The organism is uncultured Leifsonia sp., assembly GCF_945957465.1.
In the GTDB taxonomy this organism is placed as follows: domain Bacteria; phylum Actinomycetota; class Actinomycetes; order Actinomycetales; family Microbacteriaceae; genus Leifsonia.
Map to the genome: position 1 here is coordinate 1 of NZ_CAMFLC010000015.1, position 57406 is coordinate 57406.

49 protein-coding genes (1 of these 49 cut by a window edge) are annotated in these 57406 nt (G+C 71.3%); 33 read left to right on the forward strand and 16 right to left on the reverse strand.

Features of this window, described 5'->3' with window-relative positions; all coding sequences use genetic code 11:
* The first annotated feature begins 502 nt into the window (after positions 1–502).
* From Q0Q23_RS08820 to Q0Q23_RS08830, 3 genes are all read left to right on the forward strand, one after another.
* Positions 503–2365 carry a glycoside hydrolase family 3 protein gene (locus tag Q0Q23_RS08820; RefSeq protein WP_295122143.1) on the forward strand — a complete coding sequence of 621 codons (1863 nt, stop codon included), beginning with the start codon at positions 503–505 and terminating at the stop codon, positions 2363–2365.
* Between the two features lie 139 nt (positions 2366–2504).
* Positions 2505–2957, forward strand: coding sequence for a DapH/DapD/GlmU-related protein (locus Q0Q23_RS08825; RefSeq protein ID WP_295122145.1), 453 nt, complete (start codon positions 2505–2507; stop codon positions 2955–2957).
* Positions 2958–3121: 164 nt separating this feature from the next.
* Positions 3122–5242, forward strand: a complete 2121-nt coding sequence (locus Q0Q23_RS08830; protein ID WP_295122147.1) for an acyl-CoA dehydrogenase — start codon at positions 3122–3124, stop codon at positions 5240–5242.
* Between the two features lie 138 nt (positions 5243–5380).
* Here Q0Q23_RS08830 and Q0Q23_RS08835 read toward each other — a convergent pair whose 3' ends face one another.
* Positions 5381–6361 (reverse strand): malate dehydrogenase, encoded by a 981-nt coding sequence (locus tag Q0Q23_RS08835; RefSeq protein ID WP_295122149.1) that lies wholly within the window; start codon positions 6359–6361, stop codon positions 5381–5383.
* Between the two features lie 298 nt (positions 6362–6659).
* Here Q0Q23_RS08835 and pip point away from each other — a divergent pair, with 298 nt between their 5' ends.
* The 12 genes from pip to Q0Q23_RS08895 all read left to right on the forward strand — a co-directional run bounded on the left by pip (position 6660) and on the right by Q0Q23_RS08895 (position 22812).
* A complete protein-coding gene (pip, locus tag Q0Q23_RS08840) occupies positions 6660–7619 on the forward strand; it encodes a prolyl aminopeptidase (protein ID WP_295122151.1) in 960 nt (319 codons plus the stop codon).
* 129 nt (positions 7620–7748) lie between these two features.
* Positions 7749–12230, forward strand: a complete 4482-nt coding sequence (locus tag Q0Q23_RS08845) for a DUF4082 domain-containing protein (protein ID WP_295122153.1) — start codon at positions 7749–7751, stop codon at positions 12228–12230.
* Positions 12231–12296: 66 nt separating this feature from the next.
* Complete coding sequence (locus tag Q0Q23_RS08850; protein WP_295122156.1) at positions 12297–13367, forward strand: Gfo/Idh/MocA family protein; 1071 nt, start codon at positions 12297–12299, stop codon at positions 13365–13367.
* Positions 13364–14359: an NAD-dependent epimerase/dehydratase family protein gene (locus Q0Q23_RS08855; RefSeq protein WP_295122158.1), complete on the forward strand. Its 996-nt coding sequence runs from the start codon at positions 13364–13366 to the stop codon at positions 14357–14359. Before Q0Q23_RS08850 ends, Q0Q23_RS08855 begins: the two co-directional genes overlap by 4 nt.
* Positions 14360–14373: 14 nt before the next feature.
* Entirely contained in the window at positions 14374–15507 is a 1134-nt protein-coding gene (locus Q0Q23_RS08860) for a DegT/DnrJ/EryC1/StrS aminotransferase family protein (RefSeq protein WP_295122269.1), read from the forward strand.
* The gene (locus Q0Q23_RS08865; protein WP_295122160.1) at positions 15504–16133 is read left to right on the forward strand and encodes a NeuD/PglB/VioB family sugar acetyltransferase; all 630 of its coding nucleotides are present in this window, start codon (positions 15504–15506) and stop codon (positions 16131–16133) included. The genes Q0Q23_RS08860 and Q0Q23_RS08865 overlap by 4 nt, the downstream gene beginning before the upstream one ends.
* Complete coding sequence (locus tag Q0Q23_RS08870; RefSeq protein ID WP_295122162.1) at positions 16130–17233, forward strand: DegT/DnrJ/EryC1/StrS aminotransferase family protein; 1104 nt, start codon at positions 16130–16132, stop codon at positions 17231–17233. The genes Q0Q23_RS08865 and Q0Q23_RS08870 overlap by 4 nt, the downstream gene beginning before the upstream one ends.
* 132 nt (positions 17234–17365) lie before the next feature.
* Positions 17366–18553 (forward strand): L-2-hydroxyglutarate oxidase, encoded by a 1188-nt coding sequence (gene lhgO / locus Q0Q23_RS08875; RefSeq protein WP_295122165.1) that lies wholly within the window; start codon positions 17366–17368, stop codon positions 18551–18553.
* A 341-nt stretch (positions 18554–18894) separates the two neighbouring features.
* On the forward strand, positions 18895–20418 hold the full coding sequence (locus tag Q0Q23_RS08880) for a sugar transferase (RefSeq protein ID WP_295122167.1): 1524 nt from the start codon (positions 18895–18897) through the stop codon (positions 20416–20418).
* A gap of 49 nt (positions 20419–20467) precedes the next feature.
* Positions 20468–21118: an acyltransferase gene (locus tag Q0Q23_RS08885; protein ID WP_295122169.1), complete on the forward strand. Its 651-nt coding sequence runs from the start codon at positions 20468–20470 to the stop codon at positions 21116–21118.
* On the forward strand, positions 21115–21777 hold the full coding sequence (locus Q0Q23_RS08890; protein ID WP_295122171.1) for a hypothetical protein: 663 nt from the start codon (positions 21115–21117) through the stop codon (positions 21775–21777). Before Q0Q23_RS08885 ends, Q0Q23_RS08890 begins: the two co-directional genes overlap by 4 nt.
* 24 nt (positions 21778–21801) lie before the next feature.
* The gene (locus Q0Q23_RS08895) at positions 21802–22812 is read left to right on the forward strand and encodes a hypothetical protein (protein ID WP_295122173.1); all 1011 of its coding nucleotides are present in this window, start codon (positions 21802–21804) and stop codon (positions 22810–22812) included.
* Between the two features lie 6 nt (positions 22813–22818).
* On the opposite strand, the gene Q0Q23_RS08900 is transcribed toward Q0Q23_RS08895, so the two are convergent.
* A complete protein-coding gene (locus Q0Q23_RS08900; RefSeq protein WP_295122175.1) occupies positions 22819–23532 on the reverse strand; it encodes an SOS response-associated peptidase in 714 nt (237 codons plus the stop codon).
* Positions 23533–23686: 154 nt separating this feature from the next.
* Between Q0Q23_RS08900 and Q0Q23_RS08905 the strand changes: the two genes are divergently transcribed.
* Genes Q0Q23_RS08905 through Q0Q23_RS08945 form a run of 9 tightly spaced genes read left to right on the forward strand, consistent with a single transcriptional unit; the run spans position 23687 to position 35391 of the window.
* Positions 23687–24979 (forward strand): glycosyltransferase, encoded by a 1293-nt coding sequence (locus Q0Q23_RS08905; RefSeq protein ID WP_295122177.1) that lies wholly within the window; start codon positions 23687–23689, stop codon positions 24977–24979.
* Positions 24976–26478 (forward strand): oligosaccharide flippase family protein, encoded by a 1503-nt coding sequence (locus Q0Q23_RS08910; RefSeq protein ID WP_295122179.1) that lies wholly within the window; start codon positions 24976–24978, stop codon positions 26476–26478. The genes Q0Q23_RS08905 and Q0Q23_RS08910 overlap by 4 nt, the downstream gene beginning before the upstream one ends.
* Before the next feature lie 2 nt (positions 26479–26480).
* Positions 26481–27968 carry a glycosyltransferase gene (locus Q0Q23_RS08915; protein ID WP_295122181.1) on the forward strand — a complete coding sequence of 496 codons (1488 nt, stop codon included), beginning with the start codon at positions 26481–26483 and terminating at the stop codon, positions 27966–27968.
* Complete coding sequence (locus tag Q0Q23_RS08920; RefSeq protein ID WP_295122183.1) at positions 27965–29227, forward strand: glycosyltransferase family 1 protein; 1263 nt, start codon at positions 27965–27967, stop codon at positions 29225–29227. The genes Q0Q23_RS08915 and Q0Q23_RS08920 overlap by 4 nt, the downstream gene beginning before the upstream one ends.
* On the forward strand, positions 29224–30567 hold the full coding sequence (locus Q0Q23_RS08925) for a glycosyltransferase family 4 protein (RefSeq protein ID WP_295122185.1): 1344 nt from the start codon (positions 29224–29226) through the stop codon (positions 30565–30567). Before Q0Q23_RS08920 ends, Q0Q23_RS08925 begins: the two co-directional genes overlap by 4 nt.
* The gene (locus Q0Q23_RS08930; protein ID WP_295122271.1) at positions 30567–32123 is read left to right on the forward strand and encodes an acyl-CoA ligase (AMP-forming), exosortase A system-associated; all 1557 of its coding nucleotides are present in this window, start codon (positions 30567–30569) and stop codon (positions 32121–32123) included. Before Q0Q23_RS08925 ends, Q0Q23_RS08930 begins: the two co-directional genes overlap by 1 nt.
* Complete coding sequence (locus Q0Q23_RS08935) at positions 32120–33346, forward strand: pyridoxal-dependent decarboxylase, exosortase A system-associated (protein WP_295122187.1); 1227 nt, start codon at positions 32120–32122, stop codon at positions 33344–33346. The genes Q0Q23_RS08930 and Q0Q23_RS08935 overlap by 4 nt, the downstream gene beginning before the upstream one ends.
* 28 nt (positions 33347–33374) lie before the next feature.
* A complete protein-coding gene (locus Q0Q23_RS08940; RefSeq protein ID WP_295122189.1) occupies positions 33375–33629 on the forward strand; it encodes an acyl carrier protein in 255 nt (84 codons plus the stop codon).
* A gap of 4 nt (positions 33630–33633) precedes the next feature.
* Positions 33634–35391: a hypothetical protein gene (locus Q0Q23_RS08945; protein ID WP_295122191.1), complete on the forward strand. Its 1758-nt coding sequence runs from the start codon at positions 33634–33636 to the stop codon at positions 35389–35391.
* On the opposite strand, the gene Q0Q23_RS08950 is transcribed toward Q0Q23_RS08945, so the two are convergent.
* From Q0Q23_RS08950 to Q0Q23_RS08965, 4 genes are read right to left on the reverse strand one after another with little or no spacing between them, the layout of a single operon-like run.
* Entirely contained in the window at positions 35379–36596 is a 1218-nt protein-coding gene (locus Q0Q23_RS08950) for a glycosyltransferase family 4 protein (protein ID WP_295122193.1), read from the reverse strand. The two genes, Q0Q23_RS08945 and Q0Q23_RS08950, sit on opposite strands and share 13 nt — an antisense overlap.
* A gap of 3 nt (positions 36597–36599) precedes the next feature.
* On the reverse strand, positions 36600–37499 hold the full coding sequence (locus tag Q0Q23_RS08955; RefSeq protein WP_295122195.1) for a glycosyltransferase family 2 protein: 900 nt from the start codon (positions 37497–37499) through the stop codon (positions 36600–36602).
* 5 nt (positions 37500–37504) lie between these two features.
* Positions 37505–38827, reverse strand: coding sequence for an O-antigen ligase (locus Q0Q23_RS08960; protein ID WP_295122197.1), 1323 nt, complete (start codon positions 38825–38827; stop codon positions 37505–37507).
* Positions 38824–39657 carry a hypothetical protein gene (locus tag Q0Q23_RS08965; protein WP_295122199.1) on the reverse strand — a complete coding sequence of 278 codons (834 nt, stop codon included), beginning with the start codon at positions 39655–39657 and terminating at the stop codon, positions 38824–38826. Before Q0Q23_RS08965 ends, Q0Q23_RS08960 begins: the two co-directional genes overlap by 4 nt.
* A 126-nt stretch (positions 39658–39783) precedes the next feature.
* Between Q0Q23_RS08965 and Q0Q23_RS08970 the strand changes: the two genes are divergently transcribed.
* Positions 39784–40392 (forward strand): hypothetical protein, encoded by a 609-nt coding sequence (locus Q0Q23_RS08970; protein ID WP_295122201.1) that lies wholly within the window; start codon positions 39784–39786, stop codon positions 40390–40392.
* Positions 40393–40400: 8 nt separating this feature from the next.
* On the opposite strand, the gene Q0Q23_RS08975 is transcribed toward Q0Q23_RS08970, so the two are convergent.
* Together Q0Q23_RS08975 and Q0Q23_RS08980 are read right to left on the reverse strand one after the other, a co-directional pair.
* Positions 40401–41051: a polysaccharide deacetylase family protein gene (locus tag Q0Q23_RS08975; RefSeq protein ID WP_295122203.1), complete on the reverse strand. Its 651-nt coding sequence runs from the start codon at positions 41049–41051 to the stop codon at positions 40401–40403.
* Positions 41048–41917: a glycosyltransferase family 2 protein gene (locus Q0Q23_RS08980; RefSeq protein ID WP_295122206.1), complete on the reverse strand. Its 870-nt coding sequence runs from the start codon at positions 41915–41917 to the stop codon at positions 41048–41050. The genes Q0Q23_RS08975 and Q0Q23_RS08980 overlap by 4 nt, the downstream gene beginning before the upstream one ends.
* Before the next feature lie 122 nt (positions 41918–42039).
* On the opposite strand from Q0Q23_RS08980, the gene Q0Q23_RS08985 reads away from it, so the two are divergent.
* Entirely contained in the window at positions 42040–42912 is an 873-nt protein-coding gene (locus tag Q0Q23_RS08985; RefSeq protein WP_295122208.1) for a hypothetical protein, read from the forward strand.
* Between the two features lie 57 nt (positions 42913–42969).
* On the opposite strand, the gene Q0Q23_RS08990 is transcribed toward Q0Q23_RS08985, so the two are convergent.
* The 6 genes from Q0Q23_RS08990 to Q0Q23_RS09015 all read right to left on the reverse strand — a co-directional run bounded on the left by Q0Q23_RS08990 (position 42970) and on the right by Q0Q23_RS09015 (position 50216).
* Positions 42970–44481 (reverse strand): DUF4082 domain-containing protein, encoded by a 1512-nt coding sequence (locus tag Q0Q23_RS08990; RefSeq protein ID WP_295122210.1) that lies wholly within the window; start codon positions 44479–44481, stop codon positions 42970–42972.
* A 486-nt stretch (positions 44482–44967) separates the two neighbouring features.
* Positions 44968–46128: a hypothetical protein gene (locus Q0Q23_RS08995; RefSeq protein WP_295122212.1), complete on the reverse strand. Its 1161-nt coding sequence runs from the start codon at positions 46126–46128 to the stop codon at positions 44968–44970.
* Positions 46129–46172: 44 nt separating this feature from the next.
* Positions 46173–47768 (reverse strand): hypothetical protein, encoded by a 1596-nt coding sequence (locus Q0Q23_RS09000; protein WP_295122214.1) that lies wholly within the window; start codon positions 47766–47768, stop codon positions 46173–46175.
* Positions 47769–48124: 356 nt separating this feature from the next.
* Positions 48125–49162: an L-glyceraldehyde 3-phosphate reductase gene (gene mgrA, locus Q0Q23_RS09005; protein ID WP_295122216.1), complete on the reverse strand. Its 1038-nt coding sequence runs from the start codon at positions 49160–49162 to the stop codon at positions 48125–48127.
* Between the two features lie 118 nt (positions 49163–49280).
* Positions 49281–49439 carry a hypothetical protein gene (locus tag Q0Q23_RS09010; protein ID WP_295122218.1) on the reverse strand — a complete coding sequence of 53 codons (159 nt, stop codon included), beginning with the start codon at positions 49437–49439 and terminating at the stop codon, positions 49281–49283.
* A gap of 87 nt (positions 49440–49526) precedes the next feature.
* On the reverse strand, positions 49527–50216 hold the full coding sequence (locus tag Q0Q23_RS09015) for a hypothetical protein (protein WP_295122220.1): 690 nt from the start codon (positions 50214–50216) through the stop codon (positions 49527–49529).
* Between the two features lie 31 nt (positions 50217–50247).
* Here Q0Q23_RS09015 and Q0Q23_RS09020 point away from each other — a divergent pair, with 31 nt between their 5' ends.
* Both Q0Q23_RS09020 and Q0Q23_RS09025 read left to right on the forward strand, forming a co-directional pair.
* The gene (locus tag Q0Q23_RS09020; protein WP_295122222.1) at positions 50248–50628 is read left to right on the forward strand and encodes a hypothetical protein; all 381 of its coding nucleotides are present in this window, start codon (positions 50248–50250) and stop codon (positions 50626–50628) included.
* A gap of 169 nt (positions 50629–50797) precedes the next feature.
* On the forward strand, positions 50798–51745 hold the full coding sequence (locus tag Q0Q23_RS09025) for an AraC family transcriptional regulator (protein WP_295122224.1): 948 nt from the start codon (positions 50798–50800) through the stop codon (positions 51743–51745).
* A 27-nt stretch (positions 51746–51772) separates the two neighbouring features.
* Here the strand turns inward: Q0Q23_RS09025 and Q0Q23_RS09030 are convergent, their stop codons facing one another.
* Positions 51773–51970 carry a hypothetical protein gene (locus Q0Q23_RS09030; RefSeq protein ID WP_295122226.1) on the reverse strand — a complete coding sequence of 66 codons (198 nt, stop codon included), beginning with the start codon at positions 51968–51970 and terminating at the stop codon, positions 51773–51775.
* A 266-nt stretch (positions 51971–52236) separates the two neighbouring features.
* Here Q0Q23_RS09030 and Q0Q23_RS09035 point away from each other — a divergent pair, with 266 nt between their 5' ends.
* The 5 genes from Q0Q23_RS09035 to Q0Q23_RS09055 all read left to right on the forward strand — a co-directional run bounded on the left by Q0Q23_RS09035 (position 52237) and on the right by Q0Q23_RS09055 (position 56997).
* A complete protein-coding gene (locus Q0Q23_RS09035) occupies positions 52237–52914 on the forward strand; it encodes a GntR family transcriptional regulator (protein WP_295122228.1) in 678 nt (225 codons plus the stop codon).
* Positions 52911–53573, forward strand: coding sequence for a GntR family transcriptional regulator (locus Q0Q23_RS09040; protein WP_295122230.1), 663 nt, complete (start codon positions 52911–52913; stop codon positions 53571–53573). The genes Q0Q23_RS09035 and Q0Q23_RS09040 overlap by 4 nt, the downstream gene beginning before the upstream one ends.
* Before the next feature lie 344 nt (positions 53574–53917).
* Positions 53918–55222, forward strand: a complete 1305-nt coding sequence (locus tag Q0Q23_RS09045) for a sodium:proton exchanger (protein ID WP_295122232.1) — start codon at positions 53918–53920, stop codon at positions 55220–55222.
* A 102-nt stretch (positions 55223–55324) separates the two neighbouring features.
* Positions 55325–55774, forward strand: a complete 450-nt coding sequence (locus Q0Q23_RS09050) for a hypothetical protein (RefSeq protein WP_295122234.1) — start codon at positions 55325–55327, stop codon at positions 55772–55774.
* Positions 55771–56997 (forward strand): serine/threonine-protein kinase, encoded by a 1227-nt coding sequence (locus tag Q0Q23_RS09055; RefSeq protein ID WP_295122236.1) that lies wholly within the window; start codon positions 55771–55773, stop codon positions 56995–56997. The genes Q0Q23_RS09050 and Q0Q23_RS09055 overlap by 4 nt, the downstream gene beginning before the upstream one ends.
* A 43-nt stretch (positions 56998–57040) precedes the next feature.
* Here Q0Q23_RS09055 and Q0Q23_RS09060 read toward each other — a convergent pair whose 3' ends face one another.
* Positions 57041–57406, reverse strand: partial view of a DUF2127 domain-containing protein gene (locus Q0Q23_RS09060; protein ID WP_295122239.1) — the 3' portion only. The gene runs 150 nt beyond the window's last position; the window shows 366 of its 516 coding nt (coding positions 151–516); its start codon lies beyond the right edge, outside the window; it ends in the stop codon at positions 57041–57043.

A 57406-nucleotide genomic window follows, 5' to 3' on the forward strand; every position in this document is an offset into this window, starting at 1 on the left:
CGGCCGCTGAGGGGCGAGTAAGCGCCCTTATCCGGCCCGTTTGGGGGCACTTGCGCGCCCTTCGGGCGCCCCTCGGGCGCCTCTCGCGCGCCCCTCACGTTCTTGCTCGGTGTCCGCAGCTGCGGCGGCCGCTGAGGGGCGAGTAAGCGCCCTTATCCGGCCCGTTTGGGGGCACTTGCGTGCCCTTCGGGCGCCCCTCGCGTTCTCGTGCGGTATCCGCGCTCGGCTAAGGGCGCGCAAGCGCCCTTATCCGGCCCGCTTGGGGGCGCCTGCGCGCCCTTCGGGCGCCCCTCGCTCGTCCCTCGCTCGCCCCTCGCGTTCTTGCGCGGTGTCCGCAGTGGGCCGCGGCCGCTGAGGGGCGAGTAAGCGCCCTTATCCGGCCCGTTTGAGGGCGCCTGCGCGCCCTTCGGGCGCCCCTCGAGGCTCGAGGGAGATTCGCGGCAAAACCAAGTAGTGGTCGGTTTATGATGGAGCACTACCCGTGACGCCCATTGGAGTGCGAATGACCGACACCGACCAGACCGCCAGCCCGGCCCAGACCCCCACCCCGGCCCAGACCCCCACCCCCGCCCCGACCCCCGAGGTCGACCTCCGCTACCGCGACCCCTCGCTCCCCATCGCGGAGCGCGTCGAGAACCTGCTCGCGCAGATGACGCTCGAAGAGAAGGCCGGGCTGTTCTTCCAGACGATGATGACCATCGGCGAGGGCGGCACGGTTGCCGGTCCCGTCCCGGCGTTCGGGATCGCGGACAGCACCGAGATGATCCGCGACCGCCACATGACGCACTTCAACGTGTTCGGCGCCGCGAGCACCGCCGCCGAGATGGCGGAGTGGCACAACCGGGTGCAGGAGGTCGCGGCGAGCACGCGGCTCGGCATCCCGGTCACCTTCTCCACCGACCCGCGGCACTCGTTCAGCGACAACCCGCTCGCCGCGATGATGGCCGGCCCGTTCTCGCAGTGGCCCGAGACCATGGGCCTCGCCGCGATCGGCGACGAGGAGCTCGTCGAGCGCTTCGCCGACATCGCGCGGCAGGAGTACACCGCCGTCGGCATCCGCGTGGCCCTGCACCCGCAGATCGACCTCGCGACTGAGCCGCGCTGGGCGCGCCAGGCCGCCACCTTCGGCGAGGACCCGGAGCTGACCTCCCGGCTCGGCGCCGCGTACATCCGCGGCTTCCAGGGCCCCGAGCTCGGCCCCGACTCCGTCGCCACGATGACCAAGCACTTCCCGGGCGGCGGTCCGCAGAAGGACGGTGAAGACCCGCACTTCCCGTACGGCCGTGAGCAGGTCTACCCGGGCGGACGGTTCGAGACGCACCTCAAGCCGTTCGAGGCCGCTTTCGGGGCGGGCACCAGCCAGATCATGCCGTACTACGGCATGCCGGTCGGCACCGAGTACGAGGAGGTCGGCTTCGGCTTCAACAAGTCGGTCATCACCGGCCTGCTGCGTGAGCGGTACGGCTTCGACGGCATCGTCTGCACCGACTGGGGGCTGATCAGCGACGGCGAGATCGGCGGCGAGCCGTTCCCGGCGCGCGCGTGGGGCGTGGAGCACCTGTCGGCGCGCGAGCGGATGCTGAAGGTGCTCGAGGCGGGTGCCGACCAGTTCGGCGGCGAAGCCGTCCCCGACCTGCTCGTCGACCTCGTGCGCAGCGGCGAGCTGGCGGAGGAGCGGCTCGATGTCTCGGCGCGGCGGCTGCTGCGCGAGAAGTTCCGCCTCGGCCTGTTCGACGCGCCGACGGTCGACCCGGCGCGCGCCGCCGCGGTCGTCGGCAACGCCGAGTTCGTGGCGGCCGGCGAGGCCGCGCAGCGCGCCTCCGTGACGCTGCTGAAGAACGACGACGTGCTGCCGCTCGCCCGCGGTGCGAAGGTTTTCGTGCGCGGCTTCGAACCGGAGGCCGTCGCCGGCTATGCGACGGTCGTCGACCGCGTCGAGGACGCCGATGTCGCTCTCGTACGACTCCACGCGCCCTACGAGCAGCGCACGACGATGTTCGAGAACTTCTTCCACGCGGGCTCGCTCGACTTCGGCCAGGAGACGGTGGACGAGGTGCTCGCGATCGCCCGCGCCGTTCCGACCGTCGTGCAGGTGTTCCTCGACCGGCCGGCCATCCTCACGCCCCTCGCGGGGGAGGTCGCTGCGATCGCGGCGGACTACGGTGCGAGCGCCTCGGCCCTGCTCGACGTGCTGTTCGGGGAGGCCGCGCCGAAGGGTCGGCTGCCGTTCGACCTCCCGTCGTCGATGGAGGCCGTGGTCGCCGGCCGCCCGGACGTCCCGTTCGACACCGCAGACCCCCTGTTCCGGTTCGGCCACGGGCTGGGCTACGGGCCGGCCCGATCGGCCGACGTCGGCATTCAGTAGGTTCCGAGCGTTCCCCCTGGTCGCCCCGCGGTAGCGGGCGTACAGTGCCCGTTCCGTGGGGCGATCAGGGAATCTTTCCCCCGCGTTCACGGTTATGTCAGATGGCATAATCCCGCGACGATCTCGAAGGAGGGATGACATGGCACGGAGGATCGAAGAGCTCGAGGACGAGACCGGCGCAATCATCAAGTACAGAAGGCACGCGAACGGCAGAGGACTCGTCTCGCCGGCGGCCCGCGTCGCCGAGTCGGCACACATCGAGCCGAGCGCCTATGTGGAGGCGGACGCCCGCATCGGGCTCGACGCCTACATCGGTGCGGGCAGCTGGATCGACAGCGGGGCGACGATCGGCGACCGCACGTTCGTGGGCGCCAACGTCCACGTCGGCAAGGGGTGCGTGGTCGGCAGCGGCGTGCGCATCGGCAGCAACGTGAAGATCGGCGAGAACGCGATGATCGGCAACGGGGCGCGCGTCGAGCGCGACGAGCAGGTGCCCGCGGGCGCTGTGATCGAGCTGCGGGGAGTTACGGCGGCCCGGGCGTCGCTCGCAGCCCCGCCGCGTGGAGCCCGAATCACACGCCGAGCAGCCTGATCGTTGTCGACATCCGCTGACCAGGCGGATGCCGATTTGGAGCTTCCCACAAACGGCCCGCGGACCCCGCGGGCCGTTTTTGTAGCCGCGGCACCGACGGTTTCCGCGCGCGAGCCGGCCGTCGTAGCGTGGCGAGCACCGTAGAGAGATCGAAGAGGAAACTCATGGTTGACACTGCCGAGCGCACCACCCCGAAGACCCCCGACTCGTCCGTCCAGGACTCCGCCGCCTCCGCTGCGGAAGCGGCCGCAGCCGCCACCGCACCCGGCGGCGCCGCACCGCGCGTCGACGTCGAGGCGCTGGGCCGCCAGCTGCTGGGCCGGTGGGCGGACGTGCGGCTGGCCTCCCGAGAGCTCTCCGCACGTCCCGAGCTGCAGAAGGTGGAGGGCCTCTCCGTCGCCGACCACCGCTCGCGCGTGTTCGAGCAGCTCAAGCTGCTGGTCGAGAACGGGCAGGTGCATCGCGCGTTCCCCAAGTCGGTCGGTGGCGGCGAGGACCACGGCGGCAACATCGCGGCGTTCGAGGAGCTCGTGGCGGCCGACCCGTCGCTGCAGATCAAGTCGGGCGTGCAGTGGGGCCTCTTCGGTGCCGCCGTCCTCCACCTCGGCACCGAGCACCACCACCAGACCTACCTGCCGGCGATCATGTCGCTGGAGGTGCCCGGCGCGTTCGCCATGACCGAGACCGGGCACGGCTCCGACGTCGCCGCGATCGCCACCACGGCCACATACGACCCCGAGACCCAGGAGTTCGTCATCGACACCCCGTTCCGGGGAGCGTGGAAGGACTATCTCGGCAACGCGGCGGTCGACGCCACCGCGGCGGTCGTGTTCGCCCAGCTGGTCACGCAGGGCGTCAACCACGGCGTGCACGCGTTCTACGTGCCGATCCGCGACGCGAACGGCGACTTCCTCCCGGGCATCGGCGGCGAGGACGACGGCCAGAAGGGCGGCCTCAACGGCATCGACAACGGGAGGCTGCACTTCACCGGCGTGCGGATCCCGCGCACCGACCTCCTCAACCGCTACGGCGATGTCGCGGAGGACGGCACCTACACCTCGCCCATCGCGAGCCCGGGCCGTCGCTTCTTCACCATGCTCGGCACGCTCGTGCAGGGCCGCGTCTCGCTCGACGGGTCCGCGACCATCGCGGCCAAGATCGCTCTGAAGATCGCGATCACCTACGCCGACCAGCGCCGCCAGTTCACCGCGGGCAGCGACACCGACGAGGAGGTCATCCTCGACTACCAGCGTCACCAGCGCCGCCTCCTCCCGCTGCTGGCCACGACGTACGCGGCAGGGTTCGCGCACGAGGTCTTCCTGGGCAAGTTCGACGACGTGTTCAGCGGGACCGCAGACACCGACGCCGACCGGCAGGACCTCGAGACGATCGCGGCGGCGCTCAAGCCGCTCAGCACCTGGCACGCGCTCGAGACGCTGCAGGAGGCGCGCGAGGCCTGCGGCGGCGCCGGCTTCCTCACCGAGAACCGTCTCACCTCCCTGCGTCAGGACCTCGACATCTGGGTCACCTTCGAGGGCGACAACAACGTCCTCCTCCAGCTGGTCGCCAAGCGCCTGCTGACCGACTTCAGCCGCAAGTTCGCCAAGGCGGACGCGGGTGCGCTCGCCCGCTATGTCGTGGTGCAGGCGGCCGGCAAGGCGTACCACGGAACCGGCCTGCGCAGCGTCGGCCAGACGGTGCGCGACTTCGGTTCGACGGCCCGTTCGGTCAACTGGCTGCAGGAGTCGGCGACGCAGCGCGAGCTGCTGACCGACCGGGTGGAGACCATGATCTCGGAGATCGGAGGGCGCCTCCGCCCGGCCTCCAAGCTCGGCAAGAAGGCCGCCGCCGACCTGTTCAACTCGCAGCAGAACGAGCTGATCGAGGCGGCGCGCGCACACGGCGAGCTGCTGCAGTGGGAGGCGTTCACCGAGGCGCTGGAGCAGGCTCCGGACGCGGGGACCCGGCAGGTGCTCACCTGGCTCCGCGACCTGTTCGGATTCGGGCTGATCGAGAAGCACCTGGCCTGGTACCTCATCCACGGCCGCCTGTCGCCGCAGCGCGCCCAGGCCGTCTCGGCGTACATCGACCGGCTGCTGACGCGTCTGCGCCCGCACGCCGTCGACCTCGTCGACGCCTTCGGCTACGGCCCCGAGCTCGTGCGCGCGAAGATCGCGAGCGGCGCGGAGGCCGAGCGCCAGGCCGAGGCGCGCGCCTACTACGCCGAGCATCGCGCCGCCGGCACCCTCCCGACCCCCGAAAAGTCCCCGAGCAAGCACCGCTGACCCCGGGTCTCGACATTCGTGACGAATGTCGGCATTCGTGGCACGAATGTCGCGATTCGTGACGAATCCGCATGCGGCGCGGGGTGCGCGACTCGTGACGAATGTCGGCGAGGCGCGCCGGGCGCGCCGCAGCGGGGGCTACAGGAGGCCGAGGGCGCGGACGGCGTCGCGCTCGGCGACGAGCTCGGCGACCGACGCGTCGATGCGTTCGCGCGAGAACGCGTCGATGTCGAGGCCCTGGACGATCTCCCACCGGCCGTCGACGCCGCGCACCGGGAACGACGAGATGAGCCCCTCCGGGACGCCGTAGGACCCGTCGGAGACCACGGCGGCCGAGGTCCAGTGCGCGCCGGTGCCGTGCACCCAGTCGTGGATGTGGTCGACGGCGGCGCTCGCCGCCGACGCCGCGGACGAAGAGCCGCGCACGGCGATGATCTCGGCGCCGCGGTTGGCCACGCGCGGGATGTATTCGTCGGCCAGCCAGGCCTCCTCGACGAGCTCGGTGGCCGGGCGGCCGTAGACCGTGGCGTGGCTGAGGTCGGGATACTGGCTCGCGGAGTGGTTGCCCCAGACGATCACGCCATCGATCGCCGAGACCGGAACGCCGAGCTTGGCAGCGAGTTGAGCGACCGCGCGGTTGTGGTCGAGCCGGGTCATCGCGGTGAACCGCTCGGCGGGGATGTCGGGGGCGTGGGCGCTCGCGATGAGGGCGTTCGTGTTGGCGGGGTTGCCGACGACCAGGACGCGGACGTCGTCCGCCGCTCCCGCGTTGAGCGCGGCGCCCTGCGGCCCGAAGATGCCGCCGTTCGCCTCCAGCAGGTCGGCGCGCTCCATCCCGGCGGTGCGGGGCCGCGCGCCCACGAGCAAGGCGACGCTCACGCCGTCGAAGGCGGCGCCGGCGTCCTCGGTGACGTCGACCGAGTGCACCAGCGGGAAGGCGCCGTCCTGCAGTTCGAGCGCAGTGCCGTCGGCGGCGGCGCGGCCGGCCGGGATCTCCAGGAGCCGCAGCCGCACCGGAACGTCCGGCCCGAGCAGCTGGCCGGAGGCGATGCGGAAGAGGAGGGCGTAGCCGATCTGTCCACCGGCGCCGGTGACGGCGACGGTCACGGGGGTGGTCATGCTGCGAGCCTAGCGCCGGTGTCGGTTGCGGAGGAGTTTCGGAGGCGGAGCCCGCCGATCCGCAGTCAACGGAGGAGTTGCGGCGGTTGGAGGGCTGGATGTCCTCCGCTGCCGACTGCTGGCCGGCCGCACGGCGGTGTCGGTAGCGGAGGAGGTGGGGCTCTGCCGGGGTCGCAACTCCTCCGTTGGCTGCGGATCGCCGGAGCCGGGGCCGGATTTCCTCCGTTGGCTGCGGGTGTGCCGGCGCCGGGCGCGCGCCGCGGCGGTGCGGGCACGCCCGCACCGCTACAGTCTCACCATGCGCAGCCTCTACCCCGAGATCGAGCCGTACGAGAGCGGGATGCTCGACGTCGGCGACGGACAGCAGGTGTACTGGGAGACCAGCGGGAACCCCGAAGGCAAGCCGGTGGTGTTCCTGCACGGCGGCCCGGGCGGGGGCACGACGCCCTCGCATCGCCGGCTGTTCGACCCCGAGCGGTACCGGATCGTCCTGTTCGATCAGCGCAACTGCGGCCGGAGCCTCCCGCACGCGAGCGACCCCGACGCCGACCTCTCGGCGAACACCACGTGGAACCTGGTGGCCGACATGGAGAACCTGCGCGAGCATCTCGACATCGACCGCTGGCAGGTGTTCGGCGGCTCGTGGGGGAGTGCTCTTGCGCTCGCGTACGCCGAGACGCACGCCGAGCGGGTCTCCGAGCTGATCGTGCGCGGCATCTTCACGCTGCGGCCGGCCGAGCTCGACTGGTTCTACGAGGGCGGAGCCGCCGCCCTGTTCCCCGACCTCTGGGAGGGCTTCCTCGAGCCCGTCCCCGAGGAGGATCGCGGCCACCTCATGCGCGCGTACGGCCGGCTCCTCGCCGACGAGGACCCGGCGGTGCACGGCCCGGCCGCCGTCGCCTGGTCGCGCTGGGAGTCCTCCACGATCACCCTGCTGCCCCGGCCGGAGGTCGTCGAGAGTTTCACGGAGGAGAAGTACGCGGTCGCCTTCGCACGCATCGAGAACCACTACTTCATGAACGGGGGATGGTTCGAGCCGGATCAGCTGATCCGCGACGCCCACCGGCTGGCGGACATCCCCGGGGTGATCGTGCAGGGCCGCTACGACGTCTGCACGCCGGCGATGACCGCGTGGGACCTGCACCAGGCGTGGCCGCAGGCCGACCTGCGGATCATCCCCGACGCCGGGCACGCCTACGACGAGCCCGGCATCCTGGATGCTCTGATCGAGGCGACCGACCGCTTCGCCGATCGCTGAGGCTCGCGGCCGTCGGGCCGCACCCGAACGTCGCCGTGGAGGGGTAACCCGCCCGGACGCCCCCTGTTGGGGGGTGAGCGACGATCGGGATTTTGTGACAATCTCTCAGATATGAGCAAAGCTCAATCTGTGGGAATCAGCGCCGGCCGCCGGCGCACGGTGCTGACCGCGACCGCCGTCGCCCTCGTGGTCCTGCTGTTCGCCTGGGTCTCGTTCGTCGTGAGCCAGCCCGCTCGCGCCGACCAGGGGTGCAACGCCGCGCCGAACCCGATCGTCTGCGAGAACGCGCTCGCCGGAACCGATCCGTCCGTGTGGGATGTGAGCGGCGCCGGCGATTCCGACATCCAGGGCTTCTCGACCGACATCAGTGTCAACATCGGCGGCACGATCGGCTTCAAGATCAACACCAGCGCCCGGTCCTACACCATCCAGATCTTCCGCACCGGCTACTACCAGGGCCTCGGCGCGCGCAAGATCGCAGACGTCACCCCGTCCGCCACGCTGCCGCAGACGCAGCCGGCGTGCTACTGGGACCCGACGGTGGAGCTCACCGACTGCGGCAACTGGGCGCAGTCGGCGTCGTGGACGGTCCCGCCGTCGGCGGTGTCCGGTGTCTACATCGCCCTCCTGCACCGCAACGACAACGGTGACGAGAGCCAGATCACGTTCGTCGTGCGCAACGACTCGAGCCACTCGGATGTCCTGTACCAGACCTCCGACCCGACCTGGCAGGCCTACAACACCTACGGCGGCTCGGACTTCTACCAGGGCGCGGCGAACGGCCGTGCCTACAAGCTCAGCTACAACCGCCCGATCACCACCCGCGGCGACAACTCGGGCCGCGACTTCTACTTCAGCGCCGAATACCCGGAGGTCCGCTTCCTGGAGAAGAACGGCTACAACATGTCGTACTTCAGCGGCGTCGACACCGATCGGTACGGATCGGAGCTGCTCAACCACAAGGTCTTCCTCTCGGTCGGACACGACGAGTACTGGTCGGCGAAGCAGCGCGCCAACGTCCAGGCCGCCATCGACGCGGGCGTGAACGCGCAGTTCCTCTCCGGCAACGAGATGTACTGGCACACCCGCTACGAGTCGTCGGTGGCCGGCACGGCCACGACCTACCGGACGCTGGTGACCTACAAGGAGACCTGGGCGAACGCCAAGATCGACCCGACGCCGGAGTGGACGGGGACCTGGCGCGACCCGCGCTTCGCCTCCCAGGCCAACGGGGCGGGCATGCCGGAGAACGGCATCACCGGCACGATGTACATGTCCAACTTCTCCGACCTGCCGATCACCGTCACCGCCGCGCAGGGCAAGACGAGACTCTGGCGCAACACCTCCCTCACGTCGATGAGCGCAGGCACCACGACGGCGCTGGCCGCGCACACCGTCGGCTACGAGTCCGACGAAGACGTCGACAACGGGTTCCGGCCCGCCGGACTGGTGGACCTGTCCACGACGACCGGTGCGGTGCCGCAGTATCTGCAGGACTTCGGGAACACCGTCGTCCCCGGAACGACCACCCACCACGTGACGCTCTACCGCGCGCCGAGCGGAGCACTGGTCTTCTCGGCCGGCACCGTGCAGTGGTCGTGGGGTCTCGACGCCACACACGACGGAGCGGGCGCCGCGGCCGACCCGCGGATGCAGCAGGCCCAGGTGAACCTGCTGGCCGACATGGGTGCGCAACCGGGCACCCTCCAGTCGGGCCTGGTCGCCGCGACCGCGAGCAGCGACCACACCGCGCCGACCGTCGCCTTCACGGCGCCGGCATCGGGCGCGTCCATCGCCAACGGAGCCTCGGTCACCGTGACCGGCACCGCTGCGGACGTCGGCGGCGTCGTCGCCGGCGTCGAAGTGTCGACCGACGGCGGTACGAGCTGGCATCCCGCGACCGGGACGACCTCCTGGTCGTACACCTACGTGCAGAACGGGCTCGGATCCCGATCCATCATGGTGAGGGCGACCGACGACAGCGCCAACACGTCGTCGGCGAGCTCTCGCGCCATCACGGTCACCGGTCCCGCGACGATCTTCGGGCCGTCCGCACCGGCGGTCGCCGACGCGGGCGATGCGTCCGCGGTCGAACTCGGCCTGCGGTTCACCGCCAAGCAGAACGGCTTCATCACCGGCGTCCGCTTCTACAAGAGCGCGGCGAACACCGGCACCCACACCGGCTCGCTGTGGGACGCCTCCGGCAACCGGCTCGCGAGCGTGACCTTCACGAACGAGTCGGCCTCCGGCTGGCAGTCGGCCAACTTCGTCTCCCCCGTCTCCGTCACAGCCGGGACCACCTACGTCGTCTCGTATTCGGACCCGGCCGGTCACTACACGTCGATCCCGAACGCGTTCTCGTACCGCGGCCCCACGGACAACGTCTTCGCGGTCGCGGGAGGCTTCGGCTCGCCGAGTCCCGGTGTCTACAGCACGAGCGTCGGAACGTTCCCGCAGGCCAGTTACCAGAGCTCGAACTACTACGTGGACGCCACCTTCTCGACGGTCGACAACTCCCCGCTGGTCGCGACAGCGCAGTGGCCGCTGCCCGGCTCGTCCAGCGTGTCGCTCTCGACCACGATCGGCACGGTGATGTCGAAGGCGGTCGATCCCGCGAGCATCGCCTTCACGGTGAAGGACTCGCTCGGGAACACCGTGGCCGGCAGCGTCGGCTACGCGGCCTCGACCAGGACGGCCACCTTCACCCCGTCGGCGGCGCTGAACGGGTTCGTGACCTACAGCGTCTCGGTCACGGCCAAGGACACCTACGGCACGGCGCTCTCCGGCGGCGGCTCGTGGAGCTTCCTCACCGCCAAGCCCGATCCGGTTCCCGGAGTCTGCCCCTGCAGTCTGTACTCGGACTCGGCCGTCCCCTCGGTCCTCCAGGTCAGCGACTCGCCCGTCACGCTCGGCGTGAAGTTCGCCAGCTCGGCCGCCGGCGCGGTCACCGGCATCCGGTTCTACAAGAGCTCGGGCAACACCGGCACCCACGTCGGCACGCTGTGGAGCGCGTCCGGACAGCAGCTCGCGACCGGTACCTTCACGAACGAGTCCACTGCGGGCTGGCAGACGCTGACGTTCTCCTCGCCCGTGAACATCTCGGCGAACACGGACTATGTCGTGTCGTACAAGACGCCGACCGGGTACTACTCGGTGACGCCGGGCGCCTTCTCGGGCTCCGGGATCAGCAACCCGCCGCTGACGGCGGGGACGTCGACCGGCATGTACACCTACGGCAGCGGGTTCCCGTCGAACACCTCCACCACCAGCTACATGGTCGACGTCGTCTTCACCAAAGCTCCGTCGCCGCTCGCCGTGGTGTCCGAGTCGCCCGCGAGCGGCGCCGTCGAAGTCGATCCGTCGAGCACGATCTCCGCACAGCTGTCGTCCCCGCTGGCGAGCGGGTACTCGCTGACGGCGGCCGTCGGCAGCACGGCGATCTCGGGCACGACCTCGCTCTCGAGCGACGGGACGACCGTCACCTTCACCCCGGCGGCCGCACTGCCGGCCGGCGCGGTGGTGACCGTGACGCTCTCCGGACTGAAATCCACTCAGGGCTCGACACTGGGCACGCAATCCTGGTCGTTCACGGTCAAAGCCGCGACGGTGGTGAACTACACGCTGCTGGGAAGCGCGACACCGACCGTGTCCGACGCGACGGACGACTCGTCGGCCGTCGAGCTCGGGATGAAGTTCGTCCCATCGCAGGACGGCACCGTGTCCGCCATCCGCTTCTTCAAGGGCAGCGGCAACGTCGGTACCCACGTCGGCTCGATCTGGTCGTCGACCGGGACCAAGCTGGCCTCGGTGACCTTCACCGGCGAGACCTCGGTGGGCTGGCAGACGGCGCAACTGGCGACCCCGCTCGCGGTCACCGCCGGCACGACGTACGTCGTGTCCTACCTCGCTCCGCAGGGCAACTACGCGTACACGCCGGGCGACTTCGCCCAAGCGAAGGCGAGCGGCCCGCTGACCGCTCCCGCCGGGGCCAACGGCGTCTACCTCTACGGTGCGTCCGGCGGCTTCCCGACGTACTCGTACGGGTCGACGAACTACTTCGTCGACATCGTCTTCGCACCGTCCGCGGGCAGCGGGTCCGGCGGCACCACGACGACGGGCGGGACCGGAGGGACGAACCCGGCGGCGGGCGTGTCGATCTTCCCGAGCACTGCGGTGCCGGCGAACACGGCCTGGCAGGACACCGCGCCGGTCCAGCTCGGTGTGCGGTTCACCTCCACCGCCGCGGGCACCATCACGGGCATCCGCTTCTACAAGGGAGCGGGGGACACCGGAACGCACACCGTCTACCTCTGGTCGGCAGCCGGAGTGCAGCTCGCCACCGCGGTTTCGAGCGGTGAGACCGCCAGCGGCTGGCAGGACGTCTACTTCACGTCGCCGGTGGCCATCACGGCCAACACCGAGTACCGGGCGTCGTACTACACGACCAACCTCGCCTACGCCGTCGACCCCGGTGGACTGACCGACCCGGTGGTGAACGGCGTGCTCTCCACGATCGCGACGGGAGGCGCCTACGTCTACGGCACGGGCTTCCCGAGCAACACGGCGACGGGCAACTACTGGGTGGACGTGCACTTCGTGGCGTCTCAGTAGAGCTTCACAATCCACGGGACCCGACCCGAACGGGTCCCGCTGACAAGAAAGGTGCTGGGGGCACTCATGGAAAGACAACTGCGAATCGCGGTGATCGGCGCCGGCTACTGGGGTCCGAACCTGGCCAGGAACTTCTCGGCCGGGCCGGACTGGCAGCTCGTGGCCATCTGCGACCTGGACCGCGAACGGGCGGAGGCTCTCGCCGCCCGCGTCGGCGGAGTCGACGTCGTCACGGATGTGGACGAACTGCTGGCGAGGGACGACATCGACGCCGTCGCGATCGCGACTCCCGCCCGGACCCATCATGGGCTCGCGATCAAGGCGCTCGCCGCGGGCAAGCACGTCATGGTCGAGAAGCCGCTCGCCGACGCAGGCGAACGAGGCCGTGCGATGGTCGACGCGGCGGCGGAGAACGGTCTGGTGCTGATGGCCGACCACACCTACTGCTACACGCCGGCGGTGCTGAAGATCCGCGAGCTGATCGAGGAGGGGGCGCTCGGCGACATCCTGTTCATCGACTCCACCCGGATCAACCTCGGTCTCATCCAGCCCGATGTCGACGTGTTCTGGGATCTCGCCCCGCACGACCTGTCGATCATCGACTTCATCCTTCCCGGCGGTCTCCGCCCGCGCACGCTCGCCGCGCACGGCGCCGACCCGCTGGGAGCCGGCAAGTCGTGTGTCGGCTACCTGGTGCTGCCGTTGCAGGACGGCGCCATGGCGCACGTGCACGTCAACTGGCTGAGCCCCACCAAGATCCGGCAGATGGTCATCGGGGGGACGAAGCGCACACTCGTCTGGGACGATCTGAACCCGCAGCAGCGCATCAGCGTCTACGACCGAGGGGTCGACTTGAGCCTCCAGGCCGTCGACGGGGTCGAACGCACCGCTGCCACCGTCTCCTACCGACTGGGCGACACCTGGTCGCCCGCGCTGCCGGAGCGCGAGGCCCTGGGCCAGATGGCGGCCGAGTTCGCCGACAGCATCCGTTCGAAGCGAGCTCCACGCACCGACGGCTCGGCGGGGCTGCGGGTGCTGTCCGTCCTCGAGGCGGCGAGCCGGAGCGTGGCCTCCGACGGCGCCGTCGTCGACGTCGAAGAGGTCGCAGACCTCGAGCGCCTGGCGAGTGCACGGTGACCGCGCTGGCGGGAGCCGACGTCCTCGTCACGGGAGGCGCCGGCACCATCGGCTCGCAGATCGTCGACCAGCTCCTCGACGCGGGAGTCGCCCACGTCGACGTGCTCGACAACCTGGTCCGCGGGCGGCTGGCCAACCTGGACGACGCGCTGGCCTCCGGGCGGGTGACGCTGGTGGAGGGCGATCTGCGCGACCGTGACCTCGTGCACGACGTCACCCGCGGCAAGGACCTCGTCTATCACGAGGCGGCCATCCGCATCACGCAGTGCGCGGAGGAGCCGCGGCTGGCACTGGAGGTGCTGGTCGACGGCACCTTCAACGTCTACGAGGCGGCGGTGGAGCACGGCGTCGACAAGCTGATCACCGCGTCGTCCGCCTCCGTCTACGGCCTCGCGGAGGAGTTCCCGACCTCCGAGCGCCACCACCACCACAACAACGACACGTTCTACGGCGCGGCCAAGTCGTTCAACGAGGGGATGCTGCGCAGCTTCCGAGCGATGAACGGCCTGGACTACGTGATCCTCCGCTACTTCAACGTCTACGGACCGCGGATGGACGTGCACGGGCTCTACACCGAGGTGCTGGTGCGCTGGATGGAGCGGATCGCCGACGGGAAGCCGCCGCTGATCTTCGGCGACGGCCTCCAGACGATGGACTTCGTCTTCACGCGCGACATCGCCAGGGCCAACCTGCTCGCCGCGACCGCCGACGTGCAGGAAGGCTTCTACAACATCGCGAGCGGGACCGAGACGAGCCTGCTCGGGCTGGCCGAAGCGCTGCTGGAGGCGATGGGCTCCGACCTCGAGGTCGAGCACGGGCCGGAGCGCGCGGTCAACGGCGTCACGCGCCGGCTCGCCGACACGTCGGCGGCGCAGCGCGACCTCGGCTTCACGGCGGAGGTGCCCCTCGCCGAGGGCCTGCGCGAACTGGTGGACTGGTGGCGGCCGCTGCGCGAGGAGATCGCGGCCGGACGGGCGATGGTGGCGTCGTGAACCGCATCAACGTCATGAAGCCCTGGCTCGGCGAGGAGGAGATCGCCGCCGTCGCGGAGGTGATCGCGTCGGGGTGGGTCGCTCAGGGCCCCCGTGTCGCGCGCTTCGAGGAGGCGTTCGCCCAAGCGATGGGCGCCGAGCACGCCGTCGCGACATCGAACTGCACGACCGCCCTGCACCTCGCACTGGTCGTGGCCGGGGTCGGACGGGGCGACGACGTGGTCGTCCCGTCCTTCTCCTTCATCGCGACCGCCAACGCGCCGACGTACGTCAGCGCCCGCCCCGTCTTCGCCGACGTCTCGGCGCGTACCGGAGATCTGACCGCCCAGACCGTGCTCGAGGCGCTGACACCGCGCACGCGTGCGGTGATCGCGGTCGACCAGGGCGGCGTTCCCGTCGATCTGGATGCCATCCGCTCCGTGTGCGACCCCCGCGGCATCGTCGTGATCGAGGACGCGGCCTGCGGCGCGGGCTCGACCTATCGAGGCCGTCCCGTCGGCGTCGGCGCGGACGTGACCGCCTGGTCCTTCCATCCGCGCAAGCTGCTCACGACGGGTGAGGGAGGCATGCTCACCACCTCGAACGCCGACTGGGCCGAACGCGCCCGCCGGCTGCGCGAGCACTCGATGAGCGTGTCGGCCTCCGATCGTCAGGCCAGCATTCTCGCCCCTAAAGAGGAGTACACCGAGATCGGCTTCAACTACCGGATGACCGACCTGCAGGCGGCGGTGGGGCTGGTGCAGCTCGGACGCCTCCCGCAGATCGTCCAGCGGCGCAGAGAGCTCGCGGCCAGGTACGCCGAGCTCCTCGCCGACATCCCCGGTCTGCGTGCGGTGGCCGACCCGCCGTGGGGGACGGGGAACTTCCAGTCCTACTGGGTCGAGGTCGAGCCGTCGTTCGGCGCGTCCCGGGAGGACACGATGGAGGTCCTCGCGCGCGCGGACATCTCGGCTCGCCGCGGCATCATGGCCGCGCACCGGCAGCCGGCGTACCGCGACGTGGACACCGGATCGGTTCCGCTGCCGGTCACCGAACGACTGACCGATCGGACCCTGATCCTGCCGCTGTTCCACGAGCTGACGGACGCGGAGCAGCTGCGCGTCGTGGATGCGCTCCGCGACGCGGCCGAGCTCCGGGGTGCGGCATGAGGGATCTCGTCCTGATCGGCGCGAGCGGCCTTGCGCGCGAGGTGATGGCGATGCGACGGGTGGGGACTCGGGTCATCGGCGTCCTCGACGACGACACCGCCCTGCACGGGCACACCATCGGCGGCGTCGAGGTCTTCGGCGGCCTCGAACTGGCGGCCGGGCTGCCGGGCGAGTTCGCCGTCTGCGTCGGCGCGGGCGCGGGGCGTCGGCGCATCGTGCAGCGCCTGGCCTCGATGGGCATCGGCCCCGAGCGCTTCCCCACCCTCGTCGACGAGGCGGCCCACCTGTCGGACAACTCGCTGGTGGGTGTGGGGAGCATCATCCTGGCCGGCTGCGTGCTGACGGCGGACGTGGTCGTCGGCCGTCACGTGGTGCTGATGCCGAACTGCACGCTCACGCACGACGACATCGTCGACGACTACGCCACCTTCGCAGCGGGCGTCGCCGTCGGCGGGGTGGCCCGCATCGGCGAGGCCGCCTACCTGGGCATGAATGCATCCGTCCGCCAGCACGTCTCGATCGGGGCGGGCGCCACCATCGGGATGGGCGCCGTCGTGCTGAGCGACGTCCCGGGCGGACAGACCTGGGCGGGGGTTCCCGCACGAGAACTGGGGGTACGGCTATGAGAGTTCCGCTCGTCGATCTGATCGCGCAGAACACGGAGACCGGCGCGGACATCCGCGCCGCGGTCGACGGCGTCTTCGAGACGGCGTCGTACATCGGCGGCGGAGACGTGGCCGCGTTCGAGCGGGAGTACGCGGAAGCGACCGGTGCCGGATACTGCGTCGGCGTCGGCAACGGCACCGATGCGCTCGAACTCGCGTTGCGCGCCGCCGGGGTGACCGCGGGCGGCGAGGTCGTCCTCCCGGTCAACACGTTCATCGCCACGGCCGAGGCCGTCTCGCGCATCGGCGCGGTTCCGGTCTTCGCCGACGTCGACGACGAGCACCTGCTGCTCGATCCCGCGGCCGCTGCCGCGGCGGTCACGTCCCGGACCCAGGCCGTCGTCCCCGTGCACCTCTTCGGACAGGTCGCGCCCGTCGGCGCGATCCGCGACGCGCTCGGGGCCACCGGCATCCCGATCGTCGAGGACGGTGCGCAATCGCAGGGTGCCGAGAGCGCGGACGGCCGGGCCGGAAGCCTCGGGCTCGTGGCCTCCACCTCGTTCTATCCCGGCAAGAACCTCGGCGCCGCCGGGGACGCCGGGGCGGTCACCACCGCGGACCCCGAGATCGCCCGCACCGTGCGGCTGATCGGCTCGCACGGAAGCGAGCACAAGTACGTGCACGAGGTGGTGGGGTTCAATTCCCGGATGGATTCGCTCCAGGCCGCCGTGCTGCGGGTCAAGCTCCGCCATCTCGCGGACTGGAACCGCCGCAGGCGCGTCGCCGCCGCCCGCTACGACGCGCTTCTCGGCGGTCTGGAGGGCGTGCGGCTGCCGCGGAGCGCGCCGGGCAACCTGGACGTCTGGCACCTCTACGTCGTCCGGGTCGACGATCGCGACCGGGTGCTCTCCCGGCTCAACGACGCCGGCATCGGCGCGGCCATCCACTATCCGACCCCGCTGCACCTGACGGCGGCGTATCGGGGGCACGGGCCGGGGGTCGGCGCGTTCCCGGTCGCGGAGGCCGCCGCCGGGCGCATCCTCTCGCTTCCGCTCTATCCGCACATCACGGCGGACCAGCAGCAGTTCGTGGCCGAGGAGCTCGCGGCAGCGCTGCGCTGATACCCCAAAGCGGGGGTGATTATTGCTCATTTTCTGCCACGGGCCTCGCGGGCTGCACGATAATGAGGACTATTCAGTTTGACGGATCGCGAGCCGTGCCGGCGTCGCGCCGTCCGGCCGGCAGGAGAGCGGATGGGCCCCAGCATCGTGGTCGTGGGCGGAGGCATTCTCGGCCTGGCGGTCGCAGCGCACGCGGCACGGCGCGGAATCCGCGTCACCCTCCTTGAGAAGGAGGACGGCTGGGCCGCGCACCAGACGGGCCACAACAGCGGGGTCGTCCACGCCGGCCCGTACTATCGGCCCGGCTCCCTCAAGGCGCGCATGTGCGCGGCGGGCAACGCGTCGATGCTCGCGTTCGCCCGTGATCACGGGATCCCGCACGCCGTGCCGGGCAAGCTCATCGTCGCGACCGACGACGGCGAGCTCGACGGACTGCACGAGCTGCACCGGCGCGCGGTCGCCAATGGTGTTCCGAGCCGCCTGATCGGCGCGGACGAGGCCTCGGAGTACGAACCGGAGGTCTACGCGGTCGAGGCGCTGAGGGTCGAGACGACCGGCATCATCGACTATCCGGCGGTCTGCCGGGCCTTGGCCGACATCGCCCGAGAGCACGACGCGGACCTGCGCACGGGCGCGAAGGTCACCGCGATCCACGAGACGGCCGAAGGGATCGTCGTCGAGCACGCGGCCGGCGAGGTGCACGCCTCGCTCCTCGTGAACTGCGCGGGACTGCACGCCGACCGCATCGCGCAGCTCGCCGGGATCGAACCGGACGTGCGCATCGTGCCGTTCCGCGGCGAGTACTACGAGCTCATCCCGGAGCGACGCGCGCTGGTGCGCGGCCTCATCTACCCCGTCCCGGATCCGTCGCTCCCCTTTCTCGGCGTCCACCTGACCCGCATGATCGACGGCTCGGTTCATGCCGGGCCGAACGCCGTGCTCGCCCTCAAGCGCGAAGGGTACCGGTGGCGCGACGTGGATCTGCGCGATGCCGTGGACGCACTCGGGTATCCCGGCTTCCTGAGGATGGCGTCCCGCAACCTCGAGACCGGAGTGCGCGAGGTGGCGAGATCGGTGAGCCGATCGGCGTTCGCCGCCAGCCTGGCGCGACTGGTCCCGCGGATCGAGGCGGCGGACATCGTCCGGGCCGGCTCCGGCGTGCGGGCGCAGGCGGTGCGCCGCGACGGCTCCCTCGCCGACGATTTCGTGATCCAGCGCGCCGGCCACCAGCTCCATGTCCTCAATGCGCCTTCCCCGGCCGCCACGAGTGCGCTGGAGATCGCCGCGCATCTCGTCGCGGAGACCGGGGTCATGGCCTGAGATCCGCCCCCGTCGCCCCCCGGACGGGGGATGGGGGCCGCTCCAAAAGCCGATGTATTCTCACTTTTGTAGAGGTGAGAAAGAATCAGTTTCTTGATCGGATCAACGCTCTGCAACCCGAAGAAACCTGTGAAACCCGATGAGCAGGGACGAGTCGTAATGCACCAGAAGAGTTCCCAACACAGCGCCCCGCCAACCCCCGTGGCGCCGCGCGTTACGGCCGTCCCCCCCAGCGGAGCCGGCGGCGGCAAAGCCGTTCGAGACCACGGCTTTCCCCCAGCCGCCGCCGGTTCTGTCCACCTCCGCGACGAGTTCGTCGCCCCGACGCGCCGGGGCCGGCCATGACTGTCATCCGTCCGCGCACCGTCGCGCGCCCGGTCGGTGGCCGGCGCATCCGGGGCCGGACCGCCGCGCACGAACTCGACGCGCGGCAGCTGACCCCGGCGCGCCCCTGGGCGCACTCGTACCTGATGCGGTTGCGGATCACGGACACCGCGATCATCCTCGCCGCCATCAGCGCGGCGTTCATCCTCCGCTTCGGACCCCATGACGTCGCCGCGAGCGTGTCCGGCTTCCCCGTGCCCTACGTCCTGATCTCGCTGCTGATCGCCATCAGCTGGTCCGTCGCCCTCTCCGCGGGGCACACCAGAGACGCTCGCGTGTGCGGCACCGGGCTCATCGAGTACCGGCGCGTCGCTTCGGCCAGCGCCCTGACCTTCGGCCTGCTGGCGATCGTGTTCCTGGTCGGCGACATGCAGGTCGCACGCGGCTATTTCATCCTCGCGCTGCCCGCCGGCGCGCTCGCACTCCTGGGCAGCCGCTGGATGTGGCGGCGGTGGCTCATCGCCCAGCGCCGCTACGACCACTATCTGTCGCGGGCGCTCGTCGTCGGCGAGCGCGACGACGTGGGCTACGTCGCCGCGCAGATCCGGGCGAAGTCAGGAGCGGCATACCACATCGTCGGCGTGGCGACCGAAGACGGGGAACGCGACCTGATCGACGTGGGCGCCGAGAGCATCCCGATCGTGGGCGGCCTGACCGACGTCACCGACGCCGCGCGCCGACTCGGCGTGGACACGGTGATCGTCGCCGGCCAGCCGCGCGGGGGCAGCCGGTACATCCGCGACCTGGGCTGGGCGCTGGAGGGCACCGCGACGGACCTCGTGCTCGCATCCCGCCTCACTGATGTCGCGGGGCCGCGCATCCACTTCCGCCCGGTCGAGGGGCTGCCGCTCATCCACGTCGAGATCCCGCAGTTCGAAGGCGGCAAGCACGTCCTCAAGCGCATGCTCGACATCGTGCTGTCGGCAGCCGCCCTGATCGTGCTGGCCCTGCCCATGCTCATCGTCGGCCTGCTGGTGCGCCTCGACAGCCCAGGTCCCGCGCTCTTCCGTCAGGACCGCGTCGGTCGCAACGGCACGACCTTCAAGATGCTGAAATTCCGCTCCATGGTCGTCGACGCCGAAGCGCGGCTGGCCGCGCTCAACGACAAGAACGAGGGCAACGGCCTGCTGTTCAAGATGAAGGACGACCCGCGCGTCACCCGGATCGGCCACATCATCCGCAAGTTCTCGATCGACGAGTTCCCGCAGCTGTGGAACGTGCTCGTCGGCGACATGAGCCTCGTCGGGCCGCGACCCCCGCTTCAGCGCGAAGTCGAAGGCTACGAGAGCCACGTCCACCGCCGCTTGTACATCAAGCCGGGTCTCACGGGGATGTGGCAGGTCAACGGGCGCTCCGACCTCTCCTGGGAGGAGAGCGTGCGGCTCGACCTCTATTACGTGGAGAACTGGTCGCTCACCGGCGACCTGGTGATCCTCTGGCGCACGGCTCGCGTGCTGCTGCATCCCACGGGCGCCTACTGAGGGCGCCGACCACCCGACCGACACGAGCGACGACCTGGGGGCGACGCCGATGACCACCATCGCAACGACAAGAACGCCGAGACCGGATCCGGCCGCGGCGCCACCGACCATCGCGCCGACGGCGGACGTCGACGCACGAGCGGCGATCGGGAACGGCACGCAGATCTGGCACCTGGCCCAGGTCCGCGAAGACGCCCTGGTCGGCTCCGGCTGCGTCCTGGGCCGCGGAGCGTACGTCGGACCGGGCGTGCGCATCGGGAACAACTGCAAGCTGCAGAACTACGCGCTGGTCTACGAGCCGGCGGTGCTCGGCGACGGGGTCTTCGTCGGTCCGGCGGTCGTGTTCACCAACGACGTGTTCCCCCGGGCGGTGAACCCGGACGGCACGCGCAAATCGGCGGACGACTGGGATGCGGTGGGGGTGACCGTGCTCGAGGGCGCGTCGATCGGCGCACGCGCCGTCTGCATCGCACCCGTGCGGATCGGGCGCTGGGCATTGGTGGCGGCCGGTTCGGTCGTGCGATCCGACGTCCCGGACTTCGCCCTGGTCGCCGGAGTCCCTGCCCGCCGGATCGGCTGGGTGGGAGAGGCCGGTCTCCCGCTCGTGGACGAGGGCGGCGGCCGCTGGCGCTGCCCGCGCACGCACGCGCGATATCGCGAGAACGACGGCATCCTGATCCGGGAGGCCGAGCTCGCATGAGAACGCCATCGCACCGCACCTGGATCATCCTGGGGCTGTCCGCGGCCGCGGTCATCGCCGGCGGAGCCTTCGTGCTCTCGCAGACTCCGGCTCCGGCACCGGTTCCCGCCGCCGCGACCGCTCCCGCCGCGACGTCGTCGCCCGGCCAAGCAGCGAAGCAATCGGGCTCCGCCGGTGCGACGACGGGACCCGCCGCGCCTACCACCCCGCCCGCCGCCAGCAAGCGGTTCACCACCGAGGTGCTGCCCGCCTCGCCGGCGACGAAGCCCGCGCTCCCGCCCACCACCGCGCTCCCGTACCCGGTGAAGGCGCCGCTGCCGGCGTCGGCGTCCGCGGTCGGCAAGCTGGCCGCCGGCTACCCGGCGTCCGTGCTCCCGCAGGCGCCGGGGTCGACCATCTCGACCAGCTCGGTGGCCGTGCAGAGCGGTCACCTGCAGGTGACGCTGACGGCGGGATCGACCCAGCAGGTCACGGACATCGTCGCGTTCTATCGCGCCGCGCTGGCGAAGTACGGCATGTACGACAGTGCTGCGCCCGCGTTGTCCGGCGGCACGTCGACGCGTTTCGTGCGCGACGGCAACTCGGTGACCCTCACCGTGACGCCCGCCAAGGGCGGCACCACCTATGTTCTCTACGGTGCGTTCACGGCTGCGGACTGACCGAGCATCGTGCAAGATGAACGCATGAAGCCGGGACGACTCCGATGGCTGCTCGCGGCGCTCACGGTCGTGCTCCTGGCCGGTGCAGTCGTCTACGCCGGAATCGCCATCGCGGGGTACCAATCGCGCGCGACCGCGACCGGCGAGTCCACTCCGAGGCCCACGCTTCCGGCCGGGCAGCTGCTGGTCTTCCGCGACACATCGCCCGGAGCCCACTACGGCGAGGTGGCGTCCGTGCCGCTGGCCGACCCGTCGGCGAAGCGGACCGACACCGGGCTGCTCTGCGACCGCGTGTACGCGACACACGAGAACCTGATGTGCCTGCACACGGACACGGGGACGCACACGAGCTTCCAAGCGACGCTCTACGACGCCGGAGGAGACCGGCTCCGGAGCTGGCCGCTACCCGGCTTCCCCAGCCGCACGCGCATCTCGTCCGACTCGTCGCTCGTGGCCCAGACGTCCTTCGTCACCGGGTCGTCGTACGGCACGGCGGGTTTCTCGACACAGACGACGATCTCGGCCGTGAACGGGATCGACTACGGGAACCTGGAGGCTTTCCAGCTGCTGGTGGACGGGCGGAAGATCACCGGCGACCGCGAGATCTGGGGGGTGACGTTCGCCTCCGACGACAACACGTTCTTCGCGACGGCGATGTCGGGCGGCCGGATCTGGCTCGTGCGGGGCAACCTGCGCGCGCGTGCCCTGGTGGCCGTCAAGGACGGCGCCGAGTGCCCGTCGCTGTCGCCCGACGGCACCCGGGTCGCGTACAAGAAGAACATCTCCACCACCGCCGTCAAGCACTGGACGCTCGCCGTCCTGGACTTCGCCACCGGGGTCGAGAAGGAGCTGCCCATCCCGTCGTCGGTCAGCGTCGACGATCAGGCGGAGTGGCTCGACGACGGGACGCTGCTGTACGGCCTGGCCGACCCGAAGGCCCCGGGCAACAGCACCGTCTACGCGGTCAAAGCCGACGGCTCGGCGCCACCCAGGGTGTTCCTGGAGCATGCCTGGTCACCGTCGGTCGTGCGCTGAGCCGGCTCAGGCGGCGTCGAGGGGCTGGACGAGCGTCGGGTCGGAGGGGTCGACCGTGCGGGAGTTGTTCACCCGTCGATCGACCTCGTAGGCGGCGATGGTCGACGCGACCCGTTCGGACTCCGTGTTCAAGAGGTCGATCATGCGGTGCTTGCCGGCCTCGTCGAGCTTGGCGGGGTCGAGGTAGTCGTCCCAGGCGGAGGGTTCGAGGAAGACCGGCATCCGGTCGTGGATCTCACCCGACGCATCGCGCGCGGGCCGGGTGATGATCGCGACGGAGACCTGCCAGTCGTCGCCGATCTTGCGGGCCGTGTACAGGCCGGCGGCGGCGAGCAGGCCGCCGTCGGCCGCGTGCAGGAAGTGCGCATCCTTCTTGCCGGCCTCGCCCGTCCACTCGTAGTAGCCCCGCATGGGCACCAGTGCGCGCGTCGCGGCGAAGGCGCCCTTCCAGAGGCCGTTGCTCGCGACCGTCTCGAGGCGGGCGTTGAAGTTCGGCCGCTTGGACTCGCGGATGAAGGCCGGGTGGAAGTCCCAGACGGCTGCGTCGACCGTCCGCTCGAGCTCGCCCGTCGCGCTCCGCACCCGCTCGCGCACGATCGGGATCGGATCGGTGGGAGCCAGGGAGTAGCTTGGCCGCCAGTCGCGGAAGTCGCCGCCCGAGGCGACGAACTCCTGGATCAGCTCGTCGGTCTCGGAATCGAGGGCGAAGCGTCCGCACATGCTGGCAGCGTACCCGCTGCCTCCGACGTCGGTCTCACCTTCGACTTCACCCCTCCAATGAGGGGCTTACGAACGGCACGGGCCTATGGCACTGTTCAAAGGTGAGAATGACTCAGTCGAAGGTTGGGGCCTTCCGGCGGTCCACGGACAGTCCGTGGCCTCCCGGGTCTGCCCCGAGGACGCGATCCTCGCGGGGAAGCGCGCAGCCGCGATGAGTCGACGTGCAACAGACGACATCGAGCGCGTTCTCGTCCATCTGAACAGCCTCGAACTCGGGGGTACCCAGATCAACGCGCTCGACCTGGCGGTCGAGGTCCGCCGGCACGGCATCGAATCGATCCTCGTCGGCGCCAGGGAGACGCTTCCCGCCGGCCCGTCGCTGCTCGACATCGCCGCCCGGCGCGGCATCACCGTCGAGGTCTACGACCCGGAGGCGTCGATCCTCGCCCGCGGCCGGCAGCTCACGACGCTCGCCGAACAGCACGGCGCCGAGCTCCTGCACGTGTACGGCTCCTGGGGCGGCGGCGCGCGCCCGACCTACTGGGGCTTCGCGCGCTTCGGTCGCCGGCCCTGGATCCAGACCGTCTACGAGATGGAGGTCTCGCCCAAGATCAAGCGCCACATGCCGCTGATCGTGGGCACCGGCTACCTGGTCGACGAGCTGGAGCGCCGGCCGGGCCGCACGATCCTGATCAGCCCGCCGGTGGACACCGACGCCGACCGGCCCGACCCCGCGGCGGGCGCCGCCTTCCGGGCCGCGCACGGCCTCCACGGCGACCTCCTGATGATCGTCAGCCGACTGGACGCCGACATGAAGTCTCTCCCCATCGGTCTCGCGATCGAAGCGATGGGGACGCTGACGGCCGACGCGACCCTCGCGATCGTGGGCACGGGCGACGATGCCGCGCGGCTGAAGGACGCCGCGGCGCTCGTCAACGCGCGGCTCGGCCGCGAAGCCGTCCGGTTCCTCGGCCCGCTGGCCGATCCCCGTCCCGCCTACGCGGCCGCCGACATCGTGCTCGGCATGGGCAGCTCCGCCGCACGCGGACTCGCGTTCGGCAAGCCGCTGGTGGTGCAGGGTCAAGCGGGCTGGTCCGCGCTCTTCGACGAGGACAGCGCGGCTGAACTCGCGCGCTCCAGCTACTGGAGCCCGCTGTCGGTGGCGAACCCGGTCGAGCGGCTCCGCGCCATCATCGACCCGGTGCTGGCCGACACGGAGGGGCGCGCCAGGCTCGGCGCGTTCGGGCGCGGATTCGCCCTCGAACGCTTCGGTCTGACCCTGATGGCGGCGAAGCTGGCCGGCTTCTACCGGGAGGTCGCTGGAACGTACGGTCTGCGGCAGTGGGCTGCGGATCTCCCGCCGGAGCTCGCGATCCTGGCCCGCAAGGGCGTGAACAGCATCCCGCGGCACTCGCGCTCGCACTCGCGGAGCGGGGTGACCGCGTGAGCGACGAGCGCGGGGGGCGCGACACGGCGCTGTCGGGACCGGGCGCCGCGGCTGCGGACGGCATCGGCGGACGCTCCCTCGTCGGGCGGGCCGCCCGCGGAGCGGCCTGGAGCGGTGTCAGCACGATCGTCCTGCGGCTCGGCGGGCTCGTGGTCGGGATCGTGCTCGCCCGTCTGCTCGCACCCGAGCAGTTCGGCGTCTACGCTGTCGCGCTGACCGTCCAGGGCATCCTGATCACGGTGGCCGACCTGGGGCTGTCCGCCGACCTCATCCGGTCGGACGAGCCGGAGCGGATCGCGCCCACCGTCGCGACGCTCGGCCTCACCGCCGGAACCCTGACAGCCGCGGCGACCGCGGCGTCCAGCATGGGACTCGCGTCGTTGCTCGACAGCCCGCAGGCGGGTCCCGCGATCGCCGTCCTCTCCCTCACGCTGCTGCTCGCCGGAGGGACGGTGGTGCCGTTCGCGATGCTCCAGCGCCGGTTCCAGCAGCGCGAGCTGTTCTTCGTCGGTGTGGCCGACTTCGTCGTCTCCACCACCGTCACCCTGCTGCTCGTGGCGCTCGGGTTCGGCGTGATGGGCTTGGCCATCGGGCGGGTCGCCGCGCAGGTCGTGTCCTCGGCGCTGCAGTTCCTCCTCGCACGCGTGGTGCCCCGGTTCTCGATCGACCGGACCGTCGTCAAGGGAGTGCTCGCCTTCGGGCTCCCGATCGCGGCGGCCAACCTGCTGTCGTGGGCGCTGCTCAACGTCGACAACATCGTGCTCGCGCGTGTCGCCGGCGCGACCGCGCTCGGCTACTACGTGCTCGCCTTCAACATCTCGAGCTGGCCGATGAGCGCGCTGTCGCAGGTCGTGCGCTCGATCGCCCTCCCGTTCTTCTCGCGCTCGCAGGGCGGCACGCACGCTTTCGCAGTCGTCGCCGCCGTCGCCTGGGCGGGCGCCCTCCCGGCCGGTACCGTCCTCGCCGCGCTGAGCTTCCCGCTGATCGACGTGCTCTACGGCGAACGGTGGCTCCCGGGCGCGCCCGTGCTCGCCGCCCTCGGCCTGTACGGGAGTCTTCGCGTGGCGTTCGACATCTCCGCCGGCTACCTGTATTCGCAGGGGCGATCACGCCCGGTCCTCTGGATCCAGATCGTCTGGCTGGTCGCCCTGGTCGCCGCGATGGTGGCGGCGACCCAGGCCTACGGCATCCAGGGAGCCGGCTGGGCGCACGTGGTCGTCGCGGTCGTGGTGATCCTGCCCGCGTATCTGATCGCGTTGAAGCTCACCGGGGTGAAGCTCGGCGACCTGGCCAGGATGGCGTGGCTGCCGACAGCAGCGACGATTCCGGCCGTGGCGGCCGCTGTCGTGGCCACCCTGTTCATCAGCGCTCCCGTCGGTGCGCTCCTGGTCGGAGGCTCGGCGGCCCTCGTTGTCTACGCGGCGCTCATCTGGCCGTGGCTCCGCAAGCAGCTCCGGCTGCTCCGGTCCGGCGGAGCCCGGGAACGGGCGGAGGTGTGAGCATGGCGCAGTCGTCACCGTCGGCGCGGGGCACCGCCCGCCGCGACCCGTCCGCCCGCCGCGAGGCGTGGTTCTTCGGGGCGGTGGTCACGGCGACGGATCTGCTGCCGCCGCGCATCCGCTACGGCTATGTGCACGCGCTCACGCGGCGACTCTTCCGGAGGCCCCTGGCGTCCGTCGAACCGCTGGGGCTTCCGGGCCCGACCGCGACCCCTGCACCGCATGCGACCCCTGCACCGCATGCGACCCCTGCACCGCATGCGACCCCTGCACCGCACGCGACGACCGCCCTGCCCGCGACGCTGACTGTCGCCCTGGTCGGCGGTTCCATGGACGTAGGTGGGATCGGGGCCGTCGTCGAAGTCCTGGCGGCCGCACTTCCATCCGCCGGTGTCCGCCCGGTCGTGGTCTGCGGGCACGACGGCGTCCGGGCCGCGCGACTCCGGGCCCGGGGGACGCCGGTCGTCGTCGCCGAGGACGAGGCACAGGCCGAGGGCGCTCTGCGCGCGCTCGCCCCCGACGTCATCGAGCTGCACGGGGCTCCGGTGCATCTGGAGGACGCCGCGCTCGCGACCGGGATCCCGTGCGTCCCCGTGCTCCACAACACAGAGATCCACTACACGCGTGCGCGCTGGCACCGCTTCGCGCAGGTGCTGGAGTCGTCGCCGGCCGCCATCGCCGTGAGCGAGACGGTCCGCGAGTTCCACGCGAGGCGGGTTGCGGCCGAATCCGCGAGACGGATCCACGTCGTCTCCAACGCCTCCCCGTCGGCCGGTGCGCCGAGCGGCGAGGAGCGGCGCGCCGCGCGTGCCGCTGTCGGACGCGCGATCGGGGTGCTCGGCGACGACGATGTCCTCATCGTCAGCCTCGCCCGCTACGACTCGCAGAAGAACGTGGCAGGACTCGTCGCGTCCTTCCTCGACACGGTGACGGACGAGGGCGTCCGCCTGGTGATCGCGGGAGAGCCGTCGGACTGGGCGGAACTGCGCAGGGCCGACGCCCTCCGGCGTCGCTCCGACCGCGCGCACCGCGTCGCCCTGCTGGCCTCCTCGGACGCCCGGGTGCTGCTCGCGGCGGCGGACGGCTTCCTGCTCGACTCGTTCTTCGAGGGCTGGCCGGTGGCCGCGACCGAAGCCCAGTCAGCGGGCCTTGCTCTCGTGCTGGCCGACTTCGGCGGAGCGCGCGAACTCGTCGGGAGGGACCCCGAGGCGTCCGTCGTGATCCCGAACGCCTCCGGCCCGGCCGGGAGCGTGTCCGACGCCGCCGTGGCCCGGGCGCGAAGGGAATGCGGGCACCAGCGGAACGCGGCCGCCCTGGGCGCGGCGGTCGACGCGCTCGCCGCCCGGGTGCGCGCGGGATCGCGCCCGCGGCCCGCGCCGTCGGAGCCTCTGCTCAGCGCGATGGCCGAAGGACACGCCGCCGTGCTGCGATCCGCAGCGCGCCGGACGGCCGCCGTGAGTGCCGGGCACGTCGAAGGAGGCAGCCGATGACCAGCTGGGACGGCATTCGTTCCACCGTCCGCCGCGCCCGCACCGTCGGCGCCCACGGGATCGCCCAGCGGCTCGCCCAGCGGGCCTACCTGCGCACCGGCGCGGCGGAGCTTTCGTTCAACCTCGCCTTCGACGACATCCTCACCGACATCCCGCGCGAGCTGCCCGTGCCGGAGGTCCGTCCGGCCCACGGCACGCCGATCACCGTCGGCTGGGTCTCGACGCCGCCGGCACCGGGTTCCGGAGGGCACACCACGCTGTTCCGCATGGTGGAGGCCCTCGAAGAGCGCGGGCACCGCTGCGTGCTGTACCTCTATGACAAGAACGGGGTGGACGTCGCGGCGGCCACCGCCGTTATCCGGGAGCACTGGCCGCGGATGCGGGCGACGGTGGCGGATGCCGCCGCGGGCATCGGCGCCATCGACGCCGTCGTGGCGTCGGGCTGGGAGTCCGCGCACGTGATCGTGCGGTACGGCCGCGCTCCGATGCGCCGGCTCTACTTCATCCAGGACTACGAGCCGTATTTCTACGGTCACGGTTCGCAGTACGAGCTGGCGGCGATGACGTACCGGCTGCCGTTCCGCCGCATCGCCCTCGGGGAGATGCTGGACGCGATGATCACGCGGGCGACCGGACTCGCGAACGACGTCGTGCCCTTCGGCTGCGACTCGCGGGTGTACCGGCTTCCCGAGGGCTCCCGGCCGCGGAGCGGGATCGTCTTCTACTGCCGGCCGGACTTCCCGCGCCGCGGGTACGAACTGGCGTGCGTGGCGCTGACGCTGTTCCATCGGATGCATCCGGAGCAGGAGATCCACGTCTACGGAGCACGGCCGCGCGGACTCGGCATCCCGGTCACCTTCCACGGCCGGCTCACGACCGCCGAGCTCAACGACCTCTACGGTCGCACGATCGCGGGCCTCGCGATGTCGTTCACGAACATCACGCTCGTCGCCGAGGAGATGCTCGCCGCCGGGAACATCCCGGTCGTGAACGACCTGGAACTCGCGCACCTGGTGCTGCCGAACGAGCACGTGCGGTGGGCGCCGCCCACGGCGGCCGCGCTGGCCGGCGCGCTCGGCGCGGCCGTCAGCGCTCCGGATGTCGCTCAGCGGGCGGAGGCCGCTGCCGCGTCGGTCGTCGGCCGGTCGTGGGAGCCCACCTACCGCGCGGTGGCCGCGATCGTCGAGGACGAGGTCTACGGCGACCAGGCGTCGTCGGCCGCCGGCGCCCGACTCACCGACCAGGGGGAGACAGCATGAGGGAATCGAAGGCCGCGCGCGCACCGCACGTGCTCATCATCGTGGAGAACCTGCCCGTGCCGCTCGATCGCCGCGTCTGGCTGGAGTGCCAGGCGCTGGTCGCGCGCGGCTACCGGGTGAGCGTGATCTGCCCGAAGGGTCCGGGCGACCCGGCCCACCAGCACCTCGACGGCGTCGACATCCACAAATACGCTCCGCCGCGCGAGGCCGTCGGGCTCTTCGGGTTCGCGTGGGAGTTCCTCTACTGCTGGGTGCACACGGCGCGCCTGTCGCTGAAGGTCTGGCGACGGCGGCGCTTCGACATCATCCAGGCGTGCAACCCGCCGGACACGTACTGGCTGCTCGCCCTGCTCTGGCGGGTGCGGGGCGTCCACTTCGTGTTCGACCACCACGACCTCAACCCCGAGCTCTTCGTCTCCCGCTTCGGGAGGCCGCGGAGCCTCCCCCAGAAGCTGGAGTTCCGCGGCCTGCTCTGGCTGGAGCGCAAGACGTTCCACACCGCAGAGCGCGTGATCTCGACCAACGAGTCGTACAAGGCCATCGCCGTCCGCCGCGGCGGCCGCCGCCCCGGCCATGTCACGGTGGTGCGCAGCGGGCCGGACACGCGCCGGATGCGGCCGATCTACCCGCAGAGTCCGCGTCCTGCGGACGGGATCGTGCTTGCGTACCTGGGCATCATGGGGCCGCAGGACGGCGTCGACCAAGTGCTCCTCGTCATGGAGGAGCTGGTGCACAAGCGCGGCCGGTCGACCGTGACCGCGACGCTCCTGGGCTTCGGCGACTGCCTCGAGGAGCTGAAGGCGCAGTCGACGCGGCTCGGGCTCGACGAGCACGTGACGTTCACGGGCCGGGTCGACCGGGTGGCGATGGCCGAGTACCTGAGCCGCGCCGACATCGGGGTGTGTCCCGACCTGAAGACGCCGCTCAACGACCTCTCCACGATGAACAAGACGATGGAGTACATGGCGTACGCGCTGCCGTCCGTCTCGTTCGATCTGGCGGAGACCCGCGTCTCCGGCGGCGAGAGCCTGCTCTATGTGCCGTCCGGCGACATCGCGGCGTTCGCCGACGCGGTGGAGCGACTCATCGACGACCCGGCACTGCGCGTCGAACTGGGCCGGGCGGGCCGGGCGCGCGTCGCCTCCGAGCTCGACTGGCGGCCGCAGGCCGAGGCGTACGTGTCGGTCTTCGACGAGGTGTCCGGCTTCTCGCAGCCGGGACCGGCGGTGCCCGACGACGGCAGCGGTGTCGCGACCGCCGACCCGCAGGGACGGCGCTATGTTGATCTCGACGACAGCGCCGAGTTCGACCGCTATCTCCTGGAACGGAGGGCTCCGTGATGAGGACGCGCGTCCACGACCTCCTCGCCCAGGCCGCCGCGACGGCCGCGGAGCGTCCCGCCCTGACGTACAAGACGTCGACGGTCGGCTACGGCGAGCTCTGGGGCCGCACGCTGAGCGTGGGCGCGCAGCTCGCGGAGCTGGGCGTCGAGCCGGGGGACCGGGTGGCGATCTACCTCGAGAAGCGCATCGAGACGGTGATCGCGCTGTTCGCCGCATCCGTCGCGGGCGGCGTCTTCGTGCCGGTCAACCACGTGCTCAAGCCCGCACAGGTCGGGCACATCCTGCGCGACAGCGGTGCGCGCATCCTGATCACCTCCGCGGACCGGCTGGGCCAGCTCACGGGCGAGCTCGCCGGCACCGCTGTCGCCGGGGTGATCCTGGTCGGCGAGCCGGCGGACGTCTCGCTCGGCGGCCCGGCGGTGCACCGGTGGTCCGGCGATCAGCCGTCGACGGAGGTCCCACCGGTCCGCGCGATCGACGTGGACCCCGCCGCCATCCTCTACACCTCCGGGAGCAGCGGCAAGCCGAAGGGGGTGGTGCTGAGCCACCGGAACCTCATCGTGGGAGCCGAGAGCGTCAGCAGCTACCTGAAGAACACCGCCGACGATGTCATCCTGAGCGTCCTCCCGCTGAGCTTCGACGCGGGCCTCAGCCAGGTGACCACGGCGTTCTCGGTCGGCGCCCACTGCGTGCTGATGAACTACCTGCTGCCGCGCGACGTCCCCCGGCTCTGCGAGCAGCACGGTGTCACCGGGATCACCGGCGTGCCGCCGCTCTGGCTCCAGCTCGCCGAGGTGCCCTGGCCGGAGGAGACGGCCGGGCGCATCCGCTACTGGGCGAACACCGGAGGCCGGATGCCGCGCACCGTCCTCGACCGGTTGCGTTCGATCTTCACCTCGGCCGACCCCTACCTCATGTACGGGCTCACCGAGGCGTTCCGCTCCACCTACCTCGACCCGGCCGAGGTGGACCGGCGCCCCGACTCCATCGGCAAGGCCATCCCGAACGCGGAAGTGCTCGTGCTGCGGCCGGACGGCACCCGCTGCGCGCCGGGGGAGGAGGGCGAACTCGTCCATCGGGGCGCCCTCGTCGCCCTCGGGTACTGGAACGACCCCGAGCGGACGCGCGAGCGCTACCGTCCGGTGCCGCACCCCGGCCAGGAGTGGCGGGCGCCGGAGCTCGCGGTCTGGTCCGGCGACACCGTGGTCGCCGACGAGGAGGGCTTCCTCTACTTCGTCGGACGCACCGACGAGATGATCAAGACCTCCGGCTACCGGGTGAGTCCGTCGGAGATCGAGGAGGCGGCGTACGGCACCGGCCTGGTGCGCGACGCGGTCGCGCTCGGCGTCGAAGAGCCCGGGCTGGGGCATCGCGTCGTCCTCGTGGCCACGGCGGCAGGCGACGGGCTGGAGTCGACCGTTCTGCTGGGCGCCCTGCGTCAGGTGCTCCCGCTGTACATGGTCCCCTCGACCATCGAGCTGCGCGGCGAGCTGCCGCGCTCGCCCAACGGCAAGTTCGATCGCGTTCTCCTGAAAGCGCAGGTGTCGGCATGAAACCGCAGGAGCATGTCGCCGCCTTCGGCACGATCGGCGGCGAGCTGCGCGTCGGAGGCATGCCGCTCTCGCGGCTGGCCGCGCGCGTCGGCTCCACCCCGTTCTTCGCCTACGACCGCGGCCTGCTCGACCGGAGGGTCGCGGAGTTGCGCGCCCTCCTGCCCGACCGCGTCGAGCTGAGCTACGCCATGAAGGCGAATCCGATGCCGGCCGTCGTGCACCACCTCTCGTCGCGGGTCGACCGGATCGACGTGGCGTCCGGGCTCGAGCTGCGCACGGCCTTGGACACGGGGATCCGCCCCGAGGCCGTCAGCTTCGCCGGGCCCGGCAAGTCCCCCGCCGAACTGCGTCAGGCGGTCGCCGCGGGGATCGTCGTCGAGATCGAGTCGCGCACCGAGATCGAGCGCGTGATCGCCGCCGGCGACGAGCTGGGCGTGACGCCGGTCGTCGCGATCCGGGTCAACCCCGACTTCGCGGTCAAGGGCTCGGGGATGCGGATGGGCGGCGGCCCGCAGCAGTTCGGCGTCGACGCCGAGCTCGTCCCCGAGCTGCTGCGGGAGTTCGGCGCCGCCGGGCTCGACATCCGCGGGTTCCACGTGTTCGCCGGCTCGCAGAACCTCGTCGCCTCGATCATCGCCGAAGCGCAACGGCGCACCGTCGACCTGGTGAGCGGGCTGGCCGAGCACCTCCCCTCGCCGGTCCGCTACCTCAACCTCGGCGGCGGCTTCGGCATCCCGTACACCGAGCGCGATCGCCCGCTCGAACTGGAGGCCGTGAGCTCGGCGCTCCACGAGCTGGTCGACGGTGCGCTGTCCGAACGGCTCCCGGAGGCCGTTCCCGTGATCGAGCTCGGCCGTTACCTCGTCGGTGAGTGCGGGGTCTACGTCACCCGTGTCCTCGACCGGAAGGTGTCGCGCGGCAAGACCTATCTGGTGGTCGACGGCGGCATGCACCACCAGCTCGCGGCCTCCGGAAACTTCGGGCAGGCGATCCGCCGCAACTACCCGCTGGTGGTCGGCAACCGCGTCGACGCGGCCGAGGACGACGGCGTGACGGTCGTGGGCTGCCTGTGCACGCCGCTCGACCTCCTGGGCGACGACGTCGTCCTCCCGGACGCCGGCATCGACGACCTGATCGTCATCTTCCAGCAGGGCGCGTACGGCCTGACCGCGAGCCCGACCGCCTTCCTCGGCCACCCCGCACCGGCCGAGGTCCTCGTCTGAGCACCACCCGACACAAGGAGAACCGCGAATGACCGACACCGTCGATGCCGTGAAAGACGTCCTGATCGAGACTCTCGAACTCCGTCAGACACCCGCAGAGCTCACGCGCGACACGCCCCTGTTCGGGGCGCTGCCCGAGCTCGACTCCTTCGGCGTCGTGCAGCTCGTCGTCGCGCTGGAGGGGCGCTTCGACATCGTCATCGACGATGAGGAGTTCGGCGCCGACCTCTTCGAGACGGTCGGTTCGCTGACCGACTTCGTCGACGCCAAGCTCGCCGCCTGACGCCATGTCGAGCGCAGGCGTGCTCCCCGGAGTGCTCGCGACCCAGGGCGAGGCGCCCGCCGGCGTCCTCGGCCGGGTCGGGGACGCCGTCGAGGTGACCGAGCTCGGCGCGGGCGCGGTCCGGCTGGCCCACTGGGGCCTCGGGCCGCTCGAAGCCGGCTCCACGCTGCTGCTCTCGCGGGTGGTGCGCCGGTCTGACGGCGCCGTCGGTCCGGCCGAGGTCGCGGAGCTGATGGCGCGCGATCCCGCCGCACTGACCCGGCTGCTGCCGCCGTTCGCCGCGGCGGGGGCACGTCGGGACGGGGTGACCCTCGTCGCGGACTCGATGGGCTTCCGCCAGCTCTTCCACAGCGAACCGGGCGCGCAGGGGCCCGGGGTGCTGTCCACCTCGGCCCTGCTCGCCGGGTGGACCAGGGGAGCGGCGCTGGACCGCGTCGCCGTCGCTGTGCAGTCCCTGCTCGGCTGGCAGCTCGGCCAGCGCACCCTGCACGAGGGCGTCACCAAGCTCGAACCGGCGGCGAGCGTGCACCTGGGTGCCGGAGGGGTGAGCGTCGTGGCGGGTGAACCGGACGCCGGGCCTCCGCTCCCGCTCGAGGACGCGGTCGTGCAGGCGGCGGCCCTGCTCCGGGAGTCGCTCGCGGCTCTGCTCGACGACGAGCCGGACGCCGTGCTCCAGCTCACGGGCGGCCTCGACTCCCGGTTGCTGCTGAGCGCGATCCCCGCCGCGCGCCGCCACGGCCTGCGCGCGATGACCCTGAGCGTGCCCGGGAGCGGTGACGTCGCGATCGCCCGCGAGATCACCGCGGCGAACGGGATGGCGCATGAAGTGCACGGGCTGGCCGACCTCGGCGGCATCGAGCCGGCCGAAGCCTGGAGGCTGTGCACGGACGCGGCGCTCCGGCTCGACGGGATGTCCGATCCCGTCGCCCTCGCCGCGCTCGGGGTGGCCGAGCGCGGCTTCTCGCAGGGCGTGCGCATCTCAGGTCTCGGCGGGGAGGTCGCGCGCGGTTTCTACTATGTGGGCCGCGTGCGCGACCGCCCCTACACGCGGGCGGATGCGGAGCAGCTCGCCGCGTGGCGCATGTTCGTCAACGAGGCGGTCGAGCCGGGCGTCCTCGCCGCCGAGTTCGCCACGTGGGCTCGGGAGGCGGCGAACGGCGAAGTCTATGCCGCGCTGCGTCGCGGGGGCGACGAGTGGTACCGCGCCACAGACACGCTCTATCTGCGCGATCGCATGCAGCGCTGGGCGGGCGCGACCGACACGGCCGTCGGCTACCAGCGGGTCGTGGTCAACCCCATGCTCGACCACGGCTTCCTCGACATCTGCTCGCGGCTGACCCCGCAGGACAAGGCGCACTCCCGGTTCCTCGCCGCGCTGCAGATGGAGCTCGACCCGGAGCTCGGGCGGCGCCCGCTCGAGGGCAGGCCGAGCCCCGCCGCCTACGCCCGCCCGTCCCTGCTGCACCCGGTCGCGCAGACCGTGCGGACCGGCACGAGGCTCGCCCGCAAGGCGGCCCAGCGCGTGCGCCGGGGCAATCGGCCGCCCGCCGGTGGAGAGATCCTCGCCGGCCTGGTCGTGCAGCACTGGCGTCAGGACGACCGGGTCCGTTCCGCGCTGGGCGCCACCGGGCTGGTCGACGAGCGCTGGCTCGACGTGATGATGGCAGGCGAGCTGGAACCGCGTCCGAGCACCGTCGGGTTCCTGACGAACCTGATCGTGGCGTCCGGTGGTCTCCCGTCGAGCGCACCTCAGGCCGGCTGAGGAACGAGCTCCTCGTAGAGCGCGGAGAGCTGCTCGACGCGTGCGCTCCACAGGTGCGTGCGCTCGGCGTGCTCGCGTGCTGCGGCGCCCATCCGGCGCCGCAGAGCGGGATCCTCGACCAGCTTCCGGATCGCGGCCGCGCAGTCGCTCGCCAGCTGAGCGGGTGACTCGGCGTCCAGCCGGAACGCGCACGAGTCGTCCACATTGGCCCCGGGGCCGCCGCGGCGGCAGACGACGAGCGGAAGGCCGTACGCCATGGCCTCCAGGCTCACGTTGCCGCCGGGCTCGCGATAGCTGGGGAAGACGAACACGTCCGCGCGCTCGTAGAAGCCGTCGACCTCGGCGCGGGGACGCGCGCCGTGGAAGGTCACCCGGTCCCGCAGGCCGAGCTCCGCCGTGAGCGCCTCGCACGCCGCGCGGTCGTTGCCGTCGCCCACCACATCGAGGACCACGTCGAGGTCGCATATCAGGCCCATCGCGCGGATGACGTCGCGCAGGCCTTTCGTCCTGATCGTCCGCCCGACGTGCAGCAGCCGCACGGGACCGGTGCGACCGGAACGATCGATGGGCGGCTGGACGGCGTGGATCGCGGTCTCGCTCATCACCTCGAACCGCTTCACCGAGAGGCCGGCCAGGAGCTCGCGCGCATAGGGGGCGACGCCGATCACGCAGTCCGCGGCCTCGTACGTGCGGCGGAGCAGCGGGTCGTGGCGCATCCGCCAGCCGTCGAGCGCGCGCAGCCGCTGGTACCAGGGCGTCGCGCCCTCCTCCGCGGCGAACGCGGGCGGGGAGGTCAGGCTGCCTCCGACCGGACCGATGACGAACGGGAGGCCCAGCCCGGCCGCCGGCGAGGGGTAGCGCATGGCGACGGGAACCACCTGGTGGGCGATGTCGAAGCCGTCGCCCGCGGCGAGCCTCCGCTTCAGCCAGCGGCGCGCCCGCACCTGGAACGGGAGGTAGCCGGGCTGCATCAGACTGTTGAGCCGTTCGAGGCGGCCGACGCCCGGGGGCTCCTGCCACTCGACCACCTCGACATCGGGCAGCTGCTCGGACGGAGGCCGGTGCCCGCGCTTGTAGGTCGTCAGGAGCGTCAGGTCGAAACGTTCCGCGAGGAGCGACGCCCACTGGAAGGCCACCCAGGACTCGCCCACGTCGTCACCGTCGCACGCCGGTGCGACCAGCAGGACCTTCTTCGGCTCGCCCATGGGTCAGCGGGGGATCAGGGTGCGGTTCGCGCCGAGCGCTGGCGGCCGTCGGGACGGCTGCAGCAGGGCCCGCGCGGTCGGCCACGACTTGTCGTGGCCGAGCAGCGCCCGGCGCAGCTCGACCAGCACCGTCAGTGCGAAGTACACGCTCGCGAGCGCTGTGCCGCGGCGACGGCGATAGAGCCGCACCCGGTTGAGGATCTTCATGGTGTGCGTCGTCGAGCTCTCGCCTGAGCCGCCTCCGATGTGCATCGCGCCGGCGTCGGGGGTGTAGACGGTCGCCCAGCCCGCGTCCTTGGCGCGCAGGCTGAAGTCCGTCTCCTCCGAGTAGAGGAAGTACGTCTCGTCCAGGCCGTTCATCTCGCGGAAGCACTCGGCCCTCACCAGGAGGATCGCGCCGACCGCCCACTCCACCTCGTGCTCGGTCTCGTACTCCTTCGGGTCCTCGATGCGCTCGGTGAACACCGGGAGGCCGGTGAAGCTCAGGCCGCCGACGCGCGCCATCGTGGGGCCGCGCCGCAGGGTGGGCGAGAGGCTGCCGTCGGCCTCGCGCACGCGCGGTGCGACGATCCCGATCCCCGGCTTGCGAACCACCGCGAGCATGCGCGGGACGCACTCCGGATCGAGGGTCGCGTCGGGGTTCAGGATCAGGATCGTCTCCGCGTCCGGCGAGGCCTCCACCGCGGTGTTCATGCCCGCCGCGTAGCCGCGGTTGGTGGAGTGGACCACCGTGCAGTCGGTGCGGCGCGCCAGCAGCTCCAGCGTTCCGTCGGTGGAGCCGTTGTCGACGACGACGACGGAGTACGACACGTCGCCGGCCGCGGCGGGGATGCTGTCGAGCAGCGCGTCGATGTGGTCTTCACTGTTGTAGGTCACGACCACGGCAGCGACGTCCACGTGCATGGCGGTCATCCTACTAGCGGGACGAACGGCATGGCCGAGCCGCGTTCGATGCGCCGCAGCGCACCCGCCAGGCCGAGGATGAGGAAGAGCGTCCCCATCGTCATGGGGAACGCGAAGGCGTCGAACGTGAACAGGCAGACGAATCCGGTCGCGATCGACGCGGCCAGCGCGATCGCCAGGTCTCTGGTCGCTTCGTCGCGCTGCCGGATGCGCAGCCGCAGCGACGTCACCAGTGCGGTGGTGCCGAGCGCGATGAAGGCGGCCGTGCCGACGATACCCACGGTGACCAGGAGCAGAAGGTACTGGTTGTCGAAGATGCGGTAGATCGGCAGGAACGTTCCGAGGCCGCGTCCGAACACGGGTCTTCGGAGCAGGAACTCCTCCGCGAGCGAATAGCTGTCGGTGCGCGAGGCGATGCTCGGGTCGTTGGCGGCTCCGGCGAAGAGCCCGATGATCGACGTGAACAGGTTGGGTGTGACGACGCTCATGGCTGCGACACCGACGGCGACCACGCCGAGCATGCGCAGCCGTCGCGTCCTCCGCCAGCCGATCAGGCACACCAGGAAGCCGACCGCCGCGCCCAGGTAGGCGGATCGCGACGACGTGAGCGGAACGACGGCCGCCACGGCCACGGCCGGCAGCCAGCGGACGAGGAGGGGGCGGTGCTTCTGGTTGAACCCGACGTAGAGGGCGAGCGGGAGGATCATCGTGATCAGCGTCCCGTACTCGATCGGATGGGTCGCCGTGCCCGCCGGCCGGGGGAAGCCGCCGCGCGCGTTCAGGGAGTAGCCGGCCGAACCGGTGAGTCCGGGGATGGAGAGCTTGTCGACCCAGATCTGCCGCGTGAGCACCTGGAAGATCCCGAGCAGCGCGATGATGGCGCCGCACACGCAGAGCCGCCAGATCAGCGTCTCGAGCCGCGAGCGATCCGGCACGTTGTCGTGGGTCAGCAGCAGCGTTCCGCTCCACGACGCCAACGCCAGCAGGGCCACGTCTCCCGGGCTGATCTCGGCGGGGGCCATCGGCCCCGACATGGCGAGGACATAGCTGATCCCCACGCAGACCAGGAAGATCCCCAGGGCGATCCGGATGGGCTGGGGCGTGGTCATCCCGCCCCTCCCGGACCCCAGGCGGAAGAACACCCACAGCACCAGGCTGCCCAGCCCGAACAGCATGGACGGTGCGCCGGCGCTGCCCAGGGGGCCGAAGACGAGCCGGGTGGGGACGAAGAGGAGCAGGGCGACGTAGATCGTCAGCCAGCCGACGGCGTCGACCACGGGGCTCGGTATCGCCAGCCGGGTCTCCGGCGGGGCGAGCCGTGTCGTCAAGGCTCCCGCCCGGACTCGGCGGGGGCGCGTCCGGAGAGCTGGGAGACCATCTCGTTCGCCAGGTGGGCGTTCTCGTCCGCCGGGTGGGCGTCGGCGGGCCCATCGGTCGCCACCGGGGTGGGCGGCGCCGGCTCCCGCGCGCCGCGCCGGGGTCGCTTCGGGTGCGCGGTCTCCGTGGCCGCGGCCGGTGCGGCGACCTCGGTGTCATCGTGTTCCCGGCGCGCCTGCCTGCGCGCCTTCCTGCTGGCCAGGAGTCCGTCGAGCGCGAAGGCGACGATCCCGGTCAGCAGCAGCCCGATGACGACCGCGGCGATGACGATCCGGATCGTGCCCGAATAGTCGGCCTTCGCTTTGCTGTCGATGGTCAGCGGCATCGACGTGATGATGGCGTCGGCCGGCGCCGACACCTGCGTCTGCAGCCTGTCCAGCACCACGGGGACCTGCTCGGTCACATAGTCGAGCGCCTTGAGCGCTCCCGCCGACGACTTGTCGGTGACATCGACCTCGATGATCGGGCCGCGGGCCGAGGTGTTGATCAAGACCTGGTACCGAGCGGTCGGCGCCTCCGCCTTGACATGGGCCTGCGCCGACGAGCCCGAGAAGTAGGCCACGAGGATCCCCGCCGGCTGGTCCAGGTCGGAGAGCGCCAGGAACGGGTTGCCGCCCGGGCCGATGGCGGTCTTGGAGGGGAGCAGGAGGATCAGGCCGCTGGCGGTGTAGTTCGGCGGCGTGATGCGATACGCGCCGACCGCCAAGCCGGCCGTGATGAGGAGCCCGGCGACCAGGACGTACCATCGTCGGCCGAGAGCGCGGAGGACGTCTCGTGTCACTGTGTTCCCCCCTCAGAGCGGAGCCGCCACGACTGGCTGGCGTAGCGAGTCACGAGTTAGTCTAAACGAGGGACACTCATGACTCTCTGGGATTTTTTCGCCGCTTGTCTCCGACGATGGCCGATCGTGCTCGTGGGAGTCGTTTGCACTGGGCTGGCGGCGTTCGCGCTGCTGAGCGACAAGGGCGTCTATTACACGCGCACGCAGATCGTCTTCCTGGCGCCGAGCAGCTCGTACTACCCCAACACCCTCGCGACGCAGTCCGAGGACATCATCGACACGGCCGGGGTCGTGGCCAAACGCATCACGGGTCCAGGGCCGGTGACCAAGTTCGCCTCCCCGGATGTGACGCTCATCGGCCGGGGCATCCGGGACGGGTGGTCGCTGACGCTGCCCGACACCGGCGGCCAGTGGGGCACCAACTTCCAGAGCCAGATCCTCTACCTCGAGATCGTGGCGCCCGACCGGGCGACCGTCCTCGAACGGCAGACGACGCTCCTCAAGCGGGTGCAGGACGAGCTGGACGCGCTGCAGCGCGAGCGGGGCGTCGAGCCGATCAACGACATCACCGTCCAGGCCGCGCCCCGGTCCACGGTGATCTACCACGTCGGTGGCAGCAAGCCCCGCGCCCTCGGGATGACGGCGGCGCTCGGGGTGGGCATCACCGCGGCCGCCGTCGTGCTGGCGGAACGGCTCGGGCGTCGGCGCCCGCGCCCGCTGCGGCTGTTCCGCTGACGGCGCGGTCAGCGGCGGCGCTTGTACGAGCTCGAAGCGAACGCGCGCAGATCGGCCGGCCCGGGGCGATGGTCGACCATGTGACGCACGGAGGCGACCGTGTCGCGCGCGGTGACGCTGTACCGCGGCTGGAGCCACGTCGTCGCGCGGGTGGGGTAGCGATCGCTGGTGAAGACCGTCCGGTATCCGTGCTCCCGCAGCCGGGCGAGCGATGCCCGGTCGTAGCGGCCGAGCGGGAGCGCCGCCTCCTCGATCGGGCCTCCGCTCGCCTCCGCGAGGATTTCCCTCGCCTCCACGAACTCGCGGTGCTGCTCGGCGGGCGACAGGTTGCGCCAGGGCACGTGCGCCCAGCCGTGTGTTCCGACGCCCATCCCGGCGGAGCGCAATGACCGCAGGTCGTCGGGACCCAGGCTCGCGGCCTCCTCGAGTCGGCCGGCGAGCGGGAAGAAGGTCGCCTGCATGCCCCGTTCGAGGAGCGCGGGGAGGCCGACGTCGATGTCCGAGGAGTTCCCGTCGTCGAAGCTGATCCGCACATCGGGGCGGCCGCGGAGCTCGTCCAGGACGGCGAGGAACAGCTCGCGACTGATCCAGTAGTTCGCCCCGCCGGGTTCTCGTTCCTCCCCCGCGCCGATCCCGTGGAAGCAGATGTTGATCCTCATGCGGCTCCTCGTCGGTCGCCGGTCGCGGTGCCGTTCCGGGTGCTGTCGTCGCGCCCCCAGCCGCCGCCGCTGGAGGCGGCGCGGCGGGCACGCAGAGCGGCGACCACGGTGATCGCGACGTAGGGCACCGCCGCGAAGGCGAGCCGAGGGTGCGGGACGACCACGTCGGTGAACCACGCCCAGCGCCTCGCCGGCCGGACCGGCGCGCCGGTCGCGGCGCCGTCGGCACGCAGCTGGGCGTTGCCGCGCCGCACGCGCTCGAGGCGCGCGAGCAGTGCGCGCGTGGTGCGCGGCGCTTCGACCACGACCTCGACCTCCGGAACCACGACGCGTTCGGCCTCCGAGTAGAGGGAGTCCACGAACAGGTCGTCGGCGATCCGGTCGGGCAACGCGGTGAACCGCGCGCGGCCCTCTTCGGACAGCGTGATCACACCGCGACCGAACAGCCCGGAGCGGAATGCCGGCAGCCGCTCGTTGATGGAGAAGTAGGCGCGCACCGGCCAGGGGCGCCCTGCGGTGTCGAGTCGCCGCCGCGGGACGGCCGCGAGCCGGCCCGGAGCATCGGACAGCCGCGCGACGAGTGCTCCGACCGCGTGCGGGGGGAGCACGATGTCCGCGTCCAGGTAGATGCGCGGGAACGAGGTGGCGACGGCGTCGCCCGCGTTGAGCGCTGCCGCCTTGCCCGGCTCGGGGCGGTCGACGACGACGGCTCCGCCTCGGCGGGCGATGTCGGCCGTCCGGTCCGTGCAGCCGTTGGCGCTCACCACGATCTCCAGCGTTCCGCCGATGTCCTGAGCGGCCAGCGCGTCGAGGCACGCGCCGATCACCTGCTCCTCGTTGTGAGCGGCGATCACGACGCTCGGCATCGGCAACCCCCTCACGTTGTCCTGCGACGTCGATGCTGATGGCTCGGCTCAGCGTAGCGGCAAATGCACGCATTCTGCTCGGGTGAGCCGTCGCGACCGCGACCGGCGCTAAGGTGTTCGTCGTGGAGGCAGGCGGAGCACCCCAGGTTCGGCCGATCTCTGCCGACGACGCGCTCCCGGTCGCCCGCTTCCTCCACAGCAACCTGAACGCGCGGGTGTCCGTCGACGGCTGGGCGCGGCTGCTCCTCCCGCCCTGGGACGACGGCGCCGTGCCGAACCGGGGCTTCCAGCTCGTTCACGACGAGACGATCGTGGGCGCCTACGTCGCCGTCTACTCGCGGCGCGAGTTCGGGGGCGAGCCCCGGGACGTGTGCAATCTCGCGGCCTTCTGCGTCCTGGAGGAGCACCGCGCACACAGCGTCCGGCTCATCCGGGCACTGCTCGGACAGCGCGGGTACGTGTTCACCGACTTCTCGCCGAGCGGCAACGTCGTGGCGATGAACGAGCGACTGGGTTTCCGGCACGTCGACACGGCGGGGCGCCTGGTGGTCAACCTGCCGCGGCCGGGCCGGAGCGCCGCCCGGGTGAGCGACGATCCGGAGGACCTGGAGCGGCGGCTCGAGGGCCGTGACGCTCAGGCGTACCGTGACCACCGAGCGACCGCCGCCGCTCGCCACGTGCTCGTCGAGGCCGACGGCGCCTACGCGTACCTGGTCTATCGGCGCGAGCGGCGCAAGCGCCTGCCGCTGTTCGCGGTCCCCCTCTACGCCGGAGGCGACCGCGCACTGCTGCAGAGGAGCTGGCCGCTCGTGGGCGCCCATCTTCTCCGCCGCGGGCTCCCCGTCACGCTCGCCGAACGCCGGGTGGTCGGCTTCGCTCCGCCGGGCCCGGGCCGCGCCCTCGCGAGCAACCGGCCCAAGATGTTCCGGGGAGCCGACGTCGATCCGGCGTCCCTCGACTACCTCTACAGCGAGCTGACGCTCGTGCAGTGGTGAGACGCGAACGGGAGGCCTCCTCGAAGGAGACCTCCCGTCTGTGTGTGCGTCGCCGGCTCAGTTCGCCGGGGCGACCGCCGTGCCGTCGTCGTAGCGGTTGTTCGACCAGACCGCGCCGGGCGCGTTGATGTCGAACGAGGTGATGGGACCCCACCATCCGCAGACGTAGCCGCGGTTGCCGTCGCCCATCTCGGTGCCTCGCTGCCAGATGTTGTCCTTGAACGTGATGTTCTTGGTCTGTCCCGAGAACGGCTTGCCGGCGGTGGAGCCGCCGTAGGCGCAGTAGCCGCCCGAGCCCGCGAGGATCAGGTTGTTCTGGATGACGTTGTTCTGCACCGGGTCGAAGTCGGGATACCCGGTGATCGCGGCCGAGCAGCCGGCGTCGGGAGCGACGTCCGGGGCCGTGCACCCGATCGTGTTGTGGATCAGTCGGCTGTTGGTGTTGACGCGGATGCCCGACTCGTGGTTCACGCCGGTGTTGTCCGTGTACTGGCCCGCCACGTAGGAGTCCTGCACGGTGCAGTCCGCGTAGCAGTTGATGGAACGCGAGCCGCCGGTCACGTGAACGCGGGTCGCGGTGAAGTACGCGTCACCGATGCCCGTACCCGCGGAGTTGCCCGCGTCGACGAGGCTGTCGGAGATCGTGAAGGAGCCGACGTTGTCGTTGTAGTCGGCGTAGACGCCGCCGTTGATCTGCGACCGGGTGATCACGACGCCCTTCGCGAGCACGCGCAGGTAGCAGTTGACCACCTTGGCGTCGATCACGACGTTGGGCGTCTGGATCGTGCACGGACCGGTGTACGGCGTGAGGGCCGTGCCGGCGGGCACTCCGGTGGTGCTCGGCGACGGGAAGCTCTGACCGAGCGCCGTGATGCCGCCCGTGGGCGCCGGTGGGGTCGGCGTCGTCGTCGGGGTGGGCGTCGGCGTGCTGGTCTTGGTCGGCGTCGGGGTGGGCGTCGGCGTCGGCGTGCTGGTCTTGGTCGGCGTGGGCGTCGGGGTGGGCGTCGTCACTGCTCCGCCGGTGGCGCTGAAGACGACATCCGCCAGGTAGTTGGAGCCCTTGTAGGTCGACGTCGGCATCGCGTTGCTCCGGCCGTACCGGAACACGCCGGCGTTCGACGGCAAGGAGAAGCCGTTCTGCACGTGCGCCTTGTTCAGGACGTGCTGGGTGACGGCGTAACCGCCCTTGGTCGCCAGGTAGGACGCGACATAGGTCGAACGCGCCTTGACCGCGACGGGCTTGGGCAGCGCGACCGTGTGCCAGCCGACGGTGCGGTTGGCGGGGACGGCCGCCGAGGCGAGTGCGGTTCCGGACGACGACCACAGGGTGGCCGTGGTGATGCCCGAGTCCTTCGGGCCCTGGTAGTACTGGAGGGCCGAGATCGTGCCCGACTGGGTCGGGGCGAACCGGACTCCGAGCACGACCGAGTCGTGGTCCGAGGCCGCGGCGATGCGGGGACTCAGGTCATCGGGAAAGATACCGTTGGTATCGGCTTTAGCGGCTGCGGACCCGATCGCGAGCGCACCGGCGGTGACGGCGATCGTCGCCAGCGCTGCTGCGCCGGCCATGAGTCCTCGATTTCTGCGCGCGGACAGGCGGTGCCGTGGCATGTCGGACATAAGGGGGGAACTTCCGTTCGATTGGGCGGACCCGGTGGGTCCGCTTCCGTCGTCTGGGGGTGAGTGGGGGTATCGGCAGGTCGAGCGTCGCCGATGGCAGTCATCGTAGAGGGGCCATATAACAGGTCGCAACCGAGCCCGACACAGCGTTCTCCACCCCAATTCGGGGGAGATGTCGAGGGGCGATCCAGCCGTCCGGCGATGGCAGCAATGGCCCAGCGGATCGCCGTCGCGCGGCCGGTGCGGCCCGAGTCGCGGCGGAGCGTGCCACACGGGCGCCCGAATTCACACGATTCTCTCTGGCTCGCTCACCCCCACGCGGGGTCGTGGTCACCCGTACGAGGCGCCGAACCCGGGACGGACCCTGGCGCCCGCCTGGCGCCGGGGTCCCGGATGGAGCCGGAGCTCCCCCCACTCAATAAAGCTGAGGTTACATCAATTTCCGCGTGGGGAATCCCCCGCGTTCGGGGGTGCACCCGTCGGTGGGGTGTCGAGCTCCCCCCGCCGTGCGGCGTCGCTGCCCGTCGCCTCGGTGATGCGGAGGAAGACGATGATCCAGCTGAAGATGAGCACCGCCGCGACCAGCTCGACAGCGGTGAGGTTGTAATAGCCGACGGCGAAGAACAGGGCGACGAGCACGATCACGCCGATGAATACCCAGCCGAGCACATAGAAGGTGTGCGGGAGGTGCGGCATCATCCAGCGGATGCCGATGGCCAAGACGCAGAAGACGACGGCCATCCCGGTCGCCGCCGTGTTGTGCACCAGGAAGAAACGGTCGACGGGGAAGAGCCCGACGCACGCCAGCATCGCCCCGACGATGACGAGGGCCGTGCGCACCTGCAGTTCGCCGCGCGTCGGCCGTCGCTCGGGACTGCCGCTGTCCGTGGCGTAGCGGGCGATCGCCGTCACGAGGATCCCTCCCACGATCACGGTGATGTCGAACGTCGCCGCCGACCAGTCGTCGCTGATGCCCAGCACGCTCAGGTTCTGCTTCCACCAGTGCGGGTTCGACGCCGTCAGCATGCTCGTCAGCGCTCCCACCACCAGGAAGATCGCGAGCACCGCGGACAGCAGCAGCGGGTTCATGTCGGCCGCCGAGAGGAACACGTAGTAGGCCGACACCGCGGCCGCCGTCCCGACCAGCAGGGTGGCCGGGATGGCGAACACCTGTGCGTCCTGGAAGCTGCGAGCGAGCACATCGCTCAGCACCGTCCACAGCAGGAGCACGACCACGGCGTGCGCGATCGAGATCGCCAGCGAGTCGAACACCTCCACGGCGGCGGTCAACCGCGAGCGGTGCTCCCGGGGCCGGCTGAACCAGGGGATGCTCCAGGTGGCCACCCGTCCGCCCCCGTACGCGACCAGCGCGACCAGGCAGCACGCGATAGCGGCGAACTGGCCGACGGACCCGGCGCCGGCGATGGAGAGGCTGTGGCCCGCGAAGACGAAGAACGCCACCGCCGCCACCGCGGCGAACGCGAGCGCGCCCATCCCGAGCGCCAGCGACTCGACGGACGCCGCCCGCAGGCGACGGGAGATCCGGTCGGCGGCTCGGTGCTCGCCGACGCCGTCCTGCGAGACCGCCGTAGCCATGCTCCGAGCATAAGCTCGGCCGGCGCGGGCGGCCCGGAGGGCGATCAGCGGGTCAGCTCGATGAGCATCGAGCGGTGGGTGGGGATGCTGCGCCCGGTCTCTTCGAAGCCGAGTGCCTCCAACTCGGCGAGCCCGTAGCGGTCGAGTGAGCCGTCCACGTCGCTCTCGATCAGCCAGACCCGCCGGACCCCGTCGAAGCGGCCGAGCTCCGCGGCCGTCTGCACCGAGTAGACGCGGTCGGCCCAGCCGATGTTGCGGTCGTACGGCGTGCGCAGCGTGGGGTCGCCGACCGCCCTGAAGCCGCGCGGATAGGTGTGCATGGCGAGCCGCGGGCGTTGCGACGGCTTCGTGGACTCGTCGAACACGACCGCGTCGCCCGGCAGCGCCGCCGCTCCCATCGCTGCGCTGACCTCGGCCCAGTCCGAGTCGTTCTTGGAGTAGGGGCCCCGCTGCGACAGGTAGGCGGGAGTGCAGATCGCCACGACCGCCAGGAGCCCGACGCCGGTCGCCGCGACGGTCGGGATGCCGTCGCGGCGCGAGACGATGCGGCCGAGTACGAGTAGCCCTTCCGCGATGAGCAGCGCCGCGGCTGGAGCGGCGAAGGTGGAGTATCGCGCCGTGTAGAGGGGGAACGCCAGGTTGATCAGCAGCAGCGCGCCGGTGGGCAGGATCAGCCAGCAGGCGCCGACCAGGGCGGCCGGCACAGGGACGGGTGCGGTCCGGGGCAGCGCCGCGGTCGCAGCACGGCCGGCGGCGCCCCACCGTGCGTGCGCTGCGGAGCCGACCGCCAGCGCGATGCACGCCCAGGCGACCAACGCGACCCAGCCGTTGCCGAACCACGGCATCCACAGCAGCGTGGTCGGATCGATCGGCTGGTTGCCCAGGTAGCCGATCTGGCTGCGCTCGAAGTACGCGAGCAGCACGAGAGGCGCGAGTGCGACGAGCGCGCTCCCCGTCGCGATGGCCCACGAGCGCAGCAGTGGGCGCGACGCCCTCGAGATCAGCAGGATCGCGAGGTGCGCGATCGCGATCGATGCCGTGTAGAGGAAGAGGTACGAGGTGATAGCCAGCCCGGCGGCGTAGACCGCCCAGCAGCTTCGCCGGACGGCGGCGGGCGCGGTGCGGCCTGCGCCGTCGACGAGCCAGAGCAGCAGCACGGTCAGCCACGAGGCCGAGGCCGCGGTGAACGCGAACGAACGCGCCTCCTCTCCGGCGTACGTCATCCGCGGAAGGACGCAGGCGACGATGCCCGCGACGACCGCCGCCTTGGGGCCGCCCCGTCGCCCGGCGAGCAGGGTGACGGCGGCGACGGCGAACCCGATCGCGACGGCGCTCGGCAGCCGCAGGGCGAACGGGCTCTCGCCCGCCAGCCGGATCCACCCGTGCATGCCGAGGTAGTAGAGGCCGTGCACGGCGTCCACGTGGAAGAGCATTGGAAGCAGCGTGGTGACCGGGCGCCGCGCGGACATCAGGGTGGTCGCCTCGTCACCCCAGAGCGACGGGATCCAGCTGCCCGCCGCGCAGATGATCGTGGCGACGAGGCCGAACACGGCCGCGATCGTCCACGGCCTGATCGCCCGCAGCGGCTCGGTGCCGGTCGCCGGGCGCTCGGCCGTCGCGGTCAGCGTGCCCCGTTCCACCCGATGTCCCGTTCCACCACGGATCGCTGCGCCCCCGTTCCTCGAGCTCGCGCGTCGTGCCGCGAACCAACTCCTGCCAGCCAATCAGACGACTCCGGGGAGTCCCTGGGGAAGCACTGCGGAAACACACAATCTGCGGATATTTCACCCGCCAGAGTCGTGGAATTCACCGGTTCGTCGTTCATCGGACCCCGGGAGGCCGGCCAGAAGCCTGCCGCCCGGGATCCGCCCCACACACATCGGGAAGACGCCGGGTCCGTGATCCACCCGGCGACGCGTCCGACGTGATGGCATCACGCTACGTGGGCACGCGGACCGGGGCGAGGGGATTCACGTCGGCCCGCCGAGGTGGTAGCTCAGACCTCGCCGCGGCGCGCGCCGGCCCACAGGTCGACGCCCGCGTCCACGGCGAGCTCGTCGATGGCCGCGAGCTCCTCCGCCGTGAAATCGAGGCGGTCGAGCGCGCCGGCATTCTGCTCCAGCTGCGCAACGCTGCTGGCGCCGATCACGAGCGAGGTCACGCGGGGGTCGCGGAGCGCCCATGCCAGCGCGAGCTGCGCGAGGGTCTGCCCGCGCGACGACGCGATGGCGTCGAGACCGCGCAGCCGCTCGACTGCCTCGTCGGTCAGCCAGCCGGCGTCGAACGAGGTTCCCGCGGCCGCCCTCGAGCCCTCCGGCACGCCGTCGAGGTACTTGCCGGTCAGCATCCCCTGCGCCAGGGCCGTGAAGCCGATCACTCCGACCCCGAGCTCGCCCGCCGTGTCGAGCAGCCCCTCGGTCTCGATCCAGCGGTTGAGCATCGAGTACGACGGCTGGTGGATGAGCAGCGGCGTGCCGAGTTCGCGCAGGATCTCCGCCGCGCGCCGCGTCTCATCGGCTCCGTAGGACGAGATGCCGACATACAGTGCTTTGCCGCTGCGGACGGCGGTGTCGAGCGCCTGCATCGTCTCCTCCAGCGGCGTGCTGGGATCCGGACGGTGCGAGTAGAAGATGTCGACGTAGTCGAGCCCCAACCGGCCGAGCGACTGATCGAGACTGGCGAGCAGGTACTTCCGGCTGCCTCCGCCCTGTCCGTACGGCCCCGGCCACATGTCCCAGCCGGCCTTCGACGACACGATCAACTCGTCACGGTACGGCCGGAGGTCCTCCCGGAGGATGCGCCCGAAGTTGAGCTCGGCCGCGCCGTACGGTGGCCCGTAGTTGTTCGCGAGATCGAAGTGGGTGATGCCGAGATCGAACGCCCGGCGGACGATTGCGCGCTGGGTCTCGGTGGGCCGGTCGTCGCCGAAGTTGTGCCAGAGGCCGAGGGACAGCGCGGGGAGGTCGAGGCCGCTGCTGCCGGTGCGCCGGTAGGGCATGCGGTCGTAGCGGGAGGGGTCCGGTGCGTAGGTCATGTGACCAGCCTCCCCGCCCCGGCGGTGCTCGTCCAACAGCGGCGTCCGATCCGATTCTCCGCCGGCGTGGATGAATCAGCGCTCGCGGCGGTGTTTCCGGGCGAACCGGCGCCGGACATCAGCTGCGCGATGCTCCCCGGCGCAGCCAGCCGACGATCGCCGTGATGACGAAGAACACGATGCCGAGGATCGCCAGCCAGAGCAGGCCCTTCACCGCGAAGCCGAGGATCGCGAGGATCAGCCAGATCACGAGCAGGATGATGATGAGAGCTACCATGCCACCACCGAACCCCGTCGTGGGCTCCTCGTCAACGGGTGGGGCGTCGGGTCGGCGTGCGCCGGCGGTCGTGACGGCGGCCGGCGGTCAGGGCTGACCGATGCCGGAGACCAGCAGCGCGAGGTCGGAGCGCCCGCCGTCCAGAGCGCGCACCGCGGGGGTGTCCGGGCAGTACACCGACACGGCGAGGTCGTGCCGGCTGCCCGGAGCGCCCGCCGTCCAGCGGTCGCCGCCGTCGAGCGGGTCCGCATCCCGCGCTGCCAGGTGGCCCAGCACTGCGGTGGCGTCCGCGACGGGCCACCCCCGGCTCGGATCGGCGGCGCTGCCGCCGACGAGCACCTCTCCCGTCGTCGTGTCCACCACGGTGACCAGCAGGAGCGGCGTGAGGTTCGGGGATGTGCCGACCTGCCCGGTGCCTGCGGGGTCCATCGGGACCACGGCCAGCGAGACGGCTGCGGCGACGTCGGGATCGTTGTCCGCGATGCCGAGTTCGGTGTGGAACGTGCGTCCAGGCCGGTACCGGTCGTCCGCTGCGAGCGGGAGGAAGGCGGCACCGCCGTCGACGGGCGACGCCACCTCGTGCTCGTCGACCGTGACCAGGCCGATCGGGTCGCCCGGGCCCGGGTGTGCGGGCCCCCCGGTGTCCCCTGCGTCTCCGGCGGTGAGGACGAACGCGGCGCCCGCGGTGAGCGCGCTGTAGGTCGGGCCGGCGGCGATGGCGATCGCCGCCGCGGTGACGAGTGCGGCGACGACCAGGACGAGGGTGCGGGTGCGCATGGCGGGCTCCGGAGGTGAGGGTTGTCAGCGAGTGTCCCTCCCCGACCGCCGATCCCGACAGGAGAAGCGGCGAGAACCACCCGCACTTCACCTGTCGAGCGATCCGGTCGTCACCCGTGTCGACCGGCCGCTCCGCTGGATCATCGCTCTGGCGCGCCCCGCCGTCCTGTTGCAGGATCGTCAGCAGACGGAGGGAGATCCGATGGACGTGGCGAACACCGGAGGCATGGAATACCCGGACGAAGCCGGCTACCCCGACGGCGAGGGAACCCTCGACGAGGGCACCGGTGCGTTCCGCGATGAGGGCGATGGCGGTGCCGAGCAGGAGGGCGGAGTCGACGTGGAGGTCGAAGCCCCGCAGGGCATCGATCAGCTGGACGAGTTCGACAGGCCCGACGCGCGCGACGAGTGAGGCCGGGCGGACCAGAGCCCGGCCGATCGCTCAGTCGGGCTCTGGCGCTGTTTCCCCATACCCGTAGCTACGGGGACCTCCACGCTACCGCCGCGCGCCCCCGGGCTCCAGTGCTCGTCGCGGCGTACCAGGCTGCGGACGTCTTGAGCCGTCGGCCCCGAGGAGTACTGTGCGACGTGTGGACGTCCTCAAACGCGTGCGGAGCAGCACGACGGACCCGACGGAGGCCGACGCCCTGCTCCGCGAAGCCGATGGGCGGTTCGTCTTCTCGCGCGATCCCGGAGCGGACTTCTCGTTCCGCGTCGAGCAGGCGGGCGACGACGATCTCGCTGTGGGCCTGTACCGGATCGGCGGCGAGTGGCAGTCCGACGGCGAGTTCGACCGGTTCAGCGTCTCCGGCGTCTTCTCCGGCGACTACCGCTGGGAGATCGACGGGGATCGCGACTCGTCCTACGCGGCGCCGTTCCTGGCGCGGCCCGGCCACGACCTGTTCGGGCGCGGCGTCGATCTGACCATCGTCAACGTCTACATCGCCCCCGACCTCCTCCGCGACGTCGCGCGCGTGGTCTTCGCAGACGATCGCGTCCAGCCGGAGTTCGCCTCTCCGCGGCCGGTCGACCTGCGCCGGAGCTACCGGATGCTGCAGTCGATCCAGCTCGCCGCCGAGTTCCTCCGGTCGGGCACGATCGACAACCCGATGGTCCGCGCGAGTCTCTTCCACGAGCTCGCGCTGGACGTGCTGGAGACCTTCCCACTGGTGGGGGACCACCGCTCCCGGCCGGCGACGAACCGCAGTGGCAGCGTCATCTTCCGGCGCGCGACGGCTTTCATCGACGACCACCTGTCACTGCCGATCAGCGTGGGCGACATCGCGCGTGCTTCCGGTGCGAGCCGTTACGACCTCGACCTGGCGTTCCGGGCGCGCACCGGAGGGAGCGCGGGCCGCTACCTCCGAGTGGCGCGCATATCGGCCGCCCGTCTCGACCGGCGGGCCGACCCGTCCCTGAGCGACGCCGACCTCGCCTACCGCTGGGGCTTCGCGTCGACCGAACGCTTCAGCCGTGCGTACCGTTCCGAGTTCGGCGAACCGGAGGCGCCGCCCGCCGTTCGTCCCTGACAGCGCTGACGGGTCGGTGGAGACGTCTCAGCGCAGAGGGTCGCGTCCCGGGCCGTCCGCTCCTGGCACGCGTATCGCCCGACCGTAGCCGTCGCGGGTGAGGCGCTCGACGAAGGCCTCGGGTGACATCCCGGCCTCGGCGGCCCGCCGCAGCAGACGGACGTAGGTGTCGCTGTCGAGGGTGATGGTGACGTCGCCCGACGCGGGGGTTCGATCGAGGAACATCTCGGGTGGGCTCCCGTCGCATCGATGCTGGGGTCGGGGTCCTGCGCACCCGAAGCGCAGGACCCCGACTGAGCCCGAGACGCATCTCGACGGCTCAGAGGGCGGAGGGCGTCGTGGGGGGAACGACACCCTCTCCGAGCGATATTCGCATTGTGCGTGAAGTATAGGACCGGACTGGAACTTTAGTCCAGATTGAAGTTCCAGTTCGGAGGTACGGCTCAGTACGATGAACGCCAGGGGGCGAACGCCCTCGGGAGGAGGGGCGGATGCCGGTTCCCGGCTCAGCGAGCAGCCCACCCGCGCGACTCCTCGCACGCGACCGCGCGTACGACGCCCTGAAGAACGCGATCTTCACCCGCACGATCCTGCCCGGCGAACGACTGGACGACGACAAGCTCCAGGCCTGGCTCGGGATGTCGAAGACGCCGATCCGCCAAGCCCTGCACGCCCTCACGGTCGAAGGGCTCGTCGAGACCGTCGCCCAGTCGCACACGCGGGTGGTCGAACCGCGCGCAGAGGACGCCGTCTCGAACCTGCAGACCATCGGTGTCGTCGTGCTCGGCATCCTCGACTTCGTCCTCGACGAACTCGGCGACGCCGGCCGCCGCGACGTGATCGCCGATATCGACCGACTGATCGACGCTCTCGATCGTCAGGATATCGAGGCCGGGATCGCGGGATCGCAGGCCTACTACGCCCGTCTGATCGCCGCATGCCCCAACCGTGTGCTGGTCGACTTCTCCGCCAGGGCGCTCGCCGCGCGCGCCTACTATGTGACCGTCGCCTACCGCGCCTTCGACGTGCAGTGGGACGAAGCCGCGCGCGACTACCGATCGCTCCGCGATGCCTTGGAGGCCGGCGACGCGCAGGCCGTCGCCGACGCGACCAAGCTCGTGTTCCGCATCGACCAGCCGAGCGCCAGGGCGCGAGGGGAGGCGCGGTGACGCCGATCCCCGACGGAGCGGGACGCTCCGGCTCGACGCGTGAGCTGGTGCGCGATCGTGTCTACGCGCAGCTCAAGGACGCCATCCTCACCGGCGTCCTCCTCCCCGGCGAACGCCTCGACGAGGCCGAGCTCCGGGCGTGGCTGGGCGTCTCCGGCACTCCGATCCGGCAGGCGTTGCACACGCTGAGCCTGGAGGGACTGGTGCAGACGGCGCCGCAATCGCACTCGGCGGTCATCGCTCCGCGACCGGAGCAGGCTCTGGAGACGCTGCAGACGATCGGGGTGCTGGTGGCCGGGGCCACGCTGCTGGCGCTCCCGCGCCTCGACGCCCGCGCCCGCGGCGCGATCGGCGAACAGATCGACGACGTCGTCGCGCGACTCCGGGACGGCGACGTCCCGGCGATCACCCGCTCGGCGGAGGCGCTCTTCTCGTCGATGCTGCGGGGGTGCCCCAATCCGGTGCTGCTGGAGCTGATCGCGCGGGCGGCCCCGTCGCTCAGCTACCACGTGAGCGTGGCCCACCAGGGGCTCCCGACCGATCGCGCGGAGCTGGCTCGCGGGTACGAAGCGCTGAAGGACGCCCTCGACCGGGGTGACGACCGCGAGGTGGTGGTCGCCACGAAGCGGATCTTCGGGGTGCCGCACCCGACGGCGTGACTGCGGTCGGACGCGGCAGGCTCAGTCGCCGACCCCGCCCCGTCTAGCCGCAGAGTTAGGCCGCACGAAACGCTGGCAATCCACCCGGTCGCGCCGGCGTCGCCGGCGTCGTCCGCAAGGATGGGAAGCGCGAAGGGGAGTAGCTCCGCGGCCGGTCGTCCGGCCGTGCGGGCACGTCGACATACTGGCTCGCGTCGAAGCGGCCCGGCGTGCCTCCCGTGCCGTCTGACGCGTGCCATCCGGCCGCGCCGTCGGACTCGGGCGAGCGAGACCTTCGGTCCCACCGCGGTGACCGGACTCCCTGCTGCGTGCTGTCCGGCGCCCTCGATCGAGAGGCCGGAACAGTGAACAGTACCGACAGTCATCCCCCTGCCGCCGCGTCCCGACGCCGACTGCTGATCCCGCTCGGCCTGGTCGCCCTCGTGGCGGCGCAGGGCGTCGCTTTGCGGCTCAGCGGCGTCGAGCCGGCCCCGATCGTCGGCATCCTGATGTTCGGGCTCGCCATCGTCGCGGCCGCGTTCGCCCTGGCGTGGGCCGGGGAGGCCGCGGAGGTCGACATCTCCGGAGGCCTCGCCGTCGGGCTGCTGGCGGTCATCGCGATCCTCCCCGAGTACGCGATCGACCTGTACTTCGCGTTCACGTCCGGCTCCGACCCGGGTCAGGCGCAGTACGCCGCCGCGAACATGACCGGGTCCAACCGGTTGCTGCTCGGGTTCGGCTGGCCGTTCCTGCTGCTGATCGCCTACCTCGCCCACCGGGCGGCTCGCGCACGCCGCCGGCCGATCGACCCGGCCGTCCACGCGCGACCGTTCGCCGTGCGCCTGCCCGCGGACAACCGGGTCGAGCTCGGGCTGCTGGTGACGGCGTCGGTGCTGACCCTGGTCATCCCGCTCACCGGCAGCATCCCGGTCGTGCTCGGTGTCGGTCTGCTCGGCCTGTTCGTGTTCTCCCTCTGGCGCGTGTCGAAGGGGGAGAGCGAGGAGCCGGAGCTCGTGGGCGTTCCGCGCGCGATCGGCACGCTGCCGACGGCCGCCCGCCGCGCCACCGTCATCGCCGTCTTCGTCGTGTCGGCCGCCGTCGTCCTGCTGCTGGCGGAACCGTTCGCGCACAGCCTGATCGCGGGGGGCCGTGCGGCGGGGATCGACGACTTCGTCCTCGTTCAGTGGCTGGCACCGCTCGCGTCGGAGGCCCCGGAGTTCGTCATCGCGATCATCTTCGCCACCCGCGGCAAGGCGGCGATGGGCTTCGGCATCCTGCTGGCCAGCAAGGTGAACCAGTGGACGGCGCTCGTCGGGACGCTGCCGGTGGCGCATCTGCTGGGCGGTGGGGGCTGGGCGCTCCCCCTGGACGGCCGGCAGGTGGAGGAGTTCACCCTGACCGTGGCGCAGACGGTGCTGGGGGTGGCGATGCTGATCGGCTTGCGCTTCTCGGGCCGCTGGGCCGCGGCGCTCTTCGCGCCGTTCGCTGCGACATTCGTGTTCACCTCCACCGAGGCCAGGTGGGTGGTGTCGGCCGTGTACACCGTGCTGGCGGCGGTGTTGCTGGTCCGGCACGCCCGACTGGTCCCGGCGACGCTTGCCGCCCCGTTCCGGCGCGTCGGTTCCGAGCATTCGAAACCGCAGGCCGCACTGGAGGAGCTGGTTCGCTGAGGATCACCGGTGCGCTCGCCCGCGCGCCTCGACACCGGGCCGATCTGCGGCTACCGTGCTTGAGGCGCTGAGGAGGACCGCAGCGCTGAGGAGGTGGACAGCGTGGGCTCACATGTGCGCCGCGCGCGCCGCGCCGTGGTCGCGGGTTGCGTCGCGCTCGCACTCGGGCTCAGCGGTTGCGCAGCGGAGCCGGGCTATTCGGCGCAGACGGCGAGCACCCTCCAGCACGGCGTCCTGGCCGTTGCGACCGCCGCCCACGCCGATGACCTCGCCGGCGCCCAGGACCAGCTGGCCGCGCTGGAGAAGCTGAACGACGCCGCCCGGGCGAAGGGCGACATGACGGCAGCGCGGCACGCGGCGATCGCCGCCTCGATCGCGGCCGTGCGCGCCGACCTCGCCCAGCTGCAGGACCAGGCGGAGAAGGCCCGCCTCCAGCAGCAGCTCCAGCAGTTGCAGGAGCAGCAACAGCAGCAGGATCAGAAGGGCAAAGGCAGCGACAAGGGCCCCGGCAAGGACAAGGGCCCCGGACCGGGAAAGGGCGGCGACGGATGATGCCGACCACCGATGAGACGCCGCAGCCGCTGACCGACGCGGCGGGCACCCTGGTCGCCGGCCGCTACCGCGTTCTCGAGCGCATCGGCCGCGGGGGGCTCGCCGACGTCTACCGCGCCACCGACGAGGCCCTCGGCCGGGAGGTGGCGCTGAAGGTGTTCCGCTCGGAGTTCGCCGACGCTGCGGACCTCCGCCGGCAGCAGGACGAAGTGCGCATCCTGGCGACCCGCTCGCATCCGTCGCTGGTGACGCTGTTCGACGCGATCACGGACGCCGAAGGTCGCGGTGTGCTGGTGCTGGAGTACGTGAAGGGCACCGACGTGCGTGGGCGCCTGCGCTCCGGCGCGCTTCCCGAGCGGGCGGTCGCCGCGATCGGCGCCGACATCGCCCGTGCGCTGGCGTACCTCCACGGCGCCGGGGTCGTGCACCGCGATGTGTCGCCGGCGAACATCCTCCTGCCGGAGTCGACCGCGTCCGGCGTCGCCGCGAAGCTGACCGATCTCGGGATCGCACGCCTCGTCGACGACGCCAAGGTCACCGCGACCGGCACCGTCATCGGGACGGCGAGCTACCTGAGCCCGGAGCAGGCGGCCGGGCGCCCCGTCACGGCGGCGACCGACGTCTACTCCCTCGGGCTGGTCCTCCTCGAATGCCTCACCGGCCATCGGGAGTTCCCCGGCACCGCCGTGGAATCGGCCACCGCCCGGCTCTCCCGCGACCCGCGGATCCCGGAGTCGCTGGGCCCCGCCTGGGGCGGGCTGCTGCGGTCGATGACGTCCCGCGACCCCGCGGATCGGCTGTCGGCCGAGGAGGCCGCGCCGCGTCTGAGCGCCCTCCTCGCGGGCGATTCGCCGACCGTGGTCCTCACCGCCGACCCGGCCGAGGTGCCGACGGCGCCGCTGTCGGCGAAGGACGCGGTGACCGCGCTGGGGCCGACTCTGGTGCTCCCGGCTGCACAGGGTTCGACCGCGGAGCGCCCGGACCTCGGCGCGGCACGTCCCGAGCAGCCCACGTCGTCGGGTCGTCGCCGCTCCGCGCTGGCGATCGTCCTCGCCATCGACGTGATGGCGGCCGTGGTCGCGATGGTCCTGGCTATCGGGGCGCTCGCGGGCAGCGCCGCCCCGGCTCCCGACCCCGTCGGCAGCTACCCCGCGGTCGACGGCACCCTGGGCACGCACCTGAAGCAGCTGGAGCACCAGGTCTCGACCTCCTACGCGCCCTGAGCCCTCCACGCCCTGAGCCCTCCACGCCCTGGCCCGCGATCGCCTACGCGGCCGGCCGCCGCAGCACCCACGCCACCGTCCCGCGCCACGTCGTGCGCAGCTCGCGTCCGCGCCGCCACTCGCGCCAGGTGAGCCAGATGATGATCGCGTCGAACACCGTCAGGACCGCGACGCCGATCGACGGCCTGGTCACCAGTTCGTAGATCTGGAAGATCAGGAACGCCCCCAGCGCCGCCATCGCCCACGGGTAGATCCGGCGCGAGCCGACCAGCAGGGCGATCACGATCGCGAGCTTCACGATGCCGTGCACCAGCAGGTACACGGCGGCGAACACGAGGCTGCCGTGCTGGAGGTGGGCGACGCCGTGGAGGACGAGGTTGGCGATGAGGTCGTGCGGGTCCTCGGCCAG

Bases quoted from the DNA above. Each gene is read 5' to 3' on its own strand.
- Q0Q23_RS08820 (WP_295122143.1), top strand. From the start codon at position 503: ATGACCGACACCGACCAGACCGCCAGCCCGGCCCAGACCCCCACCCCG.
- Q0Q23_RS08825 (WP_295122145.1), top strand. From the start codon at position 2,505: ATGGCACGGAGGATCGAAGAGCTCGAGGACGAGACCGGCGCAATCATC.
- Q0Q23_RS08830 (WP_295122147.1), top strand. From the start codon at position 3,122: ATGGTTGACACTGCCGAGCGCACCACCCCGAAGACCCCCGACTCGTCC.
- Q0Q23_RS08835 (WP_295122149.1), bottom strand. From the start codon at position 6,361: ATGACCACCCCCGTGACCGTCGCCGTCACCGGCGCCGGTGGACAGATC.
- pip (WP_295122151.1), top strand. From the start codon at position 6,660: ATGCGCAGCCTCTACCCCGAGATCGAGCCGTACGAGAGCGGGATGCTC.
- Q0Q23_RS08850 (WP_295122156.1), top strand. From the start codon at position 12,297: ATGGAAAGACAACTGCGAATCGCGGTGATCGGCGCCGGCTACTGGGGT.
- Q0Q23_RS08860 (WP_295122269.1), top strand. From the start codon at position 14,374: ATGAAGCCCTGGCTCGGCGAGGAGGAGATCGCCGCCGTCGCGGAGGTG.
- Q0Q23_RS08865 (WP_295122160.1), top strand. From the start codon at position 15,504: ATGAGGGATCTCGTCCTGATCGGCGCGAGCGGCCTTGCGCGCGAGGTG.
- Q0Q23_RS08870 (WP_295122162.1), top strand. From the start codon at position 16,130: ATGAGAGTTCCGCTCGTCGATCTGATCGCGCAGAACACGGAGACCGGC.
- lhgO (WP_295122165.1), top strand. From the start codon at position 17,366: ATGGGCCCCAGCATCGTGGTCGTGGGCGGAGGCATTCTCGGCCTGGCG.
- Q0Q23_RS08880 (WP_295122167.1), top strand. From the start codon at position 18,895: ATGACTGTCATCCGTCCGCGCACCGTCGCGCGCCCGGTCGGTGGCCGG.
- Q0Q23_RS08885 (WP_295122169.1), top strand. From the start codon at position 20,468: ATGACCACCATCGCAACGACAAGAACGCCGAGACCGGATCCGGCCGCG.
- Q0Q23_RS08890 (WP_295122171.1), top strand. From the start codon at position 21,115: ATGAGAACGCCATCGCACCGCACCTGGATCATCCTGGGGCTGTCCGCG.
- Q0Q23_RS08895 (WP_295122173.1), top strand. From the start codon at position 21,802: ATGAAGCCGGGACGACTCCGATGGCTGCTCGCGGCGCTCACGGTCGTG.
- Q0Q23_RS08900 (WP_295122175.1), bottom strand. From the start codon at position 23,532: ATGTGCGGACGCTTCGCCCTCGATTCCGAGACCGACGAGCTGATCCAG.
- Q0Q23_RS08915 (WP_295122181.1), top strand. From the start codon at position 26,481: ATGGCGCAGTCGTCACCGTCGGCGCGGGGCACCGCCCGCCGCGACCCG.
- Q0Q23_RS08920 (WP_295122183.1), top strand. From the start codon at position 27,965: ATGACCAGCTGGGACGGCATTCGTTCCACCGTCCGCCGCGCCCGCACC.
- Q0Q23_RS08925 (WP_295122185.1), top strand. From the start codon at position 29,224: ATGAGGGAATCGAAGGCCGCGCGCGCACCGCACGTGCTCATCATCGTG.
- Q0Q23_RS08930 (WP_295122271.1), top strand. From the start codon at position 30,567: ATGAGGACGCGCGTCCACGACCTCCTCGCCCAGGCCGCCGCGACGGCC.
- Q0Q23_RS08935 (WP_295122187.1), top strand. From the start codon at position 32,120: ATGAAACCGCAGGAGCATGTCGCCGCCTTCGGCACGATCGGCGGCGAG.
- Q0Q23_RS08940 (WP_295122189.1), top strand. From the start codon at position 33,375: ATGACCGACACCGTCGATGCCGTGAAAGACGTCCTGATCGAGACTCTC.
- Q0Q23_RS08945 (WP_295122191.1), top strand. From the start codon at position 33,634: ATGTCGAGCGCAGGCGTGCTCCCCGGAGTGCTCGCGACCCAGGGCGAG.
- Q0Q23_RS08950 (WP_295122193.1), bottom strand. From the start codon at position 36,596: ATGGGCGAGCCGAAGAAGGTCCTGCTGGTCGCACCGGCGTGCGACGGT.
- Q0Q23_RS08955 (WP_295122195.1), bottom strand. From the start codon at position 37,499: ATGCACGTGGACGTCGCTGCCGTGGTCGTGACCTACAACAGTGAAGAC.
- Q0Q23_RS08975 (WP_295122203.1), bottom strand. From the start codon at position 41,051: ATGAGGATCAACATCTGCTTCCACGGGATCGGCGCGGGGGAGGAACGA.
- Q0Q23_RS08980 (WP_295122206.1), bottom strand. From the start codon at position 41,917: ATGCCGAGCGTCGTGATCGCCGCTCACAACGAGGAGCAGGTGATCGGC.
- Q0Q23_RS08990 (WP_295122210.1), bottom strand. From the start codon at position 44,481: ATGGCCGGCGCAGCAGCGCTGGCGACGATCGCCGTCACCGCCGGTGCG.
- Q0Q23_RS08995 (WP_295122212.1), bottom strand. From the start codon at position 46,128: ATGGCTACGGCGGTCTCGCAGGACGGCGTCGGCGAGCACCGAGCCGCC.
- mgrA (WP_295122216.1), bottom strand. From the start codon at position 49,162: ATGACCTACGCACCGGACCCCTCCCGCTACGACCGCATGCCCTACCGG.
- Q0Q23_RS09010 (WP_295122218.1), bottom strand. From the start codon at position 49,439: ATGGTAGCTCTCATCATCATCCTGCTCGTGATCTGGCTGATCCTCGCG.
- Q0Q23_RS09015 (WP_295122220.1), bottom strand. From the start codon at position 50,216: ATGCGCACCCGCACCCTCGTCCTGGTCGTCGCCGCACTCGTCACCGCG.
- Q0Q23_RS09030 (WP_295122226.1), bottom strand. From the start codon at position 51,970: ATGTTCCTCGATCGAACCCCCGCGTCGGGCGACGTCACCATCACCCTC.
- Q0Q23_RS09035 (WP_295122228.1), top strand. From the start codon at position 52,237: ATGCCGGTTCCCGGCTCAGCGAGCAGCCCACCCGCGCGACTCCTCGCA.
- Q0Q23_RS09055 (WP_295122236.1), top strand. From the start codon at position 55,771: ATGATGCCGACCACCGATGAGACGCCGCAGCCGCTGACCGACGCGGCG.